Source organism: Streptomyces sp. NBC_00178 (assembly GCF_036206005.1).
In the GTDB taxonomy this organism is placed as follows: domain Bacteria; phylum Actinomycetota; class Actinomycetes; order Streptomycetales; family Streptomycetaceae; genus Streptomyces.
In genome coordinates, this window is the sequence record NZ_CP108143.1 from 4,725,520 (window position 1) to 4,783,190 (window position 57,671).

Below are 57,671 nucleotides of genomic sequence, written 5' to 3' on the forward strand. Positions count from 1 at the left end.
CGCGGACTTCGCACCCGCCCAGCGCCGGCCGGTGGGAGCGCCGGCGGCCGACGGGACGGCCGGGGCGGCGTACGCGGTGCCGGGCAGGCCGGCCAGGGCCGTGGTGGCCCCTATCGCGGCGCCCGCGAGGAGCACACCGCGTCGGTCAATCTTGTTTCTCACTCTTCTTCCTTCCGATGACCGCCGTCGCGACAGCACCCGCGGCACAGCCGACGAGCAGCAGCGCGATGGCGACGAGAGTGGGGTTGACCCAGGCGGGGACCAGGTCGAATCCGGCGTTGCACCTGTTGTGCAGGGGGAACCACCGGGACGGCTCGCGCCAGGACTCCGACCGGTAGGCGTCGTCGTAGCCCGCTCCCCGGGAGGCGCAGGCCTCCCGGACGTCGAGACCGCCGGAGAAGACCCCGACGAACCAGACGACGCAGCCGAGCCCGGTCAGCACCACCGCCGGGAACACCCACCAACCGGGGCGTTCCCAACGGCGTGCGGACAGTCCGCGCGCGGTTTTCCAGACACTCAGCACGAACACCGCCAGGACGAGTGGGGGGAGTGCGATGGCGGCCAGTGCCGAGACGGCGTTCACTTACGGGGTGGTCCCTTCGTTCATTCGCGGGCCGCGCGGCTCCTGGCGGCCTTCAGGTACTTCTCGTGGTTCGCTTCATAGGTGGCACGCAGGCGCCGTTCGGTTCCCGTGCGGGCCAGCATCACGTCGACGAAGCCCTGCTCGAAGGGCTCCAGGTCGTCGTACCCGAGCATCGCGGGCAGCGTCTTGATCCCGCCCCGTACGGTGACGAGCCCGATCTGGGCGGCGATGACCTTCGCGTCGTCGGCCGCGGTGAGGATGTTGTGGGCGAGGAACTTGGCGTCCTCCGCGTTGCCGCTGAAGCGCCCGCTCCAGTAGCGGCTGAAGCGTGTCAGGCCGCCGCCCCCGTTGTAGAGGTCGCGGACGGCCTGGACGATCGTCTTCCCGTCACGGACCGCCTTGGCCAGCAGCCAGGCATCCGCGTCCTCGATCAGGTCGTTGTAGCCGAAGCTGGACGCGACCCCGACCTTGGCCATCTTCAGCTGCACGAAGTTGCGGCCGTCGGGGTACTGGTCCGAGGCCCGGCGCCAGTCGACGTAGAGGGTCAGCAGGTCGCCGCCCCAGCCCGCGACGTCGCCCGCGTTCACCGAACGCGGGTTGGACGGCATCCAGGAGACGAAGTGCCCGTTGGCGGACGCCATGAGGTGCTCGGCGCCGAGTTCGTACGCCGTGTACGGGTCGGTGAAGTCGGTCATCACCGACATGCCTTTTCCGTTGGCGTAGTCGACGAACTCCGAGTTGTACGACCCGATCAGGAAGTCCCAGTCGCCGCCGCCGTACGCCTTGTGCCGGATGTACTCCATGACCAGCTGGTTCGGGTCGCCCTCGCCCGGGTAGGCCACGGCGTGGTCGTACAGGCGCTGGACGTAGTCGATGAAGCCGTCCGCCGGGCCCGACGGCTTGTTCACGCTGCTCTGGCCGGGGTCGATGCCGGAGACCACGTCACGGTCGAGGTCGAAGGTGTCCGACCCGTTGGTGACCTTGAACTCCTTGATCTGGTTGAACGACCAGTTCGCGGGGATCGGGAAGCCGAGGTTGCCGGAGAAGCCCCATGACATGCCCGAGACGAACGAGTAGCGGGCCCCGGTCTGCCGGCTGACGACGGTGCACACGTTCCGCGAGCCGTACACGCCGTGCACGTAGCGCCTGCCGTTGTAGGCCAGGCCGGCGGCCACTCCGTGGAAGTACGGCACGATCGCCGCGTCGATCTCGTCGCGGGTGGCGTCGTAGTCCACCGCGAAGTAGATGACGGTCCCGCGGTTGAAGCCGTAACCGGAGGCCAGGCTGTGGGCGTTGAGCGCGTGCTGGTAGCCCTGGCTGTAGGTGAAGTCGGAGAGCTGCCGGGCGTTGTCCTGGTAGATCGGGAAGACCTTCAGCCCGTTGCTGAACATCGTGTTCAGCTCGCCCGGCTTGATCTCCTTGTCCAGGGTCGAGCCCGGCGGGTCGTAGATGTAGCGGCCCACGACCGCGTAGCCGTTGTTGCGCAGCCACTGGGCGCGGGAGGCGGTGATCTCGAAGCGGGTGTCGGAGCCGGTGGCGGGGCGGTCGGGGTCACCCATGGAGACCAGGAGCTGCGCCCATGTCCGGTAGTCCGAACGCCCGTTGACGTCCAGTTTCGAGAACCTCTGGAATATCTCGACCCACTCGCGGAGCTTGGAGTCGTAGCTGCTGCGCCACGTGGTGGGGGTGCCGGTCTCACTCGTGCCGGTCGGGACGGGGGAGTTGAAGACGCAGGCGGCGGAGAACAGCTGGACCCACAGGCCCGAACTGCCCTCACCGAGGTTCTTGGTCTGCAGCCCGGCCTGGGTGGCCGGGCCGAAGTTCCCGTTCGGGGCGGCGATCCCGAGCTCGTACTGGATGGCGATCATCATGGACTTCTGCACGTCACGGGAGTAGATCCCGTCGCAGGGGCCGATGGTGTAGGCGTCCCTGGTCCAGTAACTGCCGTTGAGCCAGCGCTGGATCGAGCGGATGTCGTCCGTACCGCCGCTGACCTTCGTGTACGCGTCCATGTTCAGGATGCACTTGAAGATCTTCGGTGTCGTGACGCCGCCGGCGGTGCCGGTGCCCCCGTCGGGCAGGCCCATGTCGGTGAGGAGGTTCTTGACGGCCTCGGTCGTGACGGCGCCGTAGCCGCCGTAGCCGTTGGCCCCCCAGTAGCCCTTGCAGAACAGGCCGTGCTGGATGATGCGGACGATGTTGGTGTTCTTGTCCCAGCCGAAGCCGATGTCGCCCAGGGCCTGGAGCCTGGACATCGTGGTCGGGCCGAAGCTGGCGACCACCGGGCTGATGCCCAGTTCGTGCTGGAGGCCCATCACGAGGGCGTTCATGGTGGACCAGCCTGTGCGGCCGTCCTCTGGGCACCGTACGTATCCGGAGACGCCTCCGTAGGTCGCGTTGACCCACGTCTGGGCGTCGAGGACCTTCTCGTCCAATGTCGATCCCTTTCTCGGCAAGGGGCGGCACCTGGCCCGGCGTGTGCCACGACGACGTCGCGGTACAGCGCCGAGGACATGCTGCTCTGCCGCGGACGCTACGCAGCGGAAGTCTCCGTTCCCTCTCCGCGGACCGTTCCCTCTCCCCGGCCCGCTCGCCCTCTACGGCCCGCTTCCCCTCCGCGGGCCGTCGCCTCGCCGCGACGGCCCGGACGGCGGGACCGTCGTACCGTGGTGGCAGGGACGTCCGATGCCCCCAGCACGCGGTGTCGCACGCCGGTCACGGAACGTCGGCCGTGTCCCGTCGTTCCCGCGGACCCGCGGGAACGCGGAGGCGGGACGCGTGGGGCGGGCGGCACCAGGACAGGAGAGCGGCATGTCGTATCCGGAACCCGTCTACGCCGGCGGCGAGGGCGAGATCACCGCGGTGTACCGACCGGCGGACACCGCCCCGAACCTGCTGACCCGCAGCGGCGGCAGCACCGACTACCTGGCCACCACCGGCTCGACGCACGGCGAGTTCGGGCTCTACCGGATCACCATGGGCCCCCGGGCGGGCGGCCCCGCCACACACTTCCACCGGTCGATCTCGGAGTCCTTCTACATCCTCGGCGGGACGGTCCGGATCTTCGACGGCGAACGCTGGACCGACACCGGGGAGGGCGACTTCCTGTACGTCCCCCAAGGCGGCCTGCACGCCTTCCGCAACGACTCCGACGAGCCCGCGTCCATGCTGCTGCTCTTCACGCCCGGAGCGCCCCGCGAGGAGTACTTCGAGAAGGTGGGGCAGGTCTCGGACTGGCCGGAGAAGCAGCGGGCGGAGTTCTTCATCAAGCACGACACCTACTGGACGGACTGAGTCCGTTCAGGGCGCGAGGCCCGTCTTCAGACCGGCCCCGCAGAGCGGGACGACGACGCTCCGGCCCGTCTCGCCCCCCACGGCCGCCCAGCACGCCACCCCGGTGGTCTCCACGAAGAAGCCCCGGGCCGCCAGGTCCCGTTGTGCCGCCCGGACCTGATCCTCCGTCACCGTCAGGAAGGTGCCCCCGGACTCCCGGACGGCCGCGAGGATCTGCCGGGCACGGGGCGGGCGCGGGATGGCGATCCCCTCGGCGAGCGTCGCCAGGACCGGCGCGGCGGTGTCCGGCAGATCCTCGGCCCCGGCGTGGAAGGCGGCGGCCAGCGGGGACACCGCCTCGGCCTGTACGGCGATCAGGGCCGGGCGGCGGTCGATCAGGCCCTGGGCGAGGAGTTCCGAGGTGGCGAGCGCCGCGCCCAGCAGCAGGGTGCCGTTGCCCACGGGCACGGCGATGGCGTCCGGCAGGGTCCCGCCGAGCTCCTCCCAGATCTCGTAGACGTACGTCTTGGTGCCGTGCAGGAAGTACGGGTTGAAGACGTGCGAGGCGTAGAAGGTGCCGGGCACGTCCGCGGCGGCACGGGCGGCGGCCGCGGTCGCCTCACGGCCGCCGGGCACGGTCTCCAGGCGGGCGCCGTGGGCCCGGATCTGCTCGGTCTTCTTCGGGGAGGTCCCCTCGGGGACGTAGACGGTGCAGGGCAGGCCCGCCCGGGCGCAGTAGGCGGCGACGGCCGTGCCCGCGTTGCCGCTGCTGTCCGCGACGACCCGGTCCGGGGAGAGCCTGCGGGCCAGTTCGGCGAGCATCACGGCGCCGCGGTCCTTGAAGGAGAGCGTCGGCATGAGGAAGTCGAGCTTGGCCGAGACGTGTCCGGTCAGGGGGACGAGCGGGGTACGGCCCTCGCCGAGGGAGACGGCCGCGCCGTCGAGCGGGAGGGCCTCCGCGTAGCGCCACAGCGAGTTGACGCGCCCGGCCAGCGCGCCGAGCGCCACCGGGGCCCGCGGACCGGTGTCCAGATCCCAGGGACCCCGGCAGACCGGGCAGCACCACGCCGTAGACGCGGCACCGGCCCGCGTCCCGTCCTGCGGGCAGATGTACGTCGCCGTGGGCATGCGGAGGTCGGCCATGGGGCGAATCTAAGGCCGCGCGCCACCCGTGATCCAGTCCGGCGCGTGGTGGGGAGCGCGCGGGACGGCCGTCCCGCGCGCTCCCCACCCCGTCGTGTCCGTCAGCGGCGTCCCAGGCCGCGGGCGACCGCGGCCATCAGCTCGCCGTCGTCGGTGTCCCCGTCCAGCGACCAGAACATCGCGCCGCCGAGCCCGCGCTCGCGGATGTACGAGGTCTTGGCGCGCAGCACCTGCGGGTCGTCGTAGGTCCACAGGGTCGTGCCGTCGAACAGCCAGGCGTGGCCGTTCCTGACGTCCCGGTGCACCTTGTACGCGCCGGATTCGGCCAGTTTCTTCAGGGCCTTGTAGTCCTCGTAACCGGCGGCCCAGGTGGCGGGCGCGGGTCCGGCGGCGGGCTGGCCGAGGCCGTCGCCGCCACCCGTGACACCGGTCCAGCCCTGCCCGTAGAACGGCATGCCCATCACGAGTTTGCGGGCCGGGGCGCCGCGCCGGAGCCAGTCACGGACCGTCTGGTCGACGCTGAAATCGCCCCTGGCGCGGAGGGCGGACTGCTGTGCCGTCGTCGCCTCGCCGGAGACGTGGAAGTCGTAACCCTGGAGGTTGACGAAGTCGAAGTCCCGCATGATGCGCGGCACGTCGAAGCCGGCGTCGATCTTGGCGGGCGCGGTGGGGACGAAGGCGGAGAGCTCGTAGTGCTTCGGCTTGCCCTTCCGCTCGCGGCCGCTCCTGGCGTAGGCGTCGAGCTGCGTGCGGAACTCGTGCACCAGGGCGGTGAAGTTCCGCTTGTCCTCGGGGCGGTAGACCGTGTCCGTGTCGCCGGCCGAGCCGGGCCACTCCCAGTCGAGGTCGATGCCGTCGAAGAGGCCCGCGGCGGCGCCCTGACCCCCGCGCGTTCCGTCCACGGGCAGGTTGCCCTTGATGTACAGGTCGATGCACGACGAGACGAGCGCCTTGCGGGAGGCCGGGGTGCGCGCGGCATCCGAGAAGTGGGTGGACCAGCTCCAGCCGCCGAGCGAGATCATCACCTTGAGGCCGGGGTGGGCGGCCTTGAGTTCGCGGAGCTGGTTGAAGTTGCCCGCGAGCGGCTGGTCCCCGGTGTCGCCGACGCCGTCCACCGACCCGGCGTCGTCGAGCGGCCGGGCGTAGTCCGCCCAGGCGTCGGCCTCGCCGGGCACGTTGCCGGTGAAGCAGGTGCCTTCGGGGCTGACGTTGCCGAAGGCGTAGTTGATGTGGGTGAGCCGGGCCGCGGCGCCGCTGGTGTCCAGGTCCTTGACCTGGAAGTCGCGCCCGTAGACCCCCCATTGGGTGAAGTAGCCGACGCTGCGGTACGCGGGGTCGTGGTGGCCCGCGCCGCGGTCGTGGCCTCGGCCTTCGGCGGTCGCCGCCGGGGCGAGGCCGGCGAGCAGGGTGAGGGCGCAGGCCGCGGTGGTCAGTCCGGTCAGGGTTCTTCGACGCATGGGGCTCGTTCCTGTGCGTGGGCCGGGATGGGATCCGGGCGCGGGCCCGGGTGTTCCGGTGCCCGAGGGCAGCGGGAGCCGTGCTGTGCACAGGAAGGTATTGGTCTGGACCAAAAACGGTCAAGGGTCCGGACGTGTCCGGTCCGGGTATGCGCTGGTCGGCGTCGAATCATCACTTCGGGTGAAACTCTGGCCCGTGCTTGCGGTTCTCAACCCACGGTTGCGACGCTGTTGCTGTCTGTCAACCTGTTGGGAGTGGCCTGTGCCTTTCGGTGAGCAGCCCGCCTATCTGCGCGTGGCGAGCGATCTCAGGGAGAAGATCGTCAACGGCGCGCTGCCGCCCCATACCCGCCTGCCGTCGCAGGCCCGCATCCGCGAGGAGTACGGGGTCTCGGACACCGTTGCGCTGGAGGCGCGCAAGGTGCTGATGGCCGAGGGGCTGGTCGAGGGCCGGTCGGGCTCGGGGACCTACGTGCGCGAGCGGCCCGTGCCGCGACGGATCGCGCGCTCCGGCTACCGCCACGGGCCGGGGGCGAGTCCGTTCCGTCAGGAACAGACGGCGGAAGGAGCGCGGGGAACCTGGGAGTCCCGCAGCGAGCAGGAGGAGGCGAGCCCCGAGGTCGCCGAGCGCCTCGGGATCGAGCAGGGTGACCGCGTGATGCGCACGAGGTACGTCTTCCGGGAGGCGGGCGAGCCGGTGATGCTGTCCACCTCCTGGGAACCCCTCGCCGTCACGGGGCGTACGCCGGTGATGCTGCCGGAGGAGGGGCCGTTGGGCGGCTGCGGTGTCGTCGACCGGATGGCGGCCATCGACGTCGTCGTGGACAACGTCGCCGAGGAGGTCGGCGCCCGCCCCGGCCTCGCGGAGGAGCTCCTGACGCTCGGCGGGGTGCCCGGCCATGTGGTGATGGTCATCGGGCGGACGTACTACGCCTCGGGCCTGGCGGTGGAGACCGCCGACGTCGTGGTGCCCGCCGACCGCTACCGGATCGCCTACCATCTGCCGGTCAAGTGACCGGTGGGGCGGCTGTGATGACCGCTGGGAGCGACGCGCTGTCCGCCGCCCGTGATGCGGAGTTAACGCACCCGCGCCGCTCTTAACCGGCGGGCAACGCCTCGCCGTGACGACTTGTCATGTCCGGCTCCTACCTTCCCGTTCGTCACCCGCACACCGGACCGACGAACGGGAAGTCACCGATGACGGACATCGCAACGCCCCCCACGGGCGAGGCGTCACAACCGGCCCCGCCGGACGGCCCCCACGCGCCGCGGCGCAGCTACGCCAGGCTCGCGGCCGACGAGAGCCGCGAGGACTACTCCCTGCGCTACGCGCCGCACTCCTTCAGGCGCTGGTCTCCCTCCATGGTCGCCGGGACGGCCCTCGGCGGGATCGCGTACCTCGCCGACTTCGCGATCGGCGCGTCGATCGTCTTCACGTACGGATTCACCAGCGGGCTCGCCTCGATCCTGGCCGCCGCGGTGATCATCTTCCTCACCGGCATCCCGATCGCCCGCGCCTGTGCGACGTACGGGCTGGACATGGACCTGGTCACCCGTGGTGCCGGCTTCGGCTACTTCGGCTCGACCCTGACCTCGCTGATCTACGCGTCCTTCACCTTCATCTTCTTCGCGCTCGAAGGCTCGATCATGGCGCAGGCCATGCACCAGGCGGTGGGGCTGCCCGTCGAGGCCGGATACCTGATCACGACGCTGATCGTGATCCCCATCGTCTTCCGGGGCATGGGCGCGCTGGCCAAGGTGCAGGCGTGGACGCAGCCGGTGTGGATCATCGGCCTGGTACTGCCGTTCGTGGTGCTGGCCTTCGAGGCCCCGGACGCCTGGGGGGCGTTCAGCTCCTTCGGAGGCACGGAGGGCGCCGGGCCGGGGTTCTCCTGGATCGCCTTCGGACTGGGCACGGGTGTCGCGCTCTCGCTCATCGCCCAGATCGGCGAACAGGCGGACTACCTGCGCTTCATGCCGGCCAGGACGGAGGCCAACAGGCGGCGGTGGAACCTCGCGGTGCTCGCCGCGGGCCCCGGATGGGTCGTCATCGGGGCCGCGAAGCAGCTCGGCGGCGCCTTCCTGGCCTTCGTGGCGCTGGAGGCGGTCGGCAGGACCCACGCCCTGGAACCGATCGCCCCGCAGATCGAGGCGCTGAAGCCGTGGCTCGGCTCCTTCGCGCTCCCCGCGGCGGCCGTGTTCGTGATCGTGTCCCAGATCAAGATCAACGTCACCAACGCCTACAGCGGCTCCCTGTCCTGGTCGAACTTCTTCTCCCGGATCACGCACAGGCACCCGGGCCGGGTCTGGTACATCTTCCTCAACCTCGCCATCGCGCTGACGCTGATGGAGATGAACATGTTCGCGGCCCTGAACAAGCTGCTGGGCTTCTACTCCAACGTGGGCATCGCCTGGATCGCGGCCGTCGCCGCCGACCTGGTCATCAACAAGCGCGTCGGGCTGAGTCCCCGCTACATCGAGTTCAAGCGCGCCTACCTCCACGCGGTCAACCCGGCGGGCTTCGGGGCGATGGTGATCGCCTCGACCGTCTCGATCCTCGCCTTCTTCGGGCTGTTCGGCCGGTACGCCGAGGCGTTCTCCACCTTCATCGCGGCCGGACTCTCCCTCGTCCTGTGCCCGTTGATCGCCTGGCTCACGAAGGGGAAGTACTACCTGGCGCGGCCGAACCCCGTGAACGGCCCCGGCGCCGAGGTCGCCGACATCACCGCCACGCACACCTGCGCGGAGTGCGAGACCGGCTACGAACTGCCGGACATCGCCGACTGCCCGGTCCGGTCGGGCCCCGTCTGCTCCCTGTGCTGCTCGCTGGACGCGGAGTGCGGTGACGTCTGCCGCAAGGAGCCCGCCGGCCGGGTGGTGCTGCCGATGCCCACGGTGCGCACGCCGGGCACCCCGGCGGGCTGACCCGACGGAAGCGGGGGCGCATTCAACGGAGTGCGCCCCCACCGGTGTTGGCCGGATAGGTGTCTCTTTGTGCGAACTCGCATCCGCTGAGTGAAGGTCAGGCGTACGCTCGGGCATATGCGTACTGCGGTTTCCTGGGGATCCTTAGAAGCGTGCACGCCGGTGGGGAGAGGGGCGAGATGCTGGGGAGGAACGGCATGACCGACAGCGGTGCCGTGCTCCCCTGGCTGGTGATCAGACAGGACGACAACGGCAACAGGTATCGCGTCGGCCGCTATGCGACGCAGGACGAGGCACAGAAGATCGCCGACGGCCTGGACCGTCACGGGCACAAGCAGCTCTACTGGGTGGAGCGCACCGGCCGGACCGCACGACCGTAGCGGGCGGGAGCCACCGGTTACGCTCCGGCACATGAGTGATTCCGTGGTGGTCGCAGGGGCCGTCTGTGACGGAGGGCGGCTCCTGGCCGCCCGGCGCAGCGCCCCGCCCGAGCTCGCCGGCCGCTGGGAGCTTCCGGGCGGCAAGCTGGAGCCGGGCGAGAGCGGTGAGCAGGCGCTCGTGCGCGAACTCCGCGAGGAGCTCGGCGTGGAGGCGCAGCCGCTGGAGCGCATCCCGGGGGAGTGGCCGCTGAACCCGGGCTACGTGCTGCGCGTGTGGATGGTCCGGCTGGTCTCGGGTGAGCCCAGGCCCCTGGAGGACCACGACGAACTGCGCTGGCTCGACGCGGGAGAGGCGGACACCGTCGACTGGCTGGACCAGGACCGCCCCGCGGTGGCCGAGGCCGTACGCCGCCTGCGCGGGACCCCGGGCGCCTGACGGAGGCCCCGCCGGCACATTCCGCGCGGTCCGCACGTCTGCCGGCGAGCACGGCCACGACCAGGGTCCGGCCTTCGTGCCCGCCGGCACATTCCGCGCGGTCCGCACGTCTGCCCCCGCCCCGGCTCCCGCGACATCGCTCCGCGTGCCCCGCTCGCCGGACACCTCCGCGCAGCCCGCGCCGCGCGCCGCCTTTCCCCGCCATGGTCCGCCGACGACACCGCGCCCCGTCCGCAGGCGGCACCGCGGGCCTTCTCCTCGTGCGGGGCGCGTACACCCGTACGCCCCCACCCGATCGTCCGCGCGATAAAGTGCGCCGTATATCGGGTATGTGCCGATTGGACCCCTGAGGGTGGGTGCCCCCGCTGTCGACCCTGGGAAGTGATCGGCGTGACCGACCCCGACGGCGACCGTGCCGAGTGGAGCTTTCCGGCGGCGCCGGGCTCCGTGCGCACCGCCAGGCACGCGGTCCGTGACGCACTGCACCAGTGGGGGTACAACGGCGGTCTGGGGGACATCGCCGTCCTGCTCGTCAGTGAGCTGGTGACCAATTCGCTGCGCCACGCGTCGGGCCCCATCGGCGTCCGGCTCGTGCGGCCGCACCCCAGCGGTGACGGTGCCGGCGCACGCGACGACGGGCGGGGTCTGCTGGTCGAAGTCTCCGATCCGGTTCCGGATGCGCCCACCGAACGCACGGCCGGACCCGAGGACGAGAGCGGGCGCGGACTGCAGCTCGTGGCTTGTTCCGCACGCCGCTGGGGGACCCGGCGCGGAAAGAGCGGCAAGACGGTGTGGTTCGAGCTCCCTCTGCCTGGTTAGGAGTGGGGAGGGACGCACAGCGATCACCGGAGGTCGGGCAGGACCTGGCTGAAAGGGACTGAGACCGTGCTGTGATCGTGAACGCCGTGCCGGTGGGGCCCGTAGTGCTGAATACTGCGGGCAGGACCGGTCCGGTGTGTGAGCTGGAGGGGACGGTCGCGTGAGCGAGATACCTGGGACAGCGGGCGACGTCGTGTGGCAGAGCAGCCCGCCTGGCTCGATCTACGAATACATCAGGGTCGCCTCCTTCTCCATCGGGGCGGACGGGTTGATCGAGCAGTGGAGCCGGCGGGCCGCCGGTCTGTTCGGCATGGCCTCCGACGAGGTCGTGGGCAGAGACCCGGTCGAGGCCTTCATGCCCGCCGAGCTGCGCCCCGACGCCCACAGGCGGGTCGGCGAGATCCTCGACGGCAAGGAGTGGACGGGCCTGGTCCCGTTCCGTATGCCGGGCGAGAACGGGGCGAGCGGCCTCGCCGAGATCTACGTCATGCCCAGCCTCACCGGGGCGGGGGAGCGGGCCGCGCTCTGCATCGTGGTGGACGTCCGCGCGCTGCGCCGCATCGAGACGGACCTCGCGGCCTCACAGGCGATATTCGGCCAATCTCCCTTCGGTTTCGTCCTCTTCGGTACCGATTTCACGGTCGTACGGGCCAACAAGCGCTTCGCCACGGTCTTCGGGGGCGAGGCGGACGACCACCGCGGACGCACCGTGGACGACTACCTGGCCAGGCCCGAGGCGGAACGGCTCTCCGGCACGCTGCGGCGCGTCCTGGAGACGGGCGACGCCGTCACCGATCTGCAGCTCGTCGGCGTCCCTCCCGGCGGCATCGGCCGGCGCCACTGGTCCATGAACCTCTACCGGGTGCACAGCGGATCCGGGCGCCCCATCGGCGTCGCCGGGCTCGCCACCGACGTCACGCAGCGGCACATCGCCGCGCGCGAGGCCGCGAGCGCGCGCCGCAATCTCGCCCTGCTCAACGAGGCCAGCGCGCGCATCGGCAACTCCCTGGACCTGGAGACCACCGCCAGGGAACTGCTCGACGTCGCCGTGCCCGGTTTCTGCGACATCGCCTCCGTCGACCTGTACCAGGGACTGCTCACCGGGGAGGAGGCCTCGCCCTCCAGCTGGGGCGGGCACCAGGAGTCCGGTACCGGCTCGGCCGAACTGCGCCGGGTCGCCCACGCCAGCGCGGTCGCCGACGTGTCCGGCGTCCTCCCCGGCACGGCGGACGCACCCGGGCCGGAAGCCGGCGCGGCCTCCGGGGCGGGCGGCGGGGAGCCCGCGCTCGGTTCGGTCCACCGCTTCCCGTTCCAGTCCCCCTGCGCCGTCGCCCTGCGCACCAGCCGCGTCGAGGCGGTGCCCGGGGACGACCGCGGATTCGTCCAGTCCACCCTCGCGGTGCCGATGGTCGCGCACGACGTGGTCGTCGGCCTCGTACAGTTCTCCCGCACCAAGGGCAGCGAGCCCTTCGGCGAGCGGGACCGGGCCCTGGCCACGGAGCTCGCCGCCCGCGCCGCCGTGTGCATCGACAACGCCCGCCTCTACCGCCGGGAGCACGAGCGGGCGCTGATCCTCCAGCGCAGCCTGCTCCCGCCCGGTGACCCCGAGGCGGCCGGTCTCGACATCGCCTGCCGGTACCTCCCCGGCAACACCGCCACCGAGGTCGGCGGCGACTGGTTCGACGTGATCGAGCTCCCCGGCCACCGCACGGCCCTGGTCGTCGGCGACGTGATGGGCCGCGGACTGCGGGCGGCCGTCGCCATGGGCGAACTGCGCACCGCCGTACGCACCCTGGCCCTCCTGGACCTGGAGCCCGCCGAGGTCCTCTCCGCCCTGGACGAGGTCGCGCGCGGCCTGGGCACCCCCGGAGGTGGCGAGCGGAGCGACGGCTTCGGCGCGGGCGGCGGGGCTCAGTGGCCCTCGCGCGTGGCCCACAAGTCCCGCGAGGCCGACCTCTCCGAGGTGTATCTGGCGACGTGCGTGTACGCGGTGTACGACCCGGTCACCCGGCGGTGCACCTTCGCCAACGCCGGCCACCTGCCGCCCGTGGTGGCCGAGCCCGGTGAGCCGCCCCAGCTGCTGGAGGTGCCGCCCGGCATGCCCCTGGGCGTCGGCGGCGAGCCCTTCGAGGAGGTGGAGATCGAGCTGCAGGAGGGCTCCCTCCTCGCCCTCTACACCGACGGGCTCGTGGAGTCCCGGGACCATCCCCTCGACGAGGGCCTGCAGGCCTTCCGGCAGGCGCTCGCCGATCCGTCGCAGCAGTTGGAGGACGTCTGCGACCACGTGCTGACGACCCTGCACACCCGGCACGGCGAGGACGACATCGCCTTGCTGATGGCGCGTATCCAGGGGCTGGAGGCGGACGCGGTGGGCGACTGGCGGCTGCCGCGCGAACCGCGCTCCGTCGGCCGGGCCCGTGAGCTGGCGCGGGGACAGCTCGGCGCCTGGGGCCTCGACGACCTGGTGGACACCACCGAACTGCTCGTCAGCGAACTCGTCACCAACGCCCTGCGTTACGGCGAGGGCGAGATACGGCTGAGGCTGCTGCGGGACCGCACCCTCGTCTGCGAGGTGTGGGACGCGGGGCTGGTCCAGCCGCGGCGCCGGCGGGCACGCGACACCGACGAGGGCGGCCGCGGTCTGCAACTGGTCGGACTGCTCAGCGCGGCCTGGGGATCGCGGCGCACCCCGCGCGGCAAGACGGTGTGGTTCGAGCTGGCACTGCCGGACGGGGAGCCGTCCCCGGAACTCTCGGTGGACCAGCTGCTGAGCATGTACTGACCCGCGTACGCCCGGGAAGGCCCCCGCGCGGGGGCTTCGCGGCCCGGCGCCGGAGGCCGGGCACCCGCACGGAGCGGGCACCCGCCCCCGGCCGGGCCGTCCTTCACGACGCGGACTTGAGGGCGGCGAGGCGGGCCTCGATCTCCGCGCTGTCGCCGACGCTGTCGAGCTGCTCGAACTGCGCGTCGAGGGACGACGCGGCCAGCTCCTGCTTGCCCACCGCCCTCGCCTCCTCGCGCCGCACCTTGTCCTCGAAGCGGCCGAGCTCGCTCGTCGGGTCCATGACGTCGATGCTCTTGACCGCGTCCATCATCCGGTTCTGGGCCCGCGCCGACGCGTCCCGCGCGACCAGTTCGTCGCGCTTGGACTTCAGCCGGGTCAGCTTCTCCCTCATCTGGTCGAGGCCGGTCTTCAGCTTCTCCACGACGACCGTCTGCGAGGCGATCGTCGGGGCGGCCGTCTTGGCCTCCTGCTCCGACTGCAGCTGCCGGCCCAGCGCCACCTTGGCCAGGTTGTCGAACGTGTCGGCCTCCGCGCCCGCCGCCGCGGCCCGCAGCTCGTCCGCCTTCCGGCTGGCCGCCAGGGCCTTCTGGCCCCATTCCCGGGCCGCGTCGACGTCCTCCCGGTGGTCCTCCTCCATCAGCCGGAGGTTGCCGATGGTGGCGGCCACCGCCTGCTCGGCCTCCGCGATGTTGGCGGTGTAGTCGCGGATCAGCTGGTCGAGCATCTTCTGCGGATCCTCGGCCTGGTCGATCAGAGCGTTGATGTTGGCCCGGGCCAGCTGGGTGACGCGGCCGAGGACGGTCTGCTTGGTCATGGCACCTCTCCTAGTACGACATCGTGGAACGCCGGGCCGGACCCGCCGTCAGAAGCGGCCTCCGCCGCCGCGCCGTCCCCGGGTCCCCCCGCCGCCGAAGCTGCCCGGCCCGCCGCCGAACCCGCCCCCGCCGAGCCCGCCGCCGAAGCCCCCGCCGAACCCGCCGCCCCGGCCGCCGCCGCCCAGCAGGCCGCCGAGGATGATCCCGCCCAGGACCGCGCCGCCCGTCCCGCCGCCCCCGCGCATGCCTCCCGGACCGCTGCGGTCGCGATACGCGCGCACGTCCTGCTCGGCCAGGCTCCGCGCCTGCGTGGCCAGCGCGTCCGCCTGCTGCGCCTGGGCCAGGGCGCCCTGCGGGTCGCCGGCCTCCGACAGTTCCCCGGCCCGCTCCCACCGGCGCTGCGCCTCCGCGAGCCGGGTGCGGGCCTGACTGCCGACCGCGCCGCGGTTGGTGGTGACGTAGTCCGCGGCGGCGCCGATCGACGCCCGCGCGGTGAGCAGGGACTGGTCGAGCAGCGAACGCGCCCGGCGGTCCCCGTGCTCCTGCTCGCGGGCACCGGCGAGCGCCTCGTCCAGCGCGGCGTCCGCCTCCTCGACCCGGCGCAGCGCGTCGACGGGGTCGTAGGGCCCCGAGCCGAGCGCACCCCGCACGTCGGCGTGCACCGCATCGGCGCGGGCGATCCGGCCCTGGAGGTCCGCGGTCGGCACATCCTCCGCGGTTCCCCCGAGCAGCCCCCTGGCGTCCGCCAGGTCCGTCTCCATCTCGGTGAGCGCGCCCGGCAGGCCGCTCGCCGCCGCGGCCAGTTCCCCACCGCGCCGGTCCACCCCGTCCACGAGCGTGGAGACCTGCTGGATCGCCCCCTCGGCGGCACGGACGTAGACGGCGGCCTCCGCGTTGTTGCCGGAGTCCACGGCCTGGCGCGCCCGGGTCAGGCTGGAGGTGGTGAAGACCAGCCGGTCCTTCGCCCGTTCGACGTCCTGGGCCGCGGGCGCCGTCGCCGACTCCGCGTAGCGCTCGCGCAGCGCCCCGACGGCCGTCTCCGCGGCGGTGACGCGGTCCTTGAGCTCTCGGAAGGCGGCCTCGGCGGAGTCCACGGCCTGCGGGGCGGTCTGTTCGAGTGCGCGCAGCCGGTCGAAGTCCTCGGCCACGGCGTCCAGGCGGCCGTTGGCGTCCGCGCAGCGGCTGATGATCTCGTCGAGCATGCCGCGCCGGGTCTCGTCGTCCTCGGGGAACGCGTCGTCGAGCTGCTGCCGGAGCCGGAACGCCGCGGTGAGCTCGGTCCGCGCACGCCGGACCGCCTCCGCGAAGGGGGCTGCCGCCTCCTCGCCGAACTGGGCGGTGGCGAAGCCGAGTTCCTCCTGGCTCGTGCGCACGGCGTCGTCGGTGTCCACCAGGTCGGCCTTCGCCCGGGCGTCGAGTTCCGGCAGCGCGGCCCGGGGCTCGCCCCCGGGCCCGGCCCCGCTGCCCCAGCCGCCGGGCGCCGGGGTCGTCCGGGTCGCCGTACGCCGCTTGCGGCGGGTGAAGACGAAGGCGGCGACCACGACCGCGGCGACGAGCACCGCCACGGGCACGATGAGGTTGACGGAGGCGCCCTCGTCGTCGGCGCCGCTGGGATCCGCGGGGCCCGGTGTGATCGCGGGGGTGGGGACGGGCTCACCTGCGAGTACCGCGGCGTAGCCGTCGGCGGCGCCGATCGCGGCGCCGGCCCAGTCGTTCTCCCGGAGGGCGGGCTCGATCGCGGTGGTGGCGACGTCGGCGAGCTGGGCGTCGGTGAGCCGGGACCCCTGGTCGACGGAGTAGGCGTACTGCCGGTCGTGCGTGGCCACCGCCAGCAGCACGTCGTCCTGGCCCAGCCCGTTGCGGTTCGCGGTCTCGTCGGCCCAGGTCTGCGGGGCCCGGCCGGAGAAGTCGCGTACGTACACGACGAAGAGCTGGATGCGCCGGGCCGCGTACAGGCGGTCGAGCGTGCCCTCGACCTGGGGCCCCTGGTCGCCCAGCGCCCCCACCCTGTCGGTGATCTGCCCTTCGCGCGACAGCGGGACGGGGGCGTCGGCCACGGCGGCGGGCGAACCCGCCAGGACCATCCCGATCACCGCGGTCAGGACGGCGAGAAGGGCCCTGCCGGGTGTCGGAGGCCGGGACGTCCCGGTACGGCTCACAGGCGGCGTCACATTTGGGAGGCTATGTCCGCCCGTTGCGACCCGCGACCCGGCGTACCCGAAAATAGACAGGCCGCCTTGCAAGATGGCCTGTCCATCTTTATGGTGAAGGTATGTCCAGCAGCTCCGCCACCCCCCTGCCCTCCGACCCCGGGCCCGACTCCGGCCCCGGCGAGGCGCCCGGTGCCGAACGCGTGGCGGACGATCTCGCCGCCGTCGTGAGCAGGCTGCTGCGGCGGCTGCGCGGCTCGTCGGCGGACAGTCTGCTGACCCCCTCCCAGCGCTCGGTCCTGGCCAGGCTCCAGGACGGCGGTCCCGCCACCACCGCGTCGCTGGCCCGCGCCGAACTCGTGCGGCCCCAGTCGATGCGGCTGACGCTGGGCGCGCTGGAGAGCCGGGGTCTCGTGACACGCGCCCCCGACCTCGCCGACGGCCGCAAATCGGTCGTGTCGGTCACCGAGGCCGGCAGCACCACCCTGGCCGGCGTGCGCGCCGCGAAGCGGAGCTGGCTGGCCGAAGCGATCGCCGGTGAACTGGACGGGGCCGAGCGCCGCACGCTCGCCGAGGCCGTCGAGCTCATCGGCCGTCTGGTCGACGAATGACCCGGTACGCCGGCGGCCGGAGCCCCGGCGGTGCGACGACCGGTCCGCCGCGGGAGGCACCGTCACCGGCGACCGGCACGACCGGTCCGCGGGAGGCACCGACACCGGCGCCCCCGCCCGCCCCCGGGTTCAGCACCCGCCTCACCGCGCCCCTGCTGATGGGCTCCCTGCTCAACCCGCTGAACACCACCATGATCTCCACCGCCCTGGTGGCCATCGGGCACTCCTTCGGGATCGGGGCCGCCGACACCGCGTGGCTCATCTCGGTCCTCTACCTCGCCAGCGCCGTCGCCCAGCCGGTGCTCGGGAAGCTCGCCGACACCCTGGGTCCGCGCCGCGTCTTCCTGGCCGGCCTCGTGGTCGTGATCGCGTCCGGCCTGGTCGGAGCACTCGCCCCCGACTTCGGCACGCTGCTCGTCTCCCGCCTGCTGCTCGGGGTCGGCACCTCGGCCGCCTACCCGGCCGCCATGGCGGTCCTGCGCGACGAGTCGCGGCGGCTCGGCCGTCCCACCCCGCGCCCCGTGCTCGCGCGGCTCTCCTTCGCCGCGCTGGGCAGCGCGGCGGTCGGCCCCGCGCTCGGCGGACTGCTGGTGACGTTCGTGGGCTGGCGCGGCATCTTCGCCGTCAACGTGCCGATCGCGCTGCTCGCGCTCAGTGCCGCACTCCTGTGCATCCCGGCGGACCCGCCGCGCGACCGGGCCGGAGCGCCCAGGCCGTCGCTGGACCCGCTGGGCATCTGCCTGTTCTCCGGGGCGCTGACCGTCCTGGTCTTCTTCCTGCTCGACCTGGCGCACCCGCGGTGGTGGCTCCTCGCGCCGTCGGCCGTACTGACCGCCGTGCTGGTCCGGTGGCAGCTGCGGGCCACGCAGCCGTTCATCGACATGCGCATGCTCGCCGGGAACGGCCCCCTGCTGCGCACCTACGTCCGTCACGGCCTCGGCTACCTGCTGATCTACTGCGTGATGTACGGCTACACGCAGTGGCTGGAGGAGGCCCGCGGCTTCTCCCCGGGGCACACCGGGCTGCTCATGCTGCCCATGTCCCTGGCCGCGCTCGTCTGCTCATTGCTGGGCGCCCGCACCAAGGGGCTGCGCGCCCCGCTGACCGTCGCCTGCGTCCTGCTCACCGCCGGCGCCGCCGTCCTGGCGTTCCTGTCGCACGACACCCCGCTGGCCGTGCTGCTGCTCGCCGGGGCGTGTTTCGGCGCACCCCAGGGGCTCATCGGCACGAGCAACCAGGCGGCCGTGCAGGCGTACGCGCCGCCCGAGAGCATCGGAGCCGCGGCCGGCCTCCAGCGAACCGCCCAGTACATCGGCGCCATCACCGCGTCGAGCCTGATCGCCCTCGCCTACGCCGACGCGGCGAGCGACGCCGGGCTGCACCTCATGGCGGGCGTGGCCGTCGTCCTCGCGGTCCTGCTGACCGTCCTGACCCTGACCGACCGCGCCCTGCGCGCCCGCACCTGACCCCACCGACCCGAGCGCCCCCGCGCTCGCCCCCCACCCGGCCGCGCCCGCGCGGCCGGCCGGCACCGCCCCAAGGAGTACGCACATGACCGCCACCGTCCTCGACCCCCGTACCGCCCTCGTCGTCGTCGACCTGCAGAAGGGCATCGTCGGACTGCCGACCGCCCACTCCGCGGACGAGGTCGTCGCCAACTCCGCTGCCCTCGCCGAGGCCTTCCGCGCCAAGGGCCTCCCGGTCTTCCTCGTCCGCGTGACCGGTGGCGCGCCCGGCCGCACCGAGGGCCCCGCCCGGTCCGGGCAGCCCGCCGCGGACTGGGCCGACCTCGTGCCCGGGATCGGGCAGCGGGAGTCCGACATCGTCGTCACCAAGCAGCAGTGGGGCGCCTTCCACGGCACCGCGCTCGACCTCGAACTGCGCCGCCGCGGCATCACGCAGGTCGTGCTGACCGGCATCGCCACGAGCATCGGCGTCGAGTCCACCGCCCGCGCGGCGCACGAGCTGGGCTACCACGTCACCGTCGCCACGGACGCGGTCACCGACATGGACGCCGACGCCCACCGCAACAGCGTCGAGAAGATCTTCCCCAGGCTCGGGGAGACCGGCACCACCGCCGCGATCACCGCGCTGCTGGGCTGAACCGAGGCACGGCAGGGGCCGCACGGGTGATGTGTGCGGCCCCCGCGGCCGTGTCTGCCCCCGCTGCCGGGTGCGGGTGCGTTCAGTGGATCAGCGAACCAGTCTGATCAACTGCAAATGCCACCAGAACGCATCATCCGGTCCATTCGGCGACGAGATGGACCGGGCCGGCCCCGGAGGTATCAGCCATGGCCCACGTCGGCGTCCCGCGCGGGACGGCCCGAAAGCGCCGCTCGGTCGCGCTCCTGGCGACAGGTGTGCTCACGATCCCGGTGCTGGCGGGCTGCAGCTCGGACAGCGAGAGCCCCTCCCGGGTGGCCGTCCCGCAGGACATCGCCCCGGCCGCCCGGGAGCGGGTGACGGAGGGGTCGACGCTCACCTGGGCGATCGACGCGGTCCCGGCCACCCTCAACGCCTTCCAGGCCGACGCCGACGGCGCGACCACGCGGATCACCGGCGCCCTGCTGCCCAGCCTCTTCCCGATGGACGAGCGGGGGGAGCCCCGGCTCAACCCGGACTACCTCGAATCGGCGAAGGTCATCGAGCAGGAGCCCAAGCAGGTCGTCCTGTACAAGCTCAACCAGCAGGCGGTGTGGAGCGACGGCCGCGAGATCGGCGCCCCGGACTTCGTCGCCCAGTGGCGCGCGCTGAGCGGTAAGGACTCGGCGTTCTGGACCGCGCGCAACGCGGGATACGAGCGGATCGAGAAGATCGAGCGCGGCAAGGACGACCTGCAGGTCCGGGTGACGTTCTCCAAGCCGTACGGGGACTGGCGCTCCCTCTTCTCGCCGCTGTACCCGAAGGAGGTCACCGCGACCCCCGCGGCCTTCAACGACGGGGCCAGGACCACCATCAAGAACACCGCAGGACCGTTTCGGCTGCGCAGCGTCAGCAAGGCGAAGGGGACGGTCGTGCTCGACCGGAACCCGCGCTGGTGGGGCAACGAGGCCAAGCTGGAGTCGCTGGTCTTCCGGGCCGTCGCCCCCGGGGACCGGAGCAAGGCACTGACCCAGGGCACGGTCCAGGTCGCCGACATCGACACGGCGACGGCCGACAGCATCGCCCGCGCGGCACGCTACCGCGGCGGCAACGGGCAGCCGCCCGCCCACGGGCCCGGCGCCGACGTCACCCCCGCCTCCGCCCTGCGGTCCTGGGCGCTGGCCCACGGCTCGGACGAGAAGGCCGCCGAGACCGCGCAGGCCGCCCGCGAGAAGAGCCGGCAGGCCGTCGCCGTGTACGCCGCCGAGCAGAAGTCGCTGCGTTCCTTCGCCGTGCGCAAGTCCCTGGAGCCCGCGTACACGCAGCTCGCCCTGAACGGCGAGTCCGGGCCGCTGGCCGACGACCGGGTGCGCCGGGCGATCGCCCGCACGCTGGACCGGCAGGAACTCGCCGACACCGTGCTGAAGCCGCTCGGCCTCCCCGCCAAGCCGCCGGGCAGCCACCTGGCCCTGGCCGGGCAGCCCGCCTACAAGGACGGCAGCGGCGCGCTCGGCGACCGGGACACCAAGGAGGCCCAGGCACTGCTGGCCGACGCCGGATTCACCACCGCCGGTGCCGTCCGCAGGACCGAGGACACCAAGGCGGGCAGCGAGGCCGAGAAGAAGAAGGCCGCCGAGGACGCCGCCGCGGGGGAGAAGGACAAGAAGGCGGAGGGCGAGGACAAGACCGGGAAGAAGGCCGACGAGGAGAAGAAGGCCGACGAGGAGAAGAAGGCAGGCAAGGCCGACGAGGCGGAGAAGGACGACAAGGCCTCGCGCGAGGAGGGCACGTACATCGTCGGTGACGACAAGCCGGGCAGCCGCCGGGCGGGCGATGTCGAGGTCACGGCGCAGGACCGGCAGCCCGGCGGCCCGGCCGGCGCCTACGCCCCGGCGGGTACCGCCGCGCCGGCCCCCGCCTCGGTGAAGGGCCGCCTCGGCAAGGACGGCAAGCCGCTGACGCTGCGCTTCGTCCTCCCGTCGGGCCCCGGCTCGCAGTCGCTGCGCACCGTCGGGGAGAAGATCGTCGAGATGCTCGACTCGATCGGCATCGGAACGACGGTCACCAAGGTCTCCGACGACAGCTACTTCAAGGACCACATCGCCTCGGGCGACTACGACATGGCGCTGTACTCGTGGCCCGCCACCGCCTACCCGGCCACCGACGGGCGCCCGATCTTCGCCAAGCCGGAGCCCGCGACGGACGGCTCGCTGCTCGTGGAGCAGAACTACACCCGGGTCGGCTCGGACCACATCGACCAGTTGTTCGACCGGGCGGCCTCGGAGCTCGACGCCAAGAAGTCGAGGGATCTGCTCAGGCAGGCCGACGCCCGGATCTGGGCAGCTGCGGGATCGATTCCGCTGTATCAGAGGCCACAGCTGGTCGCCGTCGACAAGAAGCTCGCCAACATCGGCGCCTTCGGCTTCTCCTCGCCCCGCTACGAGGACATCGGGTTCACCGCGCGAGAAGCGGCAGGTTCCCCCGCGAATCGTAAGAAGTAGCAGGTCAAAGCCTTAGCGCAAGCTCAGGATCAGCTCAAATCCCTTGCCCGCCGGTGTCCCCGGCGGGCAAGGTCGTGTTCGCCCAGACCCGGGTCGTTCGTCTTCTCACACCCCTTGCCGTCCCGCCGGACATCGGCCGGATGTTGACGTAATACCGGCTGAATATCGGCTGAATCACGGCCGCAGGACCGTCCCGCTGATCGGGCCGGGAAGCCCCGGACCCCTCGGGCCCGTACCATTGGACTAGCCGTGGCGTGCCGCCCGGCGGGCGTACGAGGACTCGAGACCGACTGAGACGCCTGATCCCACGATCCGAGAGAAGCGCAAGCCACCCATGCCCACGCGCCACGACATCCGTAACGTAGCCATCGTCGCCCACGTCGACCACGGCAAGACCACGCTGGTCGACGCCATGCTCAAGCAGGCGGGCGCCTTCGCCGCGCACGCCGCCGAGAACCTCGACGAACGCATGATGGACTCGAACGACCTGGAGCGTGAGAAGGGCATCACGATCCTGGCCAAGAACACGGCCGTGAAGTACCACCCGAAGGATGGCGGCGACGTCATCACCATCAACATCATCGACACCCCCGGCCACGCCGACTTCGGTGGCGAGGTCGAGCGCGGCCTGTCGATGGTGGACGCGGTCGTCCTGCTCGTCGACGCCTCCGAGGGCCCGCTGCCCCAGACCCGCTTCGTCCTGCGCAAGGCGCTGACGGCCAAGCTGCCGGTCATCCTCTGCATCAACAAGACGGACCGCCCGGACTCGCGCATCGCCGAGGTCATCGACGAGACGTACGACCTCTTCCTGGACCTGGACGCCGACGAGAACCAGATCGAGTTCCCGATCGTCTACGCCTGCGCCCGTGACGGCGTCGCCTCGCTGACCAAGCCGGAGGACGGCACCGTCCCGGCCGACAGCGACAGCCTGGAGCCGTTCTTCTCGACCATCCTCTCCACGGTCCCGGCCCCCGAGTACGACGAGGACGCGCCGCTCCAGGCCCACGTCACCAACCTGGACGCCGACAACTTCCTCGGCCGTATCGCGCTCTGCCGTGTCGAGCAGGGCGAGCTGCGCAAGGGCCAGACCGTCACGTGGATCAAGCGCGACGGCTCGATGTCCAACGTCCGCATCACCGAGCTGCTGATGACCGAGGCGCTCACCCGCAAGCCCGCCGAGAAGGCCGGCCCGGGCGACATCTGCGCCATCGCCGGTATCCCGGACATCATGATCGGCGAGACCCTGGCCGACACCGAGAACCCGATCGCGCTGCCGCTGATCACGGTCGACGAGCCGGCCATCTCGATGACCATCGGCGCCAACACCTCGCCGCTCGTCGGCAAGGGCGGCAAGGGCCACAAGGTCACCGCGCGTCAGATCAAGGACCGCCTCGACCGCGAGCTGATCGGTAACGTCTCGCTCCGCGTCCTGGACACCGAGCGCCCCGACGCCTGGGAGGTCCAGGGCCGCGGTGAGCTCGCGCTGGCCATCCTGGTCGAGCAGATGCGCCGCGAGGGCTTCGAACTGACCGTGGGCAAGCCCGAGGTCGTCACGAAGCAGGTCGACGGCAAGACGCACGAGCCGATCGAGCGCATGACGATCGACTCGCCCGAGGAGCACCTCGGCGCGATCACGCAGCTCATGGCGACCCGCAAGGGCCGCATGGAGACGATGACGAACCACGGTTCGGGCTGGGTCCGCATGGAGTGGATCGTCCCCTCCCGCGGCCTCATCGGCTTCCGTACGGAGTTCCTGACCCAGACCCGCGGCACCGGCATCGCGCACTCCCTGTTCGAGGGCCACGAGCCGTGGTTCGGGGAGCTGCGCACGCGTCACAACGGCTCGCTGGTGGCCGACCGTTCCGGCGTCGTGACGCCGTTCGCGATGGTCAACCTCCAGGAGCGCGGTGTCATCTTCACCGAGGCCGGCACCGAGGTCTACGAGGGCATGATCATCGGTGAGAACTCGCGCTCCGACGACATGGACGTGAACATCACCAAGGAGAAGAAGCTCACCAACATGCGTGCGGCTTCCGCCGACACCACGGAGAACGTGGTGCCGGCCCGCAAGCTCTCGCTGGAGCAGTCCCTGGAGTTCTGCCGCGACGACGAGTGCATCGAGGTGACCCCGGAGACCGTCCGCATCCGCAAGGTCGTCCTGGACCAGAAGCAGCGAGGCCGTACGGCCTCGCGCGCCAAGAACGGCTGACCCGGAGCCGGAGGGGTCGGCAGGGGCCTGAGAACGGCCCCTACGACCCGTTGACATGAGGCCTGGGCCCCCGCAGACACTGTGGGGGCCCAGGCCTTTCGTCAACCGGATTTCGTGACCGAGGTGTCCGGATATCGTGCGTCGCTCTCCGGAACATGTGTTAACGGTCCGTTTCGGGGGTGTCTGTCTGGGATCACTTTGTCCGGATTTCGGGCAACCATGGCTTCTCGATGTTGTCAAACCGAGACCCTTTAAGTGTGGTTTACAGCCCGGTGTTACTTAATAGTTGGCTCCATTGAGCTCGGGTCAATGGGTCGGCGCACTGTGGGGAGTGCGGACTCACGAGCACACTCGGGGCACTGCAAACGATCGCCGTCAGGGGTGTCGGTGGATCTCTACAGTGCCCCTCTTGTAGTCAAAAGTGGACTCATGAGGAGGAAACCCATGCGCGGTGCCAAGAGCGCCAAGTGGGTCGCGGGAGCGGCAATCATCGCCCTGGCCGCGACTGCCTGTGGCGGGGGCGACAGTGACGACAACGGCAAGGCTGCCTCGACGGAGAAGGGCAAGCCCGCGGGCTACGTCTCCATCGACGTCGGCGAGCCGCAGAAGCCGCTGATCCCGGCCGACACCAACGAGTCGCTCGGCAGCTACGTCATCCAGTCGCTGTTCACCCAGCTCCTGGACTTCGACGCCGAGGGCAACATCGTCTACACGAACGCCGAGTCCGTGAAGTCGACGGACAACAAGACGTGGACGGTCAAGCTCAAGGCCGGCTGGAAGTTCCACGACGGCACCCCGGTCACCTCCGAGTCGTACATCAAGGCTTGGAACTGGTACGCCAACACCAAGAACGCCCAGCAGAACGCGTTCTGGTTCGAGGACATCAAGGGCTACGCGGACGTCCACCCCGAGAAGGGTGACCCGAAGGCCACGGAGATGTCCGGCCTGAAGGCTGTCGACGACACGACCTTCACGATCGAGCTCAACAACCCGGTGCCGTACTACGAGTACAAGCTCGGCTACGCCACCTTCGCCCCGCTGCCGGAGGTGTTCTACAAGGACACCAAGGCCTTCGGCCAGGCGCCGGTCGGCAACGGTCCCTACATCTTCGAGAAGTGGGACCACAAGAAGCTCATCCAGGTCAAGGCCAACCCTGACTACCAGGGCCCGAACAAGGCCAAGAACAAGGGTGTCCTCTTCAAGAACTACGCGACCGTCGAGGCCGCGTACCAGGACCTCCTGTCCGGCAACCTGGACATGATCCGCCAGGTCGGCCCGAAGGACCTGCCGAAGTACAAGCAGGACCTCGGCGACCGCGCGATCGACCAGCCGTACGCGGCGATCCAGTCGCTCGTCCCGACCTTCTACTCGAAGACCTTCAAGGGCATCGACCCGAAGGTCATCCAGGGTCTGTCGATGGCGATCGACCGTGACACGATCACCAAGACCGTGCTCAACGGCACCCGCAAGCCCGCCACCAGCTTCACGCCTCCGGGCGTCGCCGGTAACCAGGACCTGGGCACCGACGTGTTCAAGTTCGACCCGGCGAAGGCGAAGCAGCTCGTCAAGGACGGCGGCGGCGTCCCGGGCAACAAGGTCTTCATCCAGTACAACGCCGACGGCGGCCACAAGGAGTGGGTGACCGCTGTCTGCGAGTCCATCCGCAACTCGACCGGGGTCGACTGTGTCCCGGACGCCAAGCCGGACTTCCAGACCGACCTGGAAGCGCGTGACAACGACCAGGTCAAGTCGATGTACCGCGGTGGCTGGGTGGCCGACTACCCGCTGAACGTCAACTTCATGCGCGAGCTGTACGGTACGACCGCCGAGGCCAACAACGGCCGGTTCTCCGACAAGGAGGTCGACGCGGCCTTCAAGAAGGGCGACAACGCGGCGACCCTGGACGAGTCCATCAAGGCGTACCAGGAGGCCGAGAAGCTCGTCCTCGCCAAGATGCCGGCCATCCCGCTCTGGGAGTACAAGACGAACGGTGGCTACTCGAAGTCGGTGGACAACGTCACCGTCGACTTCCACGGTGACTACAACATCACCGACGTCACGGTCGCCAAGTAGCAGTAACGCCTGAGGGCCCCCACTCGGCCGTCAGCCGCCCACACAGGCAGTAGGTCCCGGGGGGCCGCTCTTCGTACCCGAAGAGCGGCCCCTCGGGCTGCATTATCCCTATCGGAGGCAAACATGGGGCGTTACGTCGCGCGGCGACTGCTCCAGATGATCCCGGTCTTCCTCGGGTCGACCGCGCTGGTCTTCGCCATGATGTACGCGCTGCCCGGCGACCCCGTGCGCGCGCTCGCGGGCGAACAGTCGGTCGACCCCACGCAGATCGCGGAAATGAAGAAGGAGCTCGGGCTCGACCTGCCGCTCTGGCACCAGTACTGGAACTACCTTGTGAACTTGTTCCAGGGTGACTTCGGCACGCAGATCGCGAGCGGCCGACCGGTCGCCGACATCATCTCGGAATCGTTTCCGATCACGGTCCGGCTGGCCCTGTTTGCCTTCATCTTCACGGTCGTCGTCGGTATCTCCATGGGTGTCTTCGCCGGCCTGAAGGCCGACACCCTCCGGGACCGCGGACTGCTGGTCCTGACGCTCCTGCTGATCTCGGTCCCCTCCTTCGTGCTCGGGTTCCTCGGTCAGTACTTCTTCGCCTTCCAGCTCGGCTGGGTCGAGCCCAACGTGAGCATCGAGGCGAACAGCAACGAGCTGATCCTGCCCGCCGTCGTACTGGGGTCCTTGTCGCTCGCCTACGTCGCGCGCCTGACCCGCACCTCGGTCGCCGAGAACCTGCGCTCCGACTACATGCGCACCGCCGTCGCGAAGGGCCTGCCCCGGCGCCGCGTCATCGGTGTGCACCTGATGCGCAACTCGATGATCCCCGTGGTCACCTTCCTCGGCACCGACCTCGGTGCCCTGCTCGGCGGCGCGGTCGTCACCGAGGGCATCTTCAACGTCAAGGGTGTCGGCTCCGCCGTCTTCGACGCGCTCAGGCACCGTGAGGGTGCCACGGTCGTCGGCATCGTGACGCTGATCGTCGTCGTCTATCTCGTCGCCAGCCTGGTCGTCGACCTGCTTTACGCGGTCCTGGACCCGAGGATCCGTTATGCCTGAGACGCTCAAGGAAACCGCCGCGGACGCTCCCGCCGGAACCGCGGCACCGCAGTCCGCCACCGCCGCCGTGGGCAAGCCCCGCAGCCTGTGGTCGGACGCCTGGCACGACCTGCGGCGCAGCCCGCTGTTCGTGGTCTCGGCCGTCCTGATCATCTTCCTGCTGGTGATGGCGGTCTTCCCCGGCCTGTTCACCGGCGCCGACCCGCGTTACGCGGACCTGGCCCACCACTACCTGCAGAAGCCCAAGTGGGGGAACGTCTTCCAGGAGGACTGGTTCGGGTACGACATCCAGGGGCGCTCGATCTACGCGCGCGTCGTCTACGGTGCCCGTGCCTCGATCACCGTCGCCGTCGTCGTCACGGTCCTCGTGACGGTCCTGGGCACCGTGGTCGGCATGCTCGCCGGATACTTCGGCGGCTGGATCGACACGCTCCTGTCCCGTGTCACGGACATCTTCTTCGGCGTCCCGTTCATCCTCGGCGCGATGGTCGTCCTGACCTCGTTCGAGGAGCGCAAGATCTGGGTCGTCATCCTGGCCCTGGCCTTCCTCGGCTGGACCCAGATAGCCCGTGTCGCCCGTGGTTCGGTGCTGACGATCAAGCAGGCGGACTACGTGATGGCGGCCAAGGCGCTCGGCGCCTCGACCACCCGCATCCTGCTCCGGCACATCCTGCCCAACGCGATCGCCCCGGTGATCGTGGTGTCGACCATCGCGCTCGGCGGTTACATCTCGGCCGAGGCCACGCTGTCCTTCCTGGGCATCGGCCTCGCCGAACCGACCGTGTCGTGGGGTGTCGACATCTCCTCCGGCCAGGAGCAGCTGCGCAACGCCGCGTTCGTGCTGATCATCCCGTCGGTCATGGTGTCGATCACGGTTCTGGCATTCATCATGCTCGGCGATGCTGTACGCAACGCCCTCGACCCCAAGCTGCGCTGAGGGAGGCGTACATGACCATCATCGACAAGACGGCGGATGTTCCTGCTCCGCGTGGTTCGAGCGACAAGAGCGGCCCGCTGCTCGAAGTGCGCGACCTGCACGTGGAGTTCCACACCCGCGACGGCGTCGCCAAGGCCGTCAACGGAGTCAACTACAGCGTCTCGGCCGGCGAGACCCTCGCCGTGCTCGGCGAGTCCGGCTCCGGCAAGTCCGTGACCGCCCAGGCGATCATGGGCATCCTGGACATGCCCCCGGGCCGCATCCCGAAGGGCGAGATCCTCTTCCGCGGCCAGGACATGCTCAAGATGTCCAACGAGGAGCGCCGGAAGATCCGCGGCCAGAAGATCGCGATGATCTTCCAGGACGCGCTCTCCTCGCTGAACCCGGTGCTCTCCGTGGGCTACCAGCTCGGCGAGATGTTCCGCGTGCACCAGGGCCTCTCCAAGAAGGAGGCCAAGGCCAAGGCCATCGCGCTGATGGACCGCGTGCGCATCCCGGCGGCGAAGGAGCGGGTCAACGACTACCCGCACCAGTTCTCCGGCGGTATGCGCCAGCGCATCATGATCGCCATGGCGCTGGCCCTGGAGCCCGACCTGATCATCGCGGACGAGCCCACCACGGCGCTCGACGTGACCGTGCAGGCCCAGGTCATGGACCTGCTCGCGGAGCTGCAGCGCGACTTCAACATGGGCCTGATCCTGATCACCCACGACCTCGGCGTCGTCGCCGACGTCGCGGACAAGATCGCGGTGATGTACGCGGGCCGGATCGTCGAGACCGCCCCGGTCCACGAGATCTACAAGCGCCCCGCGCACCCGTACACCAAGGGTCTGCTGGAGTCGATCCCGCGCCTGGACCAGAAGGGCCAGGAGCTCTACGCGATCAAGGGCCTGCCGCCCAACCTGCTGCACGTGCCGTCAGGCTGCGCCTTCAACCCGCGCTGCACGATGGCGCAGGACATCTGCCGTACGGACATCCCGGCCCTGCGCCCGGTGACCGAGCAGGACGGCACCGAGCTGGTCGGCCGCGGCAGTGCGTGCCACTTCTGGAAGGAGACGATCCATGGCTGAGCTCAAGAAGGAGTCCGTGGACGCCACCCCGAACGTCACCGAAGTGGCGACGGTCAATGCGGCGAGCGAGACGGAGGCCGTGGCCGCCCTCGACGCCCCGGTGTCGCAGGGGGAGCCGATCCTCCAGGTGCGCAACCTGGTCAAGCACTTCCCGCTGACCCAGGGCATCCTGTTCAAGAAGCAGGTCGGCGCGGTCAAGGCCGTGGACGGCATCTCGTTCGACCTGTACCAGGGCGAGACGCTGGGCATCGTGGGCGAGTCCGGCTGTGGCAAGTCCACGGTCGCCAAGCTCCTGATGACGCTGGAGCGGGCCACCGCCGGTGAGGTCTTCTACAAGGGCCAGGACATCACCAAGCTGTCCGGCCGCGCGCTGAAGGCCGTGCGCCGCAACATCCAGATGGTGTTCCAGGACCCGTACACCTCGCTGAACCCGCGCATGACGGTCGGCGACATCATCGGGGAGACCTACGAGATCCACCCCGAGGTGGCTCCGAAGGGCGACCGGCGCCGCAGGGTGCAGGACCTCCTGGACGTCGTCGGCCTGAACCCGGAGTACATCAACCGGTACCCGCACCAGTTCTCCGGCGGTCAGCGCCAGCGCATCGGCATCGCCCGCGGCCTCGCGCTCAACCCGGAGATCATCATCTGCGACGAGCCGGTCTCCGCGCTCGACGTGTCGGTGCAGGCCCAGGTCATCAACCTGATGGAGAAGCTCCAGGAGGAGTTCAACCTCTCCTACCTCTTCATCGCGCACGACCTGTCGATCGTCCGGCACATCTCGGACCGGGTCGGCGTCATGTACCTCGGCAAGATGGCCGAGATCGGTACGGACACGCAGATCTACGACCACCCGACGCACCCCTACACCCAGGCGCTGCTGTCGGCGGTCCCGGTTCCGGACCCGGAGGCCCGTGAGGGCCGCGAGCGGATCATCCTCTCCGGTGACGTCCCGTCGCCGGCGAACCCGCCGTCGGGCTGCCGCTTCCGTACGCGGTGCTGGAAGGCCCAGGACAAGTGCGCCACCGAGGTGCCGCTGCTGGCGATCCCCGAGCGCTTCAAGGCCTCCCAGACGCCCGCCGCGCACGAGTCGGCGTGCCACTTCGCCGAGGAGAAGGACGTCGTCCACGCGGCGTAGTCCCCCCGGTCCGCACGAACGAGGACGCCCGGCCCCCGCGAGGGGGCCGGGCGTCCTCGCGTTCCGGCAGCCACGTACGGAGGACATGAACATGCGACGGGCTGTCATATGGGGTGATATGGGGCATTGAGCTACTCAATGGACACCTAGGAGGCACTCCATGCGCGGAGCCACACGAGCCAGGTGGGCCGTCGGTGCGGTCGCCGTCGCCCTGACGGCCACGGCGTGCGGCGGCGGGGACAGCGGTGGCGGCGGTGGCGGTGGTGGCGCCGACGGGATCGTGAGCTCCTCCTGGGGCGACCCGCAGAACCCGCTGGAGCCCGCGAACACCAACGAGGTGCAGGGCGGCAAGGTCCTCGACATGGTCTTCCGGGGGCTCGTGCGCTACGACTCCAAGACCGGTCAGGCGAAGAACGAGATCGCCGAGAAGATCGACTCGTCGGACTCGCAGAACTTCACGATCACGATCAAGGACAACTGGACCTTCAGCAACGGCGAGAAGGTCACCGCACAGTCCTTCGTGGACGCCTGGAACTACGGCGCCGCCCTGAAGAACAACCAGAAGAACGCCTACTTCTTCCAGTACATCGACGGTTACGACAAGGTCCACCCCGAGTCCGGCTCGGCGAGCGTGGACAAGCTCTCCGGCCTGAAGGTCGTCAACCCGACGACCTTCACGGTCAAGCTGTCGCAGAAGTTCTCGCTGTGGCCCGACACCCTCGGCTACGCGGCCTTCGTGCCGCTGCCCAAGGCCTTCTACTCGGACCACGACGCGTGGCTCTCCAAGCCCATCGGCAACGGCCCGTACACCATCGAGTCGTACTCCAAGGGCTCGTCGATGAACCTGCGCCGGTGGGACGACTACCCCGGCACGGACAAGGCGCAGAACGGCGGGATCGACCTCAAGGTCTACACCGACAACAACACCGCCTACACCGACCTCACGGCCGGCAACCTCGACCTGGTCGACGACGTGCCCGCCTCGCAGCTCAAGAACGTCCAGGCGGACCTCGGCGACCGGTACATCAACACCCCGGCCGGCCTCATCCAGACGCTCTCCTTCCCGTTCTACGAGAAGGCCTGGGACACCCCCGGCGCCGTGAAGGTCCGCCAGGGCCTGTCGATGGCGATCAACCGGGACCAGATCACCGACCAGATCTTCCAGAAGACCCGCACCCCCGCCTCGGACTGGACCTCCCCGGTCCTCGGCGAGGAGGGCGGCTTCAAGGAAGGGCTCTGCGGACCGTCCTGCGACTACGACAAGGCCGGGGCGAAGAAGCTGATCGAAGAGGGCGGAGGCATCCCCGGCGGCCAGCTCAAGATCTCGTACAACGCCGACACCGGCTCCCACAAGGAGTGGGTCGACGCCGTCTGCAACAGCATCAACAACGCCCTGGGCAACAACAAGGCGTGCGTCGGCGACCCCATCGGCACCTTCGCCGACTTCCGCAGCCAGGTGTCCACCCAGAAGCTGACCGGAGCCTGGCGCGCGGGCTGGCAGATGGACTACCCGCTGATCCAGAACTTCCTCCAGCCGCTGTACTACACCAACGCCCCGTCGAACGACGGCAAGTGGAGCAACGACGAGTTCGACGGACTGGTGAACAAGGCCAACGCGGAGACGGACAAGGCCAAGGCCGTCAGCACCTTCCAGGACGCCGAGAAGATCCTCGCCGAGCAGATGCCCGTCATCCCGCTCTGGTACCAGAACGGCAGCGCCGGCTACTCGGACAGTGTCGAGAACGTCGCACTGAACGTCTTCAGCGTCCCCGTGTACAACGAGATCAAGGTCAAGTGACCCGCTGAGACGGGGAGGCCGGGCGCCCGCGCACCGGCCTCCCGGCCCCTCGCCCCGACCGTTCACCCCGACCCCCGGAGCCCCTCATGGGACGTTATGTGATCCGGCGGCTGCTGCAGATGATCCCGGTCTTCTTCGGCACCACGTTGTTGATCTTCTTCATGGTGAACGTGCTGGGTGACCCCATCGCGGGCCTCTGCGGAGAGCGTCGCTGCGACCCCGCCACCGCCGCCCGGCTGGCCTCCGAGTTCGGCCTCGACAAGCCCGCCTGGCAGCAGTACCTGACCTACCTGGGCAACATCTTCACCGGCGACTTCGGCACCGCCTTCAACGGGGACAAGGTCATCGACCTGATGGGCGAGGCCTTCCCCGTCACCATCAAGCTCACCGTCGTCGCGATCGTCTTCGAGATCGTCATCGGCATCAGCCTCGGCGTCGTCACCGGGCTGCGCCGCGGGCGGCCCATCGACACCGGGGTGCTGATCCTGACGCTGGTCGTCATCGCCGTACCGACGTTCGTCACCGGCCTGCTGCTCCAGCTCCTCCTCGGTGTGGAGTGGGGCATCATCAAGCCGTCCGTCTCGCCCGAGGCGCCGATCGACGAACTGATCGTGCCCGGTCTCGTGCTGGCCTCCGTCTCCCTCGCCTACGTCACCCGGCTCACCAGGACGTCGATCGCCGAGAACGCCCGCGCCGACTACGTCCGCACCGCGGTGGCCAAGGGACTGCCGCGCCGGCGGGTGATCGTGCGGCACCTGCTGCGCAACTCGCTCATCCCGGTCGTCACCTTCATCGGCACCGACGTGGGCGCCCTCATGGGCGGCGCGATCGTCACCGAGCGCATCTTCAACATCCACGGGGTCGGCTACCAGCTCTACCAGGGCATCCTGCGCCAGAGCTCCCAGACCGTCGTCGGATTCGTCACCGTCCTTGTCCTGGTCTTCCTGGCGGCCAACCTGATCGTCGACCTCCTGTACGCCGTACTCGACCCGAGGATCCGCTATGCCTGAGCAGAAGCCGTGGGAGGACACGTCGGGGGAGGGGCCGATCTCCGGGGACAGGGCGATCTCGGGGGCCGGCGCGGGCGGGGCGATGGACCTCGCCATGGACGAGGGCACCACGCTGGAGAGGAGCCCCGGAGGTCCCGACGACAACGGGCCCGCCGAGAAGCCGCGCAGCCTGTGGTCCGACGCCTGGCGCGACCTGCGCCGCAACCCGGTCTTCATCATCTCCTCACTGATCATCCTCTTCCTGGTGGTCATCTCGATCTGGCCCTGGGCGATCACCGACCTGGACCCGCTCGACTGCGACCTGAGCAAGGCTCAGGAAGGGTCCCAGCCCGGCCACCCCTTCGGCTTCGACGGTCAGGGCTGCGACGTCTACACGCGCACCGTCTACGGCGCCCGCACCTCGGTCACCGTCGGTGTCTGCTCCACCATCGGCGTCTCGCTGCTGGGCGGCATCCTGGGCGGCCTGGCCGGCTTCTTCGGAGGCACGTGGGACGCGCTCCTCTCCCGCCTCACCGACATCTTCTTCGGCATCCCGGTGATCCTCGGCGGCCTGGTCTTCCTCTCCGTGGTGACCAGCTCCACGGTGTGGCCGGTGGTCGGCTTCATCATCCTGCTGGGCTGGCCCCAGATCGCGCGCATCGCACGCGGCTCGGTCATCACCGCGAAACAGAACGACTACGTCCAGGCGGCACGGGCACTGGGCGCCTCCAACTCCCGGATGCTCCTGCGCCACATCACGCCCAACGCCGTCGCCCCCGTCATCGTCGTCGCGACCATCGCCCTCGGGACGTACATCTCGCTGGAGGCGACGCTCTCGTACCTCGGTGTCGGCCTGAAGCCGCCCGCCGTCTCCTGGGGCATCGACATCTCCGCCGCGTCCCAGTACATCCGCAACGCACCGCACATGCTGCTGTGGCCCGCCGGAGCGCTGGCGATCACGGTGCTCGCGTTCATCATGCTCGGCGACGCGGTGCGCGACGCCCTCGACCCCAAGCTGCGCTGAGGAGCCCGCTGCCATGTTGCTCGAAGTGCGCGATCTGCACGTGGAGTTCCACACCCGGGACGGGGTGGCCAAGGCCGTCAACGGGGTCAACTACTCCGTGGCCGAGGGCGAGACGCTCGCGGTGCTGGGCGAGTCGGGGTCCGGGAAGTCGGTCACCGCCCAGGCGGTCATGGGCATCCTCGACATGCCGCCCGGGAAGATCAGCGGGGGAGAGATCCTCTTCAAGGACCGCGACCTGCTGAAGCTCAAGAAGGAGGAACGGCGCCGGATCCGCGGCCAGGAGATGGCCATGATCTTCCAGGACGCGCTCTCCTCGCTGAACCCGGTGCTCAGCGTCGGGCAGCAGCTCGGCGAGATGTTCGTCGTGCACCGCGGGATGTCCCGGGGCGATGCCAAGGCCAAGGCCATCGAGCTCATGGACCGGGTGCGCATCCCGGCGGCCAGGCAGCGGGTCGGCGACTTCCCGCACCAGTTCTCCGGCGGTATGCGCCAGCGCATCATGATCGCCATGGCGATGGCGCTGGAGCCCTCCCTGATCATCGCCGACGAACCGACCACCGCACTCGACGTGACCGTCCAGGCGCAGGTGATGGACCTCCTCGCGGAACTCCAGCGCGAACTCAACATGGGGCTCATCCTCATCACCCACGACCTGGGCGTGGTCGCCGACGTCGCGGACAAGATCGCGGTGATGTACGCCGGCCGGATCGTCGAGACGTCCCCGGTCCACGAGATCTACAAGGCCCCGGCCCACCCGTACACCAAGGGCCTCCTCCGCTCGATCCCGCGGCTGGACCAGAAGGGCCAGGAGCTCTACGCGATCAAGGGACTGCCGCCGAACCTCCTGCGCATCCCGTCCGGCTGCGCCTTCCACCCGCGCTGCCCGATGGCCCAGGCCGTGTGCCGCACGGACGTCCCGCCGCTCTACACCGTCGACGAGGAACGCCGGAGCGCCTGCCACTTCTGGAAGGAGACGCTCGATGCACGCTGAGGACACGGGGCGCGGGGGATCCGCGGGAGGCTCCACACTGCTGTCCGGGGCTCGGGACGCCGACCGGGGGAGGCCGTACGCCGAGGGCGACCCGATCCTGGAGGTACGCGGCCTGGTCAAGCACTTTCCGCTGACCCGGGGCATCCTCTTCCAGAAGCAGATCGGCGCGGTCAAGGCCGTCGACGGCGTGGACTTCGACCTGGCGGCCGGCGAGACGCTCGGCATCGTGGGGGAGTCCGGCTGCGGCAAGTCGACCGTCGCCAAGATGCTCGTGCACCTGGAGCCGCCGACCGGCGGTGTCATCCGCTACAAGGGCGACGACGTCACCAAGCTGTCCGGCCGCGCCCTGAGGGCGGTGCGCCGCAACATCCAGATGGTGTTCCAGGACCCGTACACCTCGCTGAACCCGCGCATGACGGTCGGCGACATCATCGGCGAACCGTACGAGATCCACCCCGAGGTCGCGCCCAAGGGGAGCCGCCGGCAGAAGGTGCAGGACCTGCTGGACGTCGTGGGGCTGAACCCGGAGTACATCAACCGCTATCCGCACCAGTTCTCCGGCGGCCAGCGCCAGCGCATCGGCATCGCCCGCGGCCTCGCCCTCAACCCCGAGATCATCGTGGCGGACGAACCGGTCTCCGCGCTCGACGTCTCCGTGCAGGCCCAGGTCGTGAACCTGCTGGACCGGCTCCAGGCCGAATTCAGTCTGAGCTTCATCTTCATCGCGCACGACCTGTCGATCGTCCGGCACATCTCGGACCGGGTCGGCGTCATGTACCTCGGGCGCATCGTCGAGGTCGGCACCGACTCGGAGATCTACGACCACCCCACGCACCCCTACACCCAGGCGCTGCTCTCCGCCGTGCCGGTGCCCGATCCGACCGCGCGCGCCCACCGCGAGCGGATCATCCTCCACGGCGACGTGCCGTCCCCGGCGAACATCCCGTCCGGCTGCCGCTTCCGTACCCGGTGCTGGAAGGCGCAGGAGCGGTGCGAGCTGGAGGTGCCGCTGCTGGCGGTGCCGGCGGTGTTCCGGGACACGGACACGCCGGCGCGGCACGACTCGGCCTGTCACTTCGCCGAGGAGAAGCAGGTCGTGCCGACGGAAGGTCTCCTCCGGACGCCGGAGCCCGCGGACGCGCCGCCGTCCCTGGACAAGGGCGACCAGGGGGACGCGGGAACGGCTGCCTCCGCAGCCCCCCAGGAGCCGGGGGAGCCCGGGGGGTCCGCGGAGCCCGGAGCGCCCGGGGAGCCCGGTCCCCGGGATGAGCGGGAGCGGTGAAAGGCCCTCACCTGCGTTAACACACAGGCAACTTGACCGTCGCCGCTCCGATATACGGACGCTCCACCATGGACGACGTACGGCCGTGCGGGTGCCGTGAACCGGCCGGGGCGCCCCTCGTGGCGTCCCGGCCGGTTACCCGTGTCCGCCCCGCCCCACAGGCCCCCTTGTCCGCCCGCGGACGGCGGAGGAGTATCGCGGGGTGATACTCACGCGGGGAGCCAGAATCACCGGGGCCGTGCTGCTGGCCGTGCTCGCGGCCGTGGTCGGCGGCTGGATCGTGCGGGACCTCCGGGTCGTGGGGGAGCCGCTGGACCTGCTGCGGTACTGGGCGGGTTACACCGACGCGCGGCCGGAGGGGCTGCCCGCCACCCTGCAGGCCGATCCGGTGCTGTTCCTCGTCTACGTCGTCGCGCTGATCGCCGCGCTGCGCTCGTCCGTGGCGGCCACCACCCTCGTCACCACCGGCATCGTCACCTTCGTACTCCGCCTCCCCGGTGTCTGGATCATCGGCGCATCCTGGATGGACCAGCGGTACGGCGACGAACTGCGCACCCGCGCCCTCATCGGGACCTTCGTCGCCCTCGCCGCGGGCCTCGCGCTGATCGTCACCGGTGCGGCCGGCCGCAGGCAGCCCGCGGACGCCTGCGAACCGCTGCCCACCGGGCCGGGCCAGGGCGCCGGCGTGACCGCGTTCCTGGCGCTCGGCATCTCGGGGGCGGTCCTGATCGCCTGGGAGGTGCGCCAGTTCGTCACGCTGCCCTCCGCGCTCTATCCCGACTGGTTCATCGGCGGGCGCGTCATCCGGACCGGGCTGACCGCCGCCCCGCCCGGCTGGAGCAGCGTGGTGCTCGCGGTGCTGTGCCTCGTGGTGGCGTGGACCGCGCTCTTCCGTGCCGTCCACGCCCGGCCCCTGGGCATGATCCTCGGGGCGTTCCTCCTGGTGTCGGGTGCCACCGGGACCGCCCGGGCCTTCCACCACGGAATGACGGACCGTTTCGGCGACCTCGGGGCCGAGCAGCAGCTCATCGTGCTCACCTCGGTCCTGCTGCTCCTCACCGGGGCGGCGGCCCTGCTGGTCCTCGTGCGCCGGGGCCCACAGGACGCCGACGGCCGGAACCAGGGCTACGGCGGCTACGGCCACCCGCCCGCCGGAACACCCGGGTACGGCTATCCGCGGGGCGGGGCTCCCGGTTACGGCTATCCGCAGGGAGGGACGCCCGGATACGGCTACCCGCAGGGAGGGACGCCCGGGTACGGCTACCCGCCGGGCGGCGGTGGCGCGAACCCGCCGCCGCCCGCGTCGCCGCCGCCGGCCTGGTGAAGTGCCCCCGGCGACAGCCCCCTACGCCCGGGGCAGCCCCAGCGAACGCCTGAGGAAGTCCACCTGGAGCAGAAGCAGGTTCTCGGCCACCTGTTCCTGCGGCGTCATGTGCGTCACCCCGCTCAGCGGCAGCACCTCGTGCGGACGGCCTGCCGAGAGCAGTGCGGAGGAGAGCCGCAGGGCGTGGGCGACCACCACGTTGTCGTCCGCGAGCCCGTGCACGATCATCATCGGCCGTGCGGGGCCGGCCGGCTCGGAGAGCCCCTCGTCGGTCACCAGCGAACTGCGGGCGTAGACCTCCGGCTGCGCCGCCGGGTCGCCGAGGCAGCGCTCGGTGTAGTGCGTGTCGTACAGCCGCCAGTCCGCCACCGGGGCCCCGACGACGGCCGCGTGGAACACGTCCGGGCGGCGCAGGACCGCGAGCGCGGAGAGGTAGCCGCCGAACGACCAGCCGCGCACGGCGACCTTCGAGAGGTCCAGCGGGAACCGCTCCGCCAGCGCGTGCAGCGCCTCGACCTGGTCGTCGAGGGTGAGGGTGAAGTCGTCCCTGACGGCCTTCTCCCAGCCGGGCGAACGTCCCGGCGCGCCCCGGCCGTCCGCGACGACCACGGCGAATCCCTGGTCGGCGAACCACTGGGACGTGAGGTGCGGGTTGTGGGCGGCGACGACCCGCCGCCCGTGAGGGCCGCCGTACGGATCCATCAGCACCGGAAGCGGACCGTCGGAATCCGTGTAGCCGGAGGGGAGCAGCACGGCGCACGGGATACGTCGTGCGCCCCCCTCCGTCAGGTGCACCCGGGCCGAGAGGACCGGCTCCTGGGCGAGGTTCGCGACGGTGGCGATCCGCCTGCCGTCCCCCAGTACCCGTACCGCCGTACCGGGGTGCTCCAGCGAGGCGGACACCAGCACCGTGATCCTGCCCGAGCGCACCGCGGAGTGCACCCCGGCGCCCTCGCTGACCCGCTCGACGCCCAGCTCGTTGACCCGGTACACGTGGCTCTGCCCGGTCTCCGGGTCCGCAGCGCCCTCCCCGGCCGTCGCCTGCACCAGGATGTCCGACTCCCCGATGTCCAGCACCGCCTGGATGTGCAGCCGGTCCCCGGTCAGCAGTCTGTCGCCGACCGCGAGCACCCGGGCGCCGGCCTCGTCGGCGATCCTCACCAGGCGCCCGTCCGGGGCCCAGGCGGGCACCCCGGCGAAAAGATCAAGCCAGATGTCGTCCTCGTCGACGTGCACCGTGCGCGTGGCGCCGCTCTCCGGGTCGACGGCGAGATGGAGCTGGCTGCGCTGGTCGCGCGCCTGCACGAGGAGCAGCGGCGCCCCGTTCGACGACCAGTGCACGCGGGCCAGGTAGGGGAAGCGCGAGCGGTCCCACACGACCTCCGTACGGTTCCCCTCAAGGTCCGTCACGAACAGCGTCACCTCCGCGTTGGCCGTCCCGGCCGCCGGATAACCCACCTCGGCGGGCCTGCTGCCGGGGTGCGCCGGATCGGCGATCCACCACCGCTGGACGGCGCTGTCGTCGACCCGGGCGACCAGCAGGCGGTCCGAGTCCGGCGACCACCAGAAACCCCGGTAGCGGCTCATCTCCTCGGCCGCGACGAACTCCGCGAGACCGTACGAGGTGTGCGCGTCCTCCGGCTCGGCGAGCACGCGGTCGCTCTCGCCCTGTGCGCCGACCACGCGCAACGCGCCCCGGACCACGTAGGCGACGTGCCGGCCGTCGGGGGAGGGCCGCGGGTCGATCACCGGGCCCGGTACCGGCAGGGCGCGCGCGGTGCCCGCCCTCAACTCCGCGACGTACGCCCTCCCGGAGAGCGTGAAGGCGGCCAACTCCGCCGCGTCGTCGACGGCGTAGCCCACGATGCCGGCCGAGCCCTCCCTGGTCCGCTCGCGGCGTGCCCGCTCCTGCGGCGACAGCTTCTCCGCCGAACCGCCGAGCAGGGCGGAGGGGTCGGCGGCGACCCGCTCCTCACCCGTCCCCGTGTCCAGCACCATGAGCCGGTTCGCACGGTCGGTGCCGGAGGCCGACCTGAGGAACATCACCCGCGTCCCATCCGGTGAGACGGTGAACGCCCGCGGTGCGCCGAGAGTGAACCTCTGGGTCCGGGCGTGCTGGCGGGGAAAAGACAGCTTCTGCGAGGTCATGGCCCCGAACCTAGCCCTCGGGGGGCGGTCCGTGCGCCCCTCGTGCTGCTGTGCCCCGATCAATGCGTCGGCACGGATAGTTATGATCCGTAGCGCTCGGTGGGTATGAACCTGCTGGCTCCATGTGTGCTGCCCGTCCCGACCGTACTGATGGAGGTGAACCGCCGTGGCACTCTCGATTTCGGCGGTGGTGCTGCTGGCGATCGTCGTCTTCCTGCTGATCCGGAAATCCGGACTCAAGGGCGGACACGCGGTGGTCTGCATGTTGCTCGGGTTCTACCTGGCGAGCTCGTCGATCGCACCGACCATCTCGGAGGTGACGTCGAACGTGGCAGGGATGATCGGGGGCATCAAGTTCTGACCGGTGCGCGGTGCGCCCCGGAACCCGTGGGGTGTGCGGCCCGGGGGGCCGGCGGCTCGTAGGGTGGTCCCATGAAGGACCTTCCCCGCCGCCGTCTGCTCCTGGTGCACGCGCACCCCGACGACGAGTCGATCAACAACGGCGCCACCATGGCCAGGTACGCCGCCGAGGGCGCCCACGTCGCCCTGGTGACCTGCACCCTCGGCGAGGAGGGCGAGGTCATCCCGCCGGACCTCGCGCACCTGGCCTCGGACCGTGACGGCGGCCTGGGCGCCCACCGCACCGGCGAACTCGCCGCCGCGATGCGGGAGCTCGGCGTCACCGACCACCGCTTCCTGGGCGGCCCCGGCCGGTACCGCGACTCCGGGATGATGGGCACCGAGCAGAACCACCGGCCCGGCGCCTTCTGGGCCGCAGACCCCGACGAGGCGGCCGGCCCCCTCGTCGGAGTGATCCGCACCCTGCGCCCCCAGGTCCTCGTCACGTACGACCCCGACGGCGGCTACGGCCACCCCGACCACGTCCAGGCGCACCGCGTCGCGATGCGGGCGGCCGAGCTGGCCGCCGATCCCGGGTACGACGCCGGTTCCGGCGCCCCGCACACCATCGCCAAGATCTACTGGAACAGGGTGCCGCGGGGGGTGGCCGAGGAACTGTTCGCCCGGCTGCGCGAGACGCGGCCGGACGCCTTCCCGGGGATCGCCGCGATCGACGACGTACCCGGTGTCGTGGACGACGCGGAGATCACGACGGAGATCGACGGCTCGGCGTACGCCGCGGCGAAGACCGCGGCCATGCGGGCGCACGCCACGCAGATCGCCGTGGACGGACCGTTCTTCGCGCTGTCGAACGACCTCGGGCAGCCCCTCTTCACGACCGAGTACTACCAGTTGGTGCGGGGAGTGCCGGGCGGAGCCGACGGTGGCAGGGAGCACGACCTCTTCGCGGGCGTGCCGGACGACGCGGCCCACGCACCGGGAGCACGGTCATGAGCAGCCGGCAGAGGCCGCGCGCCTCGTCCGAGTCGCCGCGCACCAACGCCCCGCCGAGGAGCCCGGCGCCCACCGGTATGGCCGCGCCGCCGAACCCGGCGCGGATCCCCGTGTACGTGGGCCTGGTGGTCCTGGGCGCCGCCGTCGGACTCGCGGGCACGCTCGTCCAGGCGGCCCTGTTCCCGGGCGGGTTGCTGCTCGCCCTCGCCGCCTCGGCCGGACTGTTCTACGGCGGCCGGGTGCTGACCGGGACACAGCTCGGCGCCCTGGTGCCTGCGGTGGGCTGGTTCGTCTGCGTCGTCCTGCTGCTGGGCGGGCGCCCCGAAGGCGACTACGTCTTCGGCGAGGAGATCGGCCTGGCGCTCTTCCTGCTCGGCGGAATGGCGGTCGCTGTGATGTGTGCCACGATGTCGCGGCTCCCATTTCAGGCCAACGACACCGGCCGACCTGGCACATGATGTGGTATGTCCGCCTCCGGATTGCTCCCCCGCCGGGTGATGGGTGCATCCTTGATTCCCCCGCGCGCGGAGAGTCTTACGGTGGCGGCCAGTATGGTGGTGCGCGCGCCGAGCCGTCCCCTGGCCTGCGACATGGGGGAAGTACGGGCGGCGGAGCCAATCGGGAGAACCTGCTTTGAGTCGTGAAACTGACAGTTCGTCCTCCGGCCCCCAGGGGCGCGGCGGAGCCGCGTACCCGTCGGGTACGCCGCCGTACGGATCACGCCAGTATCCGTCGCTGCACCCGTCACAGGACGGGCCGGACGGCACTCCGGAGCCTGCGGATCCGCCTCAGCCCGAGGAGCCCAGAACAGAGACGACGCTGACGACGCGCATCCGGATCAACATCCCCGGCTCGCGTCCGATCCCGCCTGTCGTGATGCGTACGCCGATGAGCGAGACGGACGCCTCCGGCGGACGTCCGGCCGGCGAGCGGACCGGCAGCACGCCCAAGCCCGGCGCCTCCGCGCCGTCCCCCGGCACGTCGGTGCCCGGTGCCGCGGCCGGTGACGGCGCCCCGGCCGCCGAGGCCCCCGCCGAGAAGCCGGCGCGGGAGAAGAGCGGCAGCGACTGGTTCGCACCGCGCAAGGCTCCGGCCCCGCCCCAGGGTTCCGCGCCGGCCACGCAACCGGGACCGCCCGGAGCGGGCTCCACGGGCCCCGCCTCCGGGGATCCCTCGGGCGCGGGCCGGGGCCCCGGCCCCGCGCCGACGCCGCCCCGCGTGGACTCGCCGTACTTCTCGGACGGTCCACAGCAGCCGGGCGCACGGCAGGGCGGCAGCGGCCTCGACGGGATCGGCGCGGGCGGTCCCGGCGGCCCGCTGACCACGCCCGGCCCCGGTGCACGGCAGCCGGGCGGCCCCGGCCCGTCCGGTCCCACCACCGGCCCGGTCACGGGGAGTTCCTCCCTGACGCCGAACCTCGACAACTTCCCGGGCGGTCCGGCGGGCCCGGGCGGCCCGTCCGGCGGCCGTCCCGGCGGTCCCGGTGGTCCCGGCGGTCCCGGGGGTCCCGGTGCGGTGCCGCCGCGGATGTCCGACGACACCGCGATCCTCACCCCCCAGACCCCGGTGCCCGGCCTCGGCCAGGTCCCCGGCGGCAACGTGTCGGGTGACACGCTCACCAGCGGGATCCCCGTCATCCCGTCGGGGTCCCGCCCTGCCTTCCCCGGCGGTCCCGGTGCGGTCCGGCCGTCCGACGGCCAGGGCCGCGGACCGGCGGACCCGGGCGCCCACGTGCCCGCGCCCCGGCCCGCCCCGAAGCCCGCGCCGCCCGCGAAGAAGGGCCGCTCCAAGCCGGTCCTCCTCGGTGCGGCCGTCGTCGTGCTGCTCGGCGTGGCCTACGGTGCCGGGCTGCTGATGAACCACTCCGAGGTGCCCAAGGGCACCACGGTGCTCGGCGTCGACATCGGCGGCGGCACCAAGGAGGAGGCGGTCACCAAGCTCGACGCCGCCTTCGGCAAGCGCGCCCAGGCGCCTCTCAGGCTGTCCGTGGACGGCAAGGAGGAGGAGCTCGCCCCGGACAAGGCCGGTCTCACCCTGGACAGCCAGGAGACCGTCCGCGGCGCCGCGGGCAGCGACTACAACCCGGTCTCCGTGATCGGCTCCCTGTTCGGCGGGGCACGCCCCGCCGACCCGGTGATCCCGGTCGACGAGGAGAAGCTCGGGGTCGCGCTCACCGACCTGGCGGGCGTCTCCGGTTCGGCCAACGACGGCACGATCAGGTTCGAGCCGAACAAGGCCGTCGCCGTGCCCGGCAAGGCGGGCAAGTCGCTCGACGTCAACCGTTCGATGGTCTCGGTGCGCGACGCCTACCGCGCCCAGGTCCAGACCGGCAAGGCGGCCGTCGTCGAACTGCCCGTCGCCGCGACCGAGCCGACCATCGGCCAGGCCGAACTGGACCGGGCCATGAAGGAGTTCGCGGAGCCCGCGATGTCCGGTCTGGTGACGATCAACGCCGGCCCGAAGAAGATCGACTTCGGGCCCGCCCGGTCGCTGCCGCAGATCCTGTCCATGAAGCCGGTCGACGGCCGGCTCGTCGAGGTCTACGACAAGAAGGCCATCGACACCCTGCTGGACGGCGTCTTCGACGGCGTGATGATCACCAAGGCCGACGGTACGAAGCACCAGGTCGGCCCGGACGACGTCGCCCACGCCATGCAGGGGGCGCTGCTCGGCAAGACCAAGGCCGAGCGGACCGTCACGATCGACCTGAGCGGCGAGGGCTGATCCCGCGAGCCGCACCCGCCGGCCGCCCCCGCCCGGACCCGCGGGCGGGGGCGGCCGTGGTTCCGGCCCCGGACGCGGCGCGTACGGGGCTCCGGACGCGCCGGTGCGGGACCGTCTCCGTACCGGCTCGCGAAGAGCACCGCTGAAAGAGGAGGAACCTGTGTCCACCGAGTGGAGTGTGACGATCGACTGCGCGGACCCGGCCGCGCTCGCGAGGTTCTGGGCGCTGGCGCTCGGTTACGTGGAGAAGCCCCCGCCGGCCGGATTCGGGAGCTGGGAGGAGTGGTTCGCGCACCACGACGTCCCCGAGGACGAGTGGAACGACGGCGCGTATCTGTCCGACCCGGACGGCGCGGGGCCGGACCTGTCCTTCATGAAGGTGCCCGAACCGAAGACGGTGAAGAACCGCCTGCACCTCGATGTGCGGGCCGGTGGCGGACGCGAGGTCCCGTGGGAGACGCGGTGGCCGCGGGTCGCCGGGACGGTCGCGAAGCTGGAGGCGGCCGGCGGGACCGTACTCCGGGAGTACGCACTGCGGGGGCTCCCCGACCACGTGATGATGGCCGATCCGGAAGGCCACGAGTTCTGCGTGCTCTGACTGCCGGGGCACCGTACGGGTGCCGTCAGCCGCCGCCGAGTCCCCTCCCGGGTGTACGGGAGGGGACTCGGGTACCGCGGCGAGGGCTCGGAGGGCCCTGTGGCCGGGGCTCGGAGGTCCTACGGGAAGGACACCACCTGCGAGGGGACGGTCGACGTTCCGGACGTGGGTGATCCGCGTCCCCGCCGTTGCTGAGGCGGCAACAAGTGACGCAGGAAGGGCGGCAGTCGGGCTTCTTCGTGCCGGGATCTCCCTGCCCGCGAGTTCATCCGATGGCGGCCGCCGTCGTGCCCGCCCCCGGTATCCCGGTATTGCGCCGGACCAGGAGCGTGGTGATCATTGAGGCGCTCGTCGGCCGGTCGAGTCGGCAACCGATCCAGGGGGAACCTTCCGTGCGCAAACTCGTGTACTACATCGCCGTCACCCTCGACGGCTTCATCGCGGGGCCGGACGGCGCGGATCCCTCGGGGCCCGACGGCTTCTGGCCGATCCCCGCCGACTACGTCCGCCACCTGGCCGAGGAGTACCCGGAGACCCTGCCGGCACCCGCCAGGCAGGCCCTCGGCGTCACCGCGGAGGGCACGCACTTCGACACCGTCCTCGAAGGACGCAGGACGTACGAGGTCGGCCTCCGGGCCGGAGTCACCGACGCCTACCCGCACCTGCGGCACCTGGTGTTCTCGACCACCCTGACCGAGAGCCCCGACCCGGCCGTGGAACTGGTCGCGAGCGATCCGGTGGCGCGGGTGCGCGAGCTGAAGCAGGAGGAGGGCAAGGACCTCTGGCTCATCGGCGGCGGTGAACTGGCCGGCGCGCTCTACCCGGAGATCGACCGGCTCATCGTCAAACTGGGCCCGCTGACCATCGGTTCCGGCATCCCGATCTTCGGCCGCACGGCCGCGTTCGACCCGCGCGTCTGGCGCCTCACGGACCACACCGTCATGGAGAGCGGCGCGGCGTTCCTCACCTACGCCCGCGGCTGACGGCCTGCCGCTGACGCCCCCGCGCAGCCCCGGGGCCGGTCGCGAAACCATCCTGCCCGCCGTCGAGGGGCTCGTGGCCGGGCCCCTGCGTCCTGGCGGCTCCCTCCTGCGGGTCCATCCGTGCGCGTCACCCGGGATCGCTCTGCGTGGGACAGCAGGGGGAGGGTGCAGGACAGGCCGGGGCCGGTGGGCAGCGCCGAGCCATGCGGTCTTCCTTCCCGGCTGTTCCTCCTGATCCGTGCGGCACGCAGGGTGCCTTCATCGATGGAACCAGCCTTCTCCGCCACGGCCCGGTGGCCGGTTCACCGAGCGTCGGCCTGACGGTGCACGTCGACGGGTGCCGCCGGCCCTCCGTACTTCTTTCCGTCGTTCCAGCTGTACGGCTCCAGTTCGGGTACGCCGGCGAGACGGGTTTCCATGGGCCGTCCTTCCGGCGCTCGCCCGCACACGCGGCGTCGATCCGTCGCCCCACTTCGAGCAGCGGGACCCGTTGGAGCCGGCGAACTCCGCGTGGGCGTCGCCCGTTCGCCGGCCCGGGCTCTCGCGTACCGACCGGGGCTCCCGCCGTGCGGGACGACGTCGGTCCCGAGAAGTCACCGCGGGCAATGCGCTTTCAGGCCGGACGGCTTCGGACCCGTTCGGGACTTTCCCGCCTTGCTCCGTCCACCTGTCGCGGAGCAGATGGGGTGATTCAGGCAACATGATCCAATTTGCTTGACTCATCAACAGTAATTAGGGTTTGTGCTTGCAAACGCCGCGCCCTTAACCGGCCAAAAGCACCTGGGCGCGGGCTTCGTGCTGCCTGGTCGCCGGGACGCGGGGGTCCCGGGGGCGATCGACGTCGAGAGCGACCGGCGCCGACATGCATGCGCGTACGGCGGATGCGTCGAGCGCGGTCGAACATGAACACATTGGAGAGAAGCGTGTCCCCCAAGAAGAAGACACTCCGTCTGGCGGTTCCGGCTGTTCTGGCGGCAACGGCCGTGGTCGGACTGACTGTTCCGGCCTTCGCCGACCTCCCGGGCGCCGGATCCGGCTGGCAGCCGGTGACGTACTCGGGCGGCCAGATCCAGAGCAGCACCACGGAGGGAGAGGCGCGGGACGAGCTCAGCAACGTCCTTCACGCCTGGCACGCCGCGGACAACGACAACCTCTGGATCTCGCTCAACAACGGGCCCGCCCTCCAGCTGCCGGCCACGGCCGGATCGCCCGACCACGCCCAGTCGTCCGCCGCTCCCACGGTGATCTGGACCAAGGACGGGGGCCGCGGCAACTTCCGCATCTTCCACACGGGCAAGGACGGTCACATCTACCAGCACCGTATCCAGCTCACCACCAGCTACCAGTTGCCGGCGGCGCTGCCCAACGCCACGGAGATCACCAACAACGCGCGCACCAACACCAGCCAGCCCGTGGCCGCGGCGGCGCTCCCCAACAACTCCTACATGCTCGCCTGGAACAGCCAGTCCTCGGACGACATCTGGACGATGTACTACGACGCCGCGACCGGGAAGTTCAACCCCGCCGCCGCGGTTCCCAACGCCCGGAGCAAGGACGCGCCCACGCTGGCCGCGCAGGTGGACGACGGCAACGACCCCGCTCCCTGGAACCAGGTCGTCCTCGCCTTCGAGGGCACCGACTTCAACATGTACATGTCCCGGCAGCAGTACGGAACGTCCACCTGGACCAACCCGAAGAAGGTCGGTCCGTACACCACGCACTCGCCGTCGGTCGCCCTCACCGACAACGGCTACGGCGTGATCACCTTCCGGGACTACGACGGAACCGTCGGCAACTACCAGATCAACCGGCACGGCGACGTCATGGGCAGCTCCAAGGACGCGAGCTACGGCTGGACGAACAGCGCCCCGCTCGCCACGAGCAGCGGCCCGCTCGTCTACAACGTCATCACCGGTGGTGGCGGCGGCTACAGCGGAGTGGTCTGGAAGCAGGCTGCCGACTTCCGTGGCCTGCCCACGCCTGCCGCCCCCCAGTGGTGATTCCACGCCCCGGCGGGATGCCGGTACCGGCACGGTAGAGACCACCCGTCCGCTGCCGCACCCTCCCGCTCGGCCCTGTCCACCTCTGCGCACGGGCACTCGCTCCGGTCCCGCGCAGCGGTGACCTCGGGCGCCGGTCCGTCCCGGCGCCCGCGAACACGACGGTCCCGACATCGATGCCTGAAGCCGGTGTCGGGACCGTCGCGCATTTCCCGGGGGTGCCCGGCCCGCAGGTCCGGGACGCGGCCGGCACGCCGCAGGCGAGTCGCCCACGGCCACCGGACGAGCACGGGCCTCCCCACTCACCACACGCATCGATGCAGAAATGAGCTCACGTGAGAAGCCTCAGACCGGTTGCCGTACTGGTGTCCGGCCTATTGCTGTCCCTAGGCCTGCCGTCGCTCGCGGTGGGCCAGGCCATGGCCTCCCCGGCGAAGGCGCCCGCCGCGACTTCGGGGCCGGGTGCGGAAGGACCGGACCTCACCGGTGCCAACCGGGCCACCTCGCCCCCCGGCATGCCGGACTGGTCGCGAGCGGGCTACCGGGGCGGTTCCCCGCTTCCCGGCGACGGCGAGATGACCAGCGACGCATCCTGCCTCATCACCCCCGCACGGCTCTCGTCCGAGTACAAGGTGACCGCGGACGACGGTGCCGATGACACGACCGGCCTGCAGCGCGCCATCGACGACATCAAGAGCCAGTGCTCGCCGTCGGCCAGCTACGACCGGCTCTCGCTCATCACCCTGCCCTCCGGACGCATCGACCTCTCCCGTCAGATCTACGTGGACGCGAGCTTCCTGGTCGTCCGCGGGCAGGGCTCCGGCGACGGCGGCACGAAGCTGGTGTTCCGGCCGGACGTCAACACCCGCTACGACACGGTGGTCAACGGGCGCTGGGACCAGGACAGCATGAAGGCCGGCAGCGGCAGCGACATCGGCACGGGCGGCTGGATGTGGCCGGGCCGCGGGATGTTCCGGGTGCAGACCCGGGACGTCGCCGACCGGTACAAGGACGACTGGGCGGCCGCTGCGGCCAACCGCAAGGACATCTTCGAGGGCTCGGTCAACCAGCACTGGGCGTCGGGCGTCAAGGTCGCGGGTGCGGCGGGGGACACGGCGTACTCCGCCCGCAAGGGCAGCACGACCGTCCAGCTGATCTCGACGGCCCCCATGTCCAAGTTCGTACCGGGCGGCTACGTCTGGGTGGGCGCGGCCAACAGCGTCAAGTTCTACGAGCAACAGGGCGTCAGCGACGAGGGCATGATGGAAGACCTCCACATGCGCCAGCAGATGTTCAGGGTTCTCGACGTCGACGCCGGTGCCAGAACGATCAGGCTCGACCGTCCGCTGGAGTGGGACCTGCCGGTGGACTCCACCTCGGACGGCTCCGATGCACTGGGCGACAAGCCGTATGCGAGCAAGGTCACTCCCCTGAACGTCGTGGAGGGAGTGGGCTTCGAGAACTTCGCGTTCACCCAGGACATGAACGGCGTGCCGAAACTGGGCGGTGGGACCTACCAGCTCACCCCGGAGCAGGCAGTCCACAACTACGGCAACATAGCCCCCGAGTACGCCATGCACGGCATCGTGTACAAGTGGGCCGCCAACAGCTGGGCCCGCGGGCTCAAGGCGACCATGACCGGCTCGCACCCGATCGTCACGGAGAACGCCCTCAACCTGCAGATCGAGCGCAACAGCTTCGACGGTGCCTGGAACAAGGGCAAGGGAGGCAACGGCTACCTGCGCGGCAGCCGTGTGTGGAACTCCCTGTGGGCCTACAACCTCAGCCGCAATCTGCGCCACTTCACCTTCCAGTGGTCGGCCAGTGGGAACGTCGCCTTCCGTAACGACCTCGACTCCGACCTGAACCTCCACGGTGGCTGGGAGCACGACAACCTGTTCGAAGGGAACACCGTCAGGGTTCCGTACGAGCACCGCTCGGCCAACTGCCAGGCGAACTGCGGCGGCGAGGGCGGTGAGATCGACGAGGGCACCTGGTACCCCGTCTGGTGGGCGGCCGGGCCCAAGGCGGTCAAGTGGTCCGGTTCCTCCGGCCCGCAGAACGTCTTCTACAACAACACGCTGATCAAGCAGACCACCCCCGGCGGAGCGTTCGAGCCGTACACCCCGTACGGCGCGCAGTCCGGCACCGCGTTCCAGTTCGGTTCCAAGAACGACGAGCCCGACGAGTTCGAGTCCCTCAGCCAGGGCGGGCAGGCGATCCCCGACTGGACCGGCCGGGAAACCCTGGACTACAAGGGCCACGGAGTGGTTCCCGCCGATCTGGGCAAGCGGCCGTCCCTCTTCCTGGCGAAGGTCGACGGCCAGCTCGACCCCCGCGCCGGAACGACGAGGAACGTCGCCACCTGGAACATGCAGGGCGCGACCACCACCAAGAACGGCAGTACCTGGGACAAGTACCGAGACGTGCGCAGCCTGCTGGAGGGCGGTTCGAACGGCGCCGACGTCGTTCTCCTCCAGGAGGCCGGTGTGCCGCCGACGGGCGCGGCTGCCCGGATCACCCTGGTGGGCGACTACGCCCAGACCCACTACACGCGTCCCGACGGCACGCAGCCCCGGATCCGGGAATACCGCTTCCAGCCCACACCGAGCCGGGCCAACGGATACATCTACTGGCTGCACACCAATGACACCGCCGACGGCGGGTACGGACGCGTCAACCTCGCTGTGGCCAGCCGTACACGGATCGCCCCGGAGGACCTGTTCGTCGTCAGCCCGGGTGTACAGGGCGGCCGGCCCGCGCTCGGCGTCCGGATCGGTGGCGTCGTCTACTTCACCGTGCACGCCAGTGCGGACAACAGTGGCGCCGACGCTCCGGCCCTGCTGAGCAACATCGCCGACGTGATGTCCGGTCTGGGCCCCGACGACCAGGCGCTGCCCTGGGCTGCGGGCGGCGACTTCAACCGCGAGCCCGGCGATCTGCGAGCCGGAGCGGTCGCGGCGGGGATGCCATGGCTGGGCACGGTGGCATCCACTGCTCCGACACACCACAATCCGTCACGGACGCTCGACTACATGGTCACGCCCCGCATCGCGGAACTGGGAGGGATCCAGCCCGACGCGACGGCCGTGATGACCGATTACAACGACTCCGACCACTACCCCGTCTTCACCCGCTTCAGGGACCTGCCGGACAGTGCCCCCGCACCGTCCAGCACGCCGGCACTCCCGCGGAACGACGTCATCGTGATGAGCGCCCACACCCTCAATGTGGCAGGGTTCGCCAGCGCCGGCAGCAACGTGATCGGCGACGTGAAGTTCGACTACAAGAACCCGGGTGCGAACCTGAAGTTCGGACTCCAGGAGTCCTCCGAACATCCCGGCTACTTCAACCTGCTCTCCAAGGATCCGAAGTACTTCAACCAGTACCTGGGACAGGAGGGCGGAAAGCTCGACGGCAAGATCGTCCTCTGGAAGACCCCGGCGCTCGACCAGCTGTGGAAGCCGAACTACGAGGGCGACGGAACCTGGAGCCTGGAGAACTTCAAGACCGGGCAGTTCCTCACGGCGGACCTCAAGGGGGGCGCGCTCTTCGCCCACAACCAGGTCGACCAGGCGGCCAACCAGCGCTGGTTCCTGCGGGACACCGAGGCCACGAGCAGTCGCAACGAGGTACTGCTGAGGTCGAAGGACGGGGCGCCCTGGATCCTCAACGCCTGGAGCGACGCCATCGACGAATACCCGGTCGTGCTCGACGAGGACGACGACGCGCCCGAGGAGCAGTTCATCACCATCCCGGCAGGCAGGACCGGTCAGGACGAGTGCTACTACCTGGCCAACGACGGTCGCTACATGACGTCGACGGGCGACGCGGGGACACCTGCCAACAACAACCACGTCACCATGCATGAGTTCGTGCCCAACGCCGACAGCTTCCTGTGGTGTCTGGAACCCGCGCAATACGGATTCCTGCTGGGCAATCACACGGGTCCCGATGATCGCGACGAGCCCCTGTATCTCACAGGCGGCGGATTGCACGGGCGAGTGACGATCACGGACCGGCCCGACTGGGCGGCGGACGTCTGGGACCTGTCGCCCGTGTGACCGGATGATGTCGCCTGAGGCCGTGTGAGACAGCCCCGGGGAGACCGTGTCCGACCGGATGGCGGACACCACCCTCACCGACCGGCCTGTCGCGGCGCGCGGATCCACCCGCTGCCGCGACAGGCCGGTGCCGTGTCGTCCACAGCCCGGATCCGCCTGTCGCAAGGCCTAGTTCAGCAGCGCCCTGGCGGCCTGGGCGCGATGGCGGATGGCCTCGGCCGCCGTCGGCTCGATACCGTCGACGATCTCGGCGTACTCGTCCATCTCGGCCGCTCCGCGCATGAACTCGCCCCGCTGCACGAGGAGCTGGGCCCGTTCGTAGCGGAGCCTGGCCGGGTGCGAGGGCAGCAGCAGGGAGAGTTCGAGCGCCCACAGCGCCACGTCGGTGCGCTCGGGGCGGGCCGACGCCCAGGCCCTGACGTTGTTCAGGATGCGCAGCACCGTCTCCAGCGGCCTCGCGGGTACGAGCATCGACGGCTCCAGCGCCGCCCCCGTCGTACCGGCCACCAGCAGTCCGGCGTCCTCGCCGCTCAACGGGACGCCCCCGGCGAAGGGGTCGGCCAGCACGCGCTGCGCCGGGTCGCCGAAACCGACGACGTAGTGTCCGGGGAGGGCCACCCCGTACACGGGGGCGCCGGCCCGCCGCGCGACCTCGATCCAGACCACGGAGAGCAGGATGGGCAGTCCCCTGCGGCGCCGCAGCACCTGTTGCAGCAGCGATGACTCGAGCCGCTGGTAGTCCGGCGGCGAGCCCGTGAAACCGCAGCGCCCGCCGAGGAGTTCCGCGAGCGAGGACGCCCAGGCGCGGGCGTCGCGGGCGCCGTAGGGGAGGAGGCCGGCCAGCCGGTCGAGCTCGATCTGCGCGGCGTCGATGCCGTACGGATCGGCCTCCCCGGCGGGGCCGGGTGCCGCATACGCCTCCGCCCCCAGCAGCAGGCACAGCAGCGCGAGGTCCGGGCGCTCGGCGCGCGCCTCCTCGGCGAACCGTCGCCGTCGCTCGGCGGTGGCGGAATCCTGGGCGTTCATGTGCACACGTACCCCTGCTGCTGTCCCCGCTACGCGGGCCGGAAGTGGTGGTAGAGGTGGTGGGTCGCGAAGCCCATGCCGTCGTACAGCGCACGGGCCCCCTCATTGTCCGCCTCCACCTGCAGCCACGCGGCCGAGGCGCCCTCGTCGAGCGCCACGCGCGCCAGTGCCGCCATGACGGCCGTCGCCAGACCGCGCCGCCGGTACTCCCGGCCCACCTCGACGGCCATGAAGCCGGCCCAGCGGCCGTCCACCACGCACCGGCCGATCGCGGCGGGGACCCCGTCGGCGTCCTCGCCCGGTACGGAGGCGAACCACACGGAGGGCCCGCTGCCCAGGACCTCCAGCACGTGCGGCCCCGGGGTCTCGAAACGCTGGTAGCGGGAGAGCCACGCGGCGTCCGTCTCCCGTGCCGTCCGCACGGCGGAGACGTCCGCGTCCAGGTCGCCCAGGGGTGCCAGCGCCGCGATCCGGACCTCGGCCGACACCTCGCGCCGCCACCCGTGGTCCTCCAGATCCGCGCACAGCCGCTCCTGCGTGCCCTCGGCGCCCGTGGAGGCCTGGACGTACGCCGGCAGGTCCCGGGCCGCGTACCAGGCCCTCACGCGCTCCAGCGCCTCGCCGACGGGGAGCCCCGGATCCCCCAGCGGGAGCGCGGAGTTGGCGCGGCGCGTGAAGCCGCCGGCGGCGCGCAGCAGCCACCCGCCGAGCGCTTCGCTCTCCACGGGCTGCCAGGCGCGTGCGGTGGCCGAGGCGAGTTCCGCGAAGGAGGCGGCCGGTCCGCGACGGCGTGCCGGGGCCGGGGGCACGGTCTTGCCCGCCACCAGAGAGGATTCCGGAATGCGGACAATCCGGCCCTGCTTCGTCGTGACGGACAGCACGCCGTCATCCCAGGATGTGAGAACTCCGACCGTATCGGTGAACCTGGCCCCCTCGGCGGGTGCTTCGGCGACGCGCCGCACGGATACGCGTTTGCCCACGTCAGCGGGTGTCATGCGAACCTCGAGTTGTCCGCCGATGGTGAATTCCACAGCTCTGTACGCCCCTCCTGTTCGGATCGTGCCCCGGAACGGAGATACTAGGGGCGGGCATCGACGACGCCGCGCTCCCGCGCGAGAGCCAACGCCCTACCGAGGAGGAACGACAGCGTGACCTACGTCATCGCGCAGCCTTGTGTCGACGTGAAGGACAAGGCCTGCATCGAGGAGTGCCCCGTCGACTGCATCTACGAGGGCTCCAGGTCCTTGTACATCCATCCGGACGAGTGCGTCGACTGCGGAGCCTGTGAGCCGGTCTGCCCGGTCGAGGCCATCTTCTACGAGGACGACACCCCGGAGGAGTGGAAGGACTACTACAAGGCGAACGTCGAGTTCTTCGACGACCTCGGCTCCCCGGGTGGCGCCTCCAAGCTGGGCCTCATCGAGCGCGACCACGCGTTCATCGCCGCGCTGCCCCCGCAGAACCAGTAGCGACGGCCGCACGAGCGCCGCCCGGTCCCGTACGGCTCGTCACCGTGCGGGACCGAGGTGTTTCCGGCAGCAATGCCACGTACGAGAAAGCAGAGTTCCGTGTCCGCAGCAGCCCCCGTCTCCTCCCGCCTCCCGGTGTTCCCCTGGGACAGGCTCGCGCCGTACAAGTCGACGGCCGCCGCCCACCCGGGCGGCATCGTGGACCTGTCGGTCGGCACCCCCGTCGACCCGGTACCCGAGCTGATCCAGGCGGCGCTGAAGGCCGCGTCGGACAGCCCCGGCTATCCGACGGTGTGGGGCACCGAGGCGCTGCGGGACGCGCTGACCGGCTGGGTGGAGCGCAGGCTGGGCGCGGCCGGCGTGGCGCACGAGAACGTGCTGCCGGTCGTCGGCTCCAAGGAACTGGTCGCCTGGCTCCCCACCCAGCTGGGCCTCGGCCCGGGCGACAGGGTCGCCTACCCGCGGCTCGCCTACCCGACGTACGAGGTGGGTGCGCGGCTCTGCGGCGCCGAGCCCGTCGTCTACGACGACCCGACGGAGCTGGACCCCGAAGGGCTGAAGCTCCTCTGGCTCAACTCCCCCTCCAACCCCACCGGCCGGGTCCTGCCGAAGGACGAGCTGATCCGGATCGTGGCCTGGGCGCGGGAACACGGGGTGCTGGTCTTCAGCGACGAGTGCTACCTGGAACTCGGCTGGGAGGCCGAGCCCGTGTCCGTGCTGCACGCGGACGTCTGCGGCGGGACGTACGAGGGCGTCGTCGCCGTCCACTCGCTCTCCAAGCGCTCCAACCTCGCCGGATACCGGGCGGCCTTCGTCGCGGGTGACGCGGCCGTCCTGCACGAGCTGCTCCAGATCCGCAAGCACGGCGGGATGATGACCCCGGCGCCCGTCCAGGCGGCGACGGTGGCCGCGCTCGGCGACGACGAGCACGTGGCACAGCAGCGGGCGCGGTACGCCCGGCGGCGCGCCGTGCTCCGGGCGGCGCTGGAGGCGCACGGCTTCCGGATCGAGCACAGCGAGGCCAGCCTCTACCTGTGGGCCACCCGCGACGAACCGTGCTGGGACACCGTGGCGCACCTCGCCGGGCTCGGCATCCTCGTGGCGCCGGGCGACTTCTACGGTCCGGCCGGCGACCACTTCGTACGGGTGGCGCTGACCGCCTCGGACGAGCGCGTGGACGCGGCCGTCGCACGGCTGGCCTGACGGCGGGACGAACGCCGAGGGGCCTCGGGAGTGCGCACTCCCGAGGCCCCTTCGCGCGTCCGTGCGGCGCGCACACCGGCTGATCAGCCGATCGGCAGGCCCTTGGTCGGCAGGCTGTCGGTCGGCAGGGTGTCGCCCGACAGCTCGCCCTCGGCCACCGAGCCGGCCTGCTGCAGGGACTTGCCCGCGGCGGGGAGGGTCGTGCCGACCACCTTGCCGCCGGTGTCGTTCGCGACCTCGGAACCCTGCTTCGAGGTGGAGTCCAGCGTGCTGCTCAGGCCCGCGCCGTCGAGCGAGGTCAGGCCACCGAGTGCGGGGGTCTGCGGAAGCCCCGCGGCGCTCGCGGCGCCGGCCGCGCCGACCACGGGCGCCGCCGCGGCGATCAGGAGTGCGGCACGGGCGATCCGGCGGGTCAGGGGGAGGGACATGTTGCTCCTTCGGCGGTACGTCAACGGTTGCCGGCGGATGCGGGATCCGCCTGTCCGGTGATCGGACGCACTGAACAACAGGTCCGGGGGCGGGGAAGGTTGCGGGGCACCGAGGTAAAGACTGCGCAACGCGTCAGATAATCCGCAACGGAGGAACCCGGGCGAACGGTGTATTCGGCCGCAGCCTGATGAAGCGTCACTTCCCTTGTGCCGCAAGGGGATCACCCCTGCGGGAGAGGCGGGAGGGGAGGCGTCGGCGGACCGCGGCGGGGCGGGGCCGGACTGCCCGTACGGAGGACGGGGCGTACTAGTGAACGAGCCTCATCCGGACGCTTTCGGAGCCCGAATCCTCACGTTCCGTCCGCCAGCCCGTGTCCGCGGTCCAGACGCGCCCCGCGTACGAGACCTGGTCGATCCGCAGGGTGCCGGCGCGCGCCACCGCCCAGTGGGCGAGCTCCCAGCCGCGCCGGGAGGCCCCGCCGTCCTCGGTGGGTACGGGCACCGAGACCGTGCTCGCGGCGGCGGCGCCCGCGGAGGAGGGCGCGGGCGGCAGGACGCTTCTGCCGAAGGCGCGCACCAGATCGGCGCGCACCTCGGCCGCGTCACCCGGCCCCGGGGCGGTGGCCGCGGCGGACGAGCAGGTCAGTGAGGCGGGCTCCCGGCCGGTCAGCGCGGCGGAGAGCAGCGCGGCATCCGGCTCGTGCTTCGCGTACGCCTGCGGGAACCCGCTCTTCTGCACCCGCTGGGCCGCCACGGTCAGGGGCAGTCGCGAGTAGCCCGGGACGTCGACGAGGTGGTCGTAGAACTTCCCGGACGAGTAGACGGGGTCCATGATCTGCCCGGGTGTGCCCCAGCCCTGCGAGGGGCGCTGCTGGAAGAGCCCGAGGGAGTCCCGGTCGCCGTGGTCGATGTTGCGCAGCGCGGACTCCTGCAGCGCGGTCGCCAGGGCGATGGTCACGGCACGCTCCGGCAGGCCGCGCGTGGTGCCCACGGCGGAGACCGTCGCGGCGTTGGCGGCCTGCTCCGGGCTCAGCGTGTAGGTGCGCCCCTCGCCGCCGTCCGAAGGGCCGACGGTGCAACGGGGCGAGCCCCGGTTGCCGGAGAGGTACTGCAGGGCCATGTAGCAGGCCACGGCCACGAACACGACGAGGGCCGCCGTGACGCGGTAGAGACGGCTGCGGCGGCGGCGGGACGAGGCTGCGGTCGTGGGCACGGGGCCCACCGTACTGGAGAGTACGACCGGGGCCGAGACCCGATTCCCTTAGGCTCGTGGCCATGGATGGACACACGCTCGACCTTTCACTCGACGGCCCCGCGCTCACCGCGCGGCTGGTCGACTTCCCGTCGGTCAGCGGGCAGGAGAAGGACCTCGCCGACGCCGTCGAGGCGGCGCTGCGCACCCTTCCGCACCTGACCGTGGACCGCCACGGGAACAACGTCGTGGCGAGGACGCGGCTCGGCCGGGGCGAGCGTGTCGTCCTGGCCGGCCACATCGACACCGTGCCGATCGCGGACAACGTGCCGTCCAGGCTCGACGCCGACGGCGTGCTGTGGGGATGCGGGACCTCCGACATGAAGTCCGGCGTCGCCGTCCAGCTGCGGATCGCGGCGACGGTCCCCGAACCCAACCGGGACCTCACCTTCATCTTCTACGACAACGAAGAGGTGGCCGCCCACCTCAACGGCCTCGGACACGTGGCCGAGGCGCACCCCGACTGGCTCGACGCGGACTTCGCCGTCCTCCTGGAACCCTCCGACGCGCAGGTCGAGGGCGGCTGCCAGGGCACCGTCCGGGTGCACCTGCGCCTCGCGGGGGAGCGGGCCCACTCC

Annotated in this window: 46 protein-coding genes (2 of these 46 only partly in view); 34 read left to right on the plus strand and 12 right to left on the minus strand. The window is 70.9% G+C overall.

Annotation, left to right across the window (positions count from 1 at the left end; genetic code table 11):
• The 3 genes in view from OHT61_RS20860 to OHT61_RS20870 are tightly spaced (at most 20 nt apart) and all read right to left on the minus strand, a layout consistent with a single transcriptional unit that may run on beyond the window.
• Positions 1–162: the beginning of a hypothetical protein gene (locus OHT61_RS20860; protein ID WP_329040312.1), read on the minus strand. 525 nt of this gene lie to the left of the window's left edge; only the first 162 of its 687 coding nucleotides appear in the window; it begins with the start codon at positions 160–162; the stop codon falls past the left edge of the window.
• A complete protein-coding gene (locus tag OHT61_RS20865; RefSeq protein WP_329040313.1) occupies positions 146–583 on the minus strand; it encodes a hypothetical protein in 438 nt (145 codons plus the stop codon). The genes OHT61_RS20860 and OHT61_RS20865 overlap by 17 nt, the downstream gene beginning before the upstream one ends.
• Before the next feature lie 20 nt (positions 584–603).
• Complete coding sequence (locus OHT61_RS20870) at positions 604–3,018, minus strand: glycoside hydrolase domain-containing protein (protein ID WP_329040315.1); 2,415 nt, start codon at positions 3,016–3,018, stop codon at positions 604–606.
• 376 nt (positions 3,019–3,394) lie between these two features.
• Here OHT61_RS20870 and OHT61_RS20875 point away from each other — a divergent pair, with 376 nt between their 5' ends.
• A complete protein-coding gene (locus tag OHT61_RS20875; protein ID WP_329040317.1) occupies positions 3,395–3,877 on the plus strand; it encodes a cupin domain-containing protein in 483 nt (160 codons plus the stop codon).
• Between the two features lie 6 nt (positions 3,878–3,883).
• Here OHT61_RS20875 and OHT61_RS20880 read toward each other — a convergent pair whose 3' ends face one another.
• Together OHT61_RS20880 and OHT61_RS20885 are read right to left on the minus strand one after the other, a co-directional pair.
• Positions 3,884–4,999, minus strand: a complete 1,116-nt coding sequence (locus OHT61_RS20880) for a threonine synthase (RefSeq protein ID WP_329040319.1) — start codon at positions 4,997–4,999, stop codon at positions 3,884–3,886.
• A gap of 101 nt (positions 5,000–5,100) precedes the next feature.
• A complete protein-coding gene (locus tag OHT61_RS20885) occupies positions 5,101–6,456 on the minus strand; it encodes a glycoside hydrolase family 18 protein (RefSeq protein ID WP_329040321.1) in 1,356 nt (451 codons plus the stop codon).
• A gap of 262 nt (positions 6,457–6,718) precedes the next feature.
• Between OHT61_RS20885 and OHT61_RS20890 the strand changes: the two genes are divergently transcribed.
• From OHT61_RS20890 to OHT61_RS20915, 6 genes are all read left to right on the plus strand, one after another.
• Positions 6,719–7,471 carry a GntR family transcriptional regulator gene (locus OHT61_RS20890; RefSeq protein WP_329040322.1) on the plus strand — a complete coding sequence of 251 codons (753 nt, stop codon included), beginning with the start codon at positions 6,719–6,721 and terminating at the stop codon, positions 7,469–7,471.
• Positions 7,472–7,653: 182 nt separating this feature from the next.
• Complete coding sequence (locus tag OHT61_RS20895) at positions 7,654–9,381, plus strand: purine-cytosine permease family protein (protein ID WP_329040323.1); 1,728 nt, start codon at positions 7,654–7,656, stop codon at positions 9,379–9,381.
• A gap of 197 nt (positions 9,382–9,578) precedes the next feature.
• Positions 9,579–9,761, plus strand: coding sequence for an SPOR domain-containing protein (locus OHT61_RS20900; protein ID WP_329040324.1), 183 nt, complete (start codon positions 9,579–9,581; stop codon positions 9,759–9,761).
• A gap of 31 nt (positions 9,762–9,792) precedes the next feature.
• On the plus strand, positions 9,793–10,197 hold the full coding sequence (locus tag OHT61_RS20905) for a (deoxy)nucleoside triphosphate pyrophosphohydrolase (protein WP_329040325.1): 405 nt from the start codon (positions 9,793–9,795) through the stop codon (positions 10,195–10,197).
• 381 nt (positions 10,198–10,578) lie between these two features.
• Complete coding sequence (locus tag OHT61_RS20910; protein ID WP_329040326.1) at positions 10,579–11,016, plus strand: ATP-binding protein; 438 nt, start codon at positions 10,579–10,581, stop codon at positions 11,014–11,016.
• Positions 11,017–11,209: 193 nt separating this feature from the next.
• Positions 11,210–13,798, plus strand: coding sequence for a SpoIIE family protein phosphatase (locus OHT61_RS20915; RefSeq protein ID WP_329043344.1), 2,589 nt, complete (start codon positions 11,210–11,212; stop codon positions 13,796–13,798).
• A gap of 103 nt (positions 13,799–13,901) precedes the next feature.
• On the opposite strand, the gene OHT61_RS20920 is transcribed toward OHT61_RS20915, so the two are convergent.
• Entirely contained in the window at positions 13,902–14,615 is a 714-nt protein-coding gene (locus OHT61_RS20920) for a PspA/IM30 family protein (RefSeq protein WP_329040327.1), read from the minus strand.
• Between the two features lie 48 nt (positions 14,616–14,663).
• A complete protein-coding gene (locus OHT61_RS20925) occupies positions 14,664–16,700 on the minus strand; it encodes a TPM domain-containing protein (RefSeq protein ID WP_329043346.1) in 2,037 nt (678 codons plus the stop codon).
• 188 nt (positions 16,701–16,888) lie between these two features.
• Here OHT61_RS20925 and OHT61_RS20930 point away from each other — a divergent pair, with 188 nt between their 5' ends.
• The 16 genes from OHT61_RS20930 to OHT61_RS21005 all read left to right on the plus strand — a co-directional run bounded on the left by OHT61_RS20930 (position 16,889) and on the right by OHT61_RS21005 (position 37,845).
• Positions 16,889–17,377, plus strand: a complete 489-nt coding sequence (locus OHT61_RS20930) for a MarR family winged helix-turn-helix transcriptional regulator (protein WP_329040328.1) — start codon at positions 16,889–16,891, stop codon at positions 17,375–17,377.
• Positions 17,374–18,843: an MFS transporter gene (locus tag OHT61_RS20935; RefSeq protein ID WP_329040329.1), complete on the plus strand. Its 1,470-nt coding sequence runs from the start codon at positions 17,374–17,376 to the stop codon at positions 18,841–18,843. Before OHT61_RS20930 ends, OHT61_RS20935 begins: the two co-directional genes overlap by 4 nt.
• Before the next feature lie 85 nt (positions 18,844–18,928).
• Positions 18,929–19,480 (plus strand): isochorismatase family protein, encoded by a 552-nt coding sequence (locus OHT61_RS20940; protein ID WP_329040331.1) that lies wholly within the window; start codon positions 18,929–18,931, stop codon positions 19,478–19,480.
• A gap of 188 nt (positions 19,481–19,668) precedes the next feature.
• The gene (locus tag OHT61_RS20945; protein ID WP_329040333.1) at positions 19,669–21,960 is read left to right on the plus strand and encodes an ABC transporter family substrate-binding protein; all 2,292 of its coding nucleotides are present in this window, start codon (positions 19,669–19,671) and stop codon (positions 21,958–21,960) included.
• Between the two features lie 334 nt (positions 21,961–22,294).
• A complete protein-coding gene (gene typA, locus OHT61_RS20950) occupies positions 22,295–24,169 on the plus strand; it encodes a translational GTPase TypA (RefSeq protein ID WP_327115071.1) in 1,875 nt (624 codons plus the stop codon).
• Between the two features lie 444 nt (positions 24,170–24,613).
• On the plus strand, positions 24,614–26,242 hold the full coding sequence (locus OHT61_RS20955; RefSeq protein ID WP_329040334.1) for a peptide ABC transporter substrate-binding protein: 1,629 nt from the start codon (positions 24,614–24,616) through the stop codon (positions 26,240–26,242).
• A 123-nt stretch (positions 26,243–26,365) separates the two neighbouring features.
• A complete protein-coding gene (locus tag OHT61_RS20960; RefSeq protein WP_329040335.1) occupies positions 26,366–27,295 on the plus strand; it encodes an ABC transporter permease in 930 nt (309 codons plus the stop codon).
• A complete protein-coding gene (locus OHT61_RS20965) occupies positions 27,288–28,232 on the plus strand; it encodes an ABC transporter permease (RefSeq protein ID WP_329040336.1) in 945 nt (314 codons plus the stop codon). The genes OHT61_RS20960 and OHT61_RS20965 overlap by 8 nt, the downstream gene beginning before the upstream one ends.
• A gap of 11 nt (positions 28,233–28,243) precedes the next feature.
• Complete coding sequence (locus tag OHT61_RS20970; RefSeq protein ID WP_329040337.1) at positions 28,244–29,302, plus strand: ABC transporter ATP-binding protein; 1,059 nt, start codon at positions 28,244–28,246, stop codon at positions 29,300–29,302.
• The gene (locus OHT61_RS20975; RefSeq protein ID WP_329040339.1) at positions 29,295–30,437 is read left to right on the plus strand and encodes an ABC transporter ATP-binding protein; all 1,143 of its coding nucleotides are present in this window, start codon (positions 29,295–29,297) and stop codon (positions 30,435–30,437) included. The genes OHT61_RS20970 and OHT61_RS20975 overlap by 8 nt, the downstream gene beginning before the upstream one ends.
• Positions 30,438–30,597: 160 nt before the next feature.
• Complete coding sequence (locus OHT61_RS20980) at positions 30,598–32,235, plus strand: peptide ABC transporter substrate-binding protein (RefSeq protein WP_329040340.1); 1,638 nt, start codon at positions 30,598–30,600, stop codon at positions 32,233–32,235.
• Positions 32,236–32,321: 86 nt separating this feature from the next.
• The gene (locus tag OHT61_RS20985) at positions 32,322–33,245 is read left to right on the plus strand and encodes an ABC transporter permease (RefSeq protein ID WP_329040342.1); all 924 of its coding nucleotides are present in this window, start codon (positions 32,322–32,324) and stop codon (positions 33,243–33,245) included.
• Positions 33,238–34,248, plus strand: coding sequence for an ABC transporter permease (locus OHT61_RS20990; protein ID WP_329040343.1), 1,011 nt, complete (start codon positions 33,238–33,240; stop codon positions 34,246–34,248). The genes OHT61_RS20985 and OHT61_RS20990 overlap by 8 nt, the downstream gene beginning before the upstream one ends.
• Positions 34,249–34,261: 13 nt before the next feature.
• A complete protein-coding gene (locus OHT61_RS20995) occupies positions 34,262–35,239 on the plus strand; it encodes an ABC transporter ATP-binding protein (protein ID WP_327115053.1) in 978 nt (325 codons plus the stop codon).
• Positions 35,229–36,521 carry an ABC transporter ATP-binding protein gene (locus OHT61_RS21000; protein WP_329040346.1) on the plus strand — a complete coding sequence of 431 codons (1,293 nt, stop codon included), beginning with the start codon at positions 35,229–35,231 and terminating at the stop codon, positions 36,519–36,521. The genes OHT61_RS20995 and OHT61_RS21000 overlap by 11 nt, the downstream gene beginning before the upstream one ends.
• Positions 36,522–36,723: 202 nt before the next feature.
• Positions 36,724–37,845, plus strand: a complete 1,122-nt coding sequence (locus OHT61_RS21005; RefSeq protein WP_329040348.1) for a hypothetical protein — start codon at positions 36,724–36,726, stop codon at positions 37,843–37,845.
• A 21-nt stretch (positions 37,846–37,866) separates the two neighbouring features.
• Here the strand turns inward: OHT61_RS21005 and OHT61_RS21010 are convergent, their stop codons facing one another.
• Positions 37,867–39,993: a S9 family peptidase gene (locus tag OHT61_RS21010; RefSeq protein ID WP_329040349.1), complete on the minus strand. Its 2,127-nt coding sequence runs from the start codon at positions 39,991–39,993 to the stop codon at positions 37,867–37,869.
• Between the two features lie 166 nt (positions 39,994–40,159).
• Between OHT61_RS21010 and OHT61_RS21015 the strand changes: the two genes are divergently transcribed.
• The 8 genes from OHT61_RS21015 to OHT61_RS21050 all read left to right on the plus strand — a co-directional run bounded on the left by OHT61_RS21015 (position 40,160) and on the right by OHT61_RS21050 (position 51,715).
• Positions 40,160–40,354 carry a hypothetical protein gene (locus tag OHT61_RS21015; protein WP_014154257.1) on the plus strand — a complete coding sequence of 65 codons (195 nt, stop codon included), beginning with the start codon at positions 40,160–40,162 and terminating at the stop codon, positions 40,352–40,354.
• 71 nt (positions 40,355–40,425) lie between these two features.
• Positions 40,426–41,346 (plus strand): N-acetyl-1-D-myo-inositol-2-amino-2-deoxy-alpha-D-glucopyranoside deacetylase, encoded by a 921-nt coding sequence (gene mshB / locus OHT61_RS21020; protein ID WP_329040351.1) that lies wholly within the window; start codon positions 40,426–40,428, stop codon positions 41,344–41,346.
• Entirely contained in the window at positions 41,343–41,804 is a 462-nt protein-coding gene (locus OHT61_RS21025; protein WP_329040352.1) for a DUF6113 family protein, read from the plus strand. Before mshB ends, OHT61_RS21025 begins: the two co-directional genes overlap by 4 nt.
• 175 nt (positions 41,805–41,979) lie before the next feature.
• Positions 41,980–44,070, plus strand: coding sequence for a hypothetical protein (locus OHT61_RS21030; RefSeq protein ID WP_443049499.1), 2,091 nt, complete (start codon positions 41,980–41,982; stop codon positions 44,068–44,070).
• Between the two features lie 160 nt (positions 44,071–44,230).
• On the plus strand, positions 44,231–44,668 hold the full coding sequence (locus tag OHT61_RS21035; protein ID WP_329040354.1) for a VOC family protein: 438 nt from the start codon (positions 44,231–44,233) through the stop codon (positions 44,666–44,668).
• A gap of 392 nt (positions 44,669–45,060) precedes the next feature.
• On the plus strand, positions 45,061–45,651 hold the full coding sequence (locus tag OHT61_RS21040; RefSeq protein ID WP_329040355.1) for a dihydrofolate reductase family protein: 591 nt from the start codon (positions 45,061–45,063) through the stop codon (positions 45,649–45,651).
• Between the two features lie 923 nt (positions 45,652–46,574).
• Entirely contained in the window at positions 46,575–47,651 is a 1,077-nt protein-coding gene (locus tag OHT61_RS21045; RefSeq protein WP_329040356.1) for a hypothetical protein, read from the plus strand.
• Between the two features lie 335 nt (positions 47,652–47,986).
• Positions 47,987–51,715 carry a hypothetical protein gene (locus tag OHT61_RS21050; protein WP_329040357.1) on the plus strand — a complete coding sequence of 1,243 codons (3,729 nt, stop codon included), beginning with the start codon at positions 47,987–47,989 and terminating at the stop codon, positions 51,713–51,715.
• Positions 51,716–51,883: 168 nt separating this feature from the next.
• Here the strand turns inward: OHT61_RS21050 and OHT61_RS21055 are convergent, their stop codons facing one another.
• Positions 51,884–52,741 carry a transglutaminase-like domain-containing protein gene (locus OHT61_RS21055; protein ID WP_329040358.1) on the minus strand — a complete coding sequence of 286 codons (858 nt, stop codon included), beginning with the start codon at positions 52,739–52,741 and terminating at the stop codon, positions 51,884–51,886.
• Positions 52,742–52,770: 29 nt separating this feature from the next.
• Positions 52,771–53,772: a GNAT family N-acetyltransferase gene (locus OHT61_RS21060; RefSeq protein ID WP_329040359.1), complete on the minus strand. Its 1,002-nt coding sequence runs from the start codon at positions 53,770–53,772 to the stop codon at positions 52,771–52,773.
• Positions 53,773–53,889: 117 nt separating this feature from the next.
• Between OHT61_RS21060 and fdxA the strand changes: the two genes are divergently transcribed.
• Positions 53,890–54,210 (plus strand): ferredoxin, encoded by a 321-nt coding sequence (fdxA, locus tag OHT61_RS21065; RefSeq protein ID WP_014154250.1) that lies wholly within the window; start codon positions 53,890–53,892, stop codon positions 54,208–54,210.
• Between the two features lie 72 nt (positions 54,211–54,282).
• Positions 54,283–55,413, plus strand: a complete 1,131-nt coding sequence (dapC, locus tag OHT61_RS21070) for a succinyldiaminopimelate transaminase (RefSeq protein ID WP_329040361.1) — start codon at positions 54,283–54,285, stop codon at positions 55,411–55,413.
• A gap of 83 nt (positions 55,414–55,496) precedes the next feature.
• Here the strand turns inward: dapC and OHT61_RS21075 are convergent, their stop codons facing one another.
• Positions 55,497–55,841 (minus strand): ATP-binding protein, encoded by a 345-nt coding sequence (locus OHT61_RS21075; RefSeq protein ID WP_329040362.1) that lies wholly within the window; start codon positions 55,839–55,841, stop codon positions 55,497–55,499.
• A gap of 307 nt (positions 55,842–56,148) precedes the next feature.
• Complete coding sequence (locus OHT61_RS21080) at positions 56,149–57,054, minus strand: hypothetical protein (protein WP_329040364.1); 906 nt, start codon at positions 57,052–57,054, stop codon at positions 56,149–56,151.
• Positions 57,055–57,116: 62 nt separating this feature from the next.
• Between OHT61_RS21080 and dapE the strand changes: the two genes are divergently transcribed.
• Positions 57,117–57,671 carry the 5' portion of a succinyl-diaminopimelate desuccinylase gene (gene dapE, locus OHT61_RS21085; RefSeq protein ID WP_329040365.1) on the plus strand. Its footprint extends 525 nt past the window's final position, so 555 of the gene's 1,080 nt are visible here — the first part of the coding sequence; it begins with the start codon at positions 57,117–57,119; its stop codon lies off the right edge, out of view.

Bases quoted from the DNA above. Each gene is read 5' to 3' on its own strand.
- OHT61_RS20930 (WP_329040328.1), top strand. From the start codon at position 16,889: ATGTCCAGCAGCTCCGCCACCCCCCTGCCCTCCGACCCCGGGCCCGAC.
- OHT61_RS20970 (WP_329040337.1), top strand. From the start codon at position 28,244: ATGACCATCATCGACAAGACGGCGGATGTTCCTGCTCCGCGTGGTTCG.
- typA (WP_327115071.1), top strand. From the start codon at position 22,295: ATGCCCACGCGCCACGACATCCGTAACGTAGCCATCGTCGCCCACGTC.
- mshB (WP_329040351.1), top strand. From the start codon at position 40,426: ATGAAGGACCTTCCCCGCCGCCGTCTGCTCCTGGTGCACGCGCACCCC.
- OHT61_RS20885 (WP_329040321.1), bottom strand. From the start codon at position 6,456: ATGCGTCGAAGAACCCTGACCGGACTGACCACCGCGGCCTGCGCCCTC.
- OHT61_RS21000 (WP_329040346.1), top strand. From the start codon at position 35,229: ATGCACGCTGAGGACACGGGGCGCGGGGGATCCGCGGGAGGCTCCACA.
- OHT61_RS20880 (WP_329040319.1), bottom strand. From the start codon at position 4,999: ATGGCCGACCTCCGCATGCCCACGGCGACGTACATCTGCCCGCAGGAC.
- OHT61_RS20995 (WP_327115053.1), top strand. From the start codon at position 34,262: ATGTTGCTCGAAGTGCGCGATCTGCACGTGGAGTTCCACACCCGGGAC.
- OHT61_RS20925 (WP_329043346.1), bottom strand. From the start codon at position 16,700: ATGGTCCTGGCGGGTTCGCCCGCCGCCGTGGCCGACGCCCCCGTCCCG.
- OHT61_RS20965 (WP_329040336.1), top strand. From the start codon at position 27,288: ATGCCTGAGACGCTCAAGGAAACCGCCGCGGACGCTCCCGCCGGAACC.
- OHT61_RS20920 (WP_329040327.1), bottom strand. From the start codon at position 14,615: ATGACCAAGCAGACCGTCCTCGGCCGCGTCACCCAGCTGGCCCGGGCC.
- OHT61_RS20985 (WP_329040342.1), top strand. From the start codon at position 32,322: ATGGGACGTTATGTGATCCGGCGGCTGCTGCAGATGATCCCGGTCTTC.
- OHT61_RS20960 (WP_329040335.1), top strand. From the start codon at position 26,366: ATGGGGCGTTACGTCGCGCGGCGACTGCTCCAGATGATCCCGGTCTTC.
- OHT61_RS21010 (WP_329040349.1), bottom strand. From the start codon at position 39,993: ATGACCTCGCAGAAGCTGTCTTTTCCCCGCCAGCACGCCCGGACCCAG.
- OHT61_RS20945 (WP_329040333.1), top strand. From the start codon at position 19,669: ATGGCCCACGTCGGCGTCCCGCGCGGGACGGCCCGAAAGCGCCGCTCG.
- OHT61_RS21055 (WP_329040358.1), bottom strand. From the start codon at position 52,741: ATGAACGCCCAGGATTCCGCCACCGCCGAGCGACGGCGACGGTTCGCC.
- OHT61_RS20875 (WP_329040317.1), top strand. From the start codon at position 3,395: ATGTCGTATCCGGAACCCGTCTACGCCGGCGGCGAGGGCGAGATCACC.
- OHT61_RS20905 (WP_329040325.1), top strand. From the start codon at position 9,793: ATGAGTGATTCCGTGGTGGTCGCAGGGGCCGTCTGTGACGGAGGGCGG.
- dapC (WP_329040361.1), top strand. From the start codon at position 54,283: ATGCCACGTACGAGAAAGCAGAGTTCCGTGTCCGCAGCAGCCCCCGTC.
- OHT61_RS20955 (WP_329040334.1), top strand. From the start codon at position 24,614: ATGCGCGGTGCCAAGAGCGCCAAGTGGGTCGCGGGAGCGGCAATCATC.
- OHT61_RS20975 (WP_329040339.1), top strand. From the start codon at position 29,295: ATGGCTGAGCTCAAGAAGGAGTCCGTGGACGCCACCCCGAACGTCACC.
- OHT61_RS20980 (WP_329040340.1), top strand. From the start codon at position 30,598: ATGCGCGGAGCCACACGAGCCAGGTGGGCCGTCGGTGCGGTCGCCGTC.
- OHT61_RS20935 (WP_329040329.1), top strand. From the start codon at position 17,374: ATGACCCGGTACGCCGGCGGCCGGAGCCCCGGCGGTGCGACGACCGGT.
- OHT61_RS20940 (WP_329040331.1), top strand. From the start codon at position 18,929: ATGACCGCCACCGTCCTCGACCCCCGTACCGCCCTCGTCGTCGTCGAC.
- OHT61_RS20990 (WP_329040343.1), top strand. From the start codon at position 33,238: ATGCCTGAGCAGAAGCCGTGGGAGGACACGTCGGGGGAGGGGCCGATC.
- OHT61_RS21075 (WP_329040362.1), bottom strand. From the start codon at position 55,841: ATGTCCCTCCCCCTGACCCGCCGGATCGCCCGTGCCGCACTCCTGATC.
- OHT61_RS21025 (WP_329040352.1), top strand. From the start codon at position 41,343: ATGAGCAGCCGGCAGAGGCCGCGCGCCTCGTCCGAGTCGCCGCGCACC.
- OHT61_RS20900 (WP_329040324.1), top strand. From the start codon at position 9,579: ATGACCGACAGCGGTGCCGTGCTCCCCTGGCTGGTGATCAGACAGGAC.
- OHT61_RS20895 (WP_329040323.1), top strand. From the start codon at position 7,654: ATGACGGACATCGCAACGCCCCCCACGGGCGAGGCGTCACAACCGGCC.